Origin of the sequence: Polynucleobacter sp. es-GGE-1 (genome assembly GCF_018882005.1) — a bacterium.
Classification (GTDB): Bacteria; Pseudomonadota; Gammaproteobacteria; order Burkholderiales; family Burkholderiaceae; genus Polynucleobacter.
In genome coordinates, this window is record NZ_JACVPE010000002.1 from 57,672 (window position 1) to 111,881 (window position 54,210).

The following is a 54,210-nucleotide window of genomic DNA, read 5'->3' on the forward strand; positions in this document are numbered from 1 at the left end:
TTTATTTATCTGCGATTTTTTTAAGTAAGTTCAAAACGCTGCTCTGACTCCAAGCATTAAGCTTCTTCCTGGTTGAGGCGCGTAGAGTCTCACGGCCATAGGTGATGTTGCATAGCGAATTTCCTCATTGAGAAGATTCTTTAGTGCCATATATCCAGTCCAATTGATTTTACCAATTCGCTCTGTGTAGGAGAGATTTGCATTTAAGAGCTTATAACTCGGGGTAGGACCAATTTCCCAGCTTGCTAGCCTGTTCTGTTGATAGCTATAAATATAGGTCGCACCGGTAAGCCAACCATCACGTTGATAAGCAAGTTCACTACCAAGTCTGGGTGCTGGCTGTAAAGGTAAATTGCCACCAGCATTGAAGCTTCCTTGCGATACATCACCAAATAGCCGTCCACCAATACCTGTTTGATTCCAGTTATAGGTCAATTCTCCTTCGGCACCACGGATATTGGCATTTGCTTGGGAAGCTTGTACCACTGAGAAGTTGTTATTCGTACTGCTATAAGAGCCTGTATAAAAACCATAGATGTAATTACTAAATTGATTGCGATAGACGCTCACCTTGCTCCGCATGAGCCCTAAAGTTTTCTGAAAACTCAATTCAAGATTATGTGACGTTTCTGTACCTAAATTGGAATTACCGATGTCAAAAGTAGCAGTGGAATCATGCGGACCATAGGAGTAAAGCTCTTGTGGTGTTGGTGCCCTCTGTGAAACGGTATAGGCCAAACCCAAACCATAACCGCGAGCTACATCAAGCATACCACCAGCAGAGTAAGACATCAGATTGAACTGTCGGTTTTGAATGGTTGGTGGACCATAGGTATTTGGAGTAAATCCTTGTGAACTCGTACTCGGAAATTGCGTGGCTGAATTGGGATTTTGGGCAGCATAGTTATAGCGCGCTCCTAGACTGCTCTTCAGGGGTCCGTAACGACCTTCCTCAACCCAAAATAGTGCGGTGGAGTTCGATTTTGTCTGCGGCACGATGGCATAGTTATTGGTATTGAAATCCATCGCATTCAGAGTAGCTCCGATTACTTGTGCGCCAATCACTCCTTTCGACCCTAGCAGTTCTTTGTGGGTAAGCTCTAAACGCGCTTCCGATGCAGTGTTATTCCACTGCGTTGATGCCACACCATTGTTAGTAAATTCAGTATGTTGATAATTGGTGTTAGCTGCACTAATCTTGATCGATGAAAAACCGTCAAAGGGATCGTTGGCTTGATGGGCAAAGTCATAACGATTTTGTGACTGCTGAATAAATCCACCCTCAGCAGTGGGTATGCCGTAGTTATGATTCATACGTTCTAAGGAGACACCGGTATAACCGTCTGATCTTAAATAGGATGCGCCTAATCCCAAACTATTTTGATTGCTAAATGAGAATGGAAGCTTTCCACTATAGGGTACGTTCACGGTTTGCCCAGGATTGATTGACCAATTGGCATTGGGACCCCCTTGTTCAGCAAACCCCGGAATACGGTAATTATTTGAGTTGCTAATTGTCGAATCAAAATGTAATGCTAATGGGCCAGCAGGCGCATCTAATTCAATATTTGCGGTTTTACCTTGGTTGACTGTTTCATAGCTGGTATTCATGGCTCCAGACAGGGCATCTGGCATTGAGGTGACGATGCGATCATTCACCACATTCACTAGACCACCACTAGAACCCGATCCATATAGAAGGGCAGATGCACCCCGCAAGATTTCAATTTGATGCGTGTTTTGCATCGGATTAGCTACTGCGTGATCAGCGGAGATGCTTGATACATCACCAACGGATAAACCATTTTGCAAAATCTGTACTCGAGCACCTTCAAGTCCTCGTATTACCGGTCTAGATGCACCCGAACCATAACCCGTTGCTGAAACACCTAGCTCATTTGCCAGAGTTGCTCCAAGCGTGCCACTCAGTTTGTTTTGTAAATCATCACCTGAAAGCACCTTATTAGGCGATAAAAACCCTTGACCATCATCACGCACGCCGCTGACATTGAGTTGCAATGATGGTTCGGCATTGCCTTGCGGCCATGCCGAAAAGCTAGCAATCGAAGTAGCTAGTAATAATGCATATCGAAATGTGGAGTAATGCCTGTAATTCATATTTCATCCAAGATCACCAAAAAGTGGTGATGATTAAAACGGGAGGTATCCAACCTTATTAGTTGGTACGGGTTTTAAAGGATGTCAGCAGGGGGAGCGCGTGATTGGTAAGCCGATTGGGCAGCTTGCGCAAAGTGAAATTCTAGGGGACTGGCTAGAACGAAGCTAGTAGTTTGAGATAGCAGCACTCCAATGAATGCTTCTGGTATGAAACCAGCTAAAGTTAAGGCATCAAGAAGATGGCAAATATCTGAGCTGTGAACCGATGTGGGAGCAAATTCATCTGCGGATGATGGGCTAATACTTTGTTGCTGAATACTTGCGTGGCTAATACTGTGAGCAAAGCCAATCCAATGGGTTCCCATCATGCAAGCCATAAGCAAAGCCACTGCAATAGCAGCGTGAACTTGCTTAGTTAATTTGCTGTAAAAATAGGCAACCATGCTCCGAATCTTACAGGATTTGCCTGTAATAGCTCTGCCGGTGTAGAATGTTGGTTCCGTCGGAGTGTAGCGCAGCCTGGTAGCGCACCTGCTTTGGGAGCAGGGGGTCCAAGGTTCGAATCCTTGTACTCCGACCACTTTCCTGATTGTTCTAGATACAGACCCAGCATATTCTGCCCATAGCTCAGCTGGATAGAGCAACGCCCTTCTAAGGCGTAGGTCGCACGTTCGAATCGTGCTGGGCAGGCCAAAATTTCATATCGGTTCATATAGAAGTAGGCTGGTAGATCGCGGTCTATTGATCTGATCATGCGTGAGCTTGGTTAGCGTAAGTGTGGCCTTGGTCTAGCGTGGAGAATCCTGGCGGACTATGAGCAACTCAGAGGAAATTTGACCCTGACGATCTAGTGTCGGTTTGACCCGACTCTAGGTTGTCCGGTTACGTGACGGTCAGGTGGTTTTTAAGGTTCGCTCAGGCAGGGCGTAGGTTGATCTTATTTGTTACCAATAAGCAAGTTGAGTGCTCGCACATACTTGGCAGAATCAATTGCTTTTTCATCCATGAATACGCTTTGTACAGTAAAGCCTGGTATGACCAATCCAAATAGGGCTACGGATAACTGCTCAGTATTTTTATCTTTTTTCAACTTGCCTTTTTTCATCAAGAGAATAATTTTTTTCTCTAAGCCGCTACGAATTCTCTCAAAGTAAATCAGCATGGTTTTACGTACTTCAGGCTCAACCATTGACATTGACCATACATGGAACGCAGTTCCTTTGCCGGGACCTTTGGTAATTTCTTCGGCAAAACTGGCTAATTCTTGAATAATCTCTAATAAGCTCAAGTCACGCGCATCAGATTCTTTGAGAATGGTATCGATACGATCACTGAATCGACCTAGGTTCTGCTCAGTAATGATTTGGACTATTTCTTCTTTGGCTTTGAAGTGGTGGTACAAGTTTCCACGTGAACAGTCTGCGGCCAATTGAATATCTTTCATGGATGTGCCAGCAAAGCCTTGTTTGGCAAAACAGGCCCGAGCCGCCATCAAAATCTTTTCCCTACCGCTTAAAAGATCCTCTTCTTTGGCCTTTAAAAGACGCTTTTTAAGCGTGACGCCTTGACCTGTTCTAGCCACAGGAGAATTGGATTTATTCAGGGGTTTGGATACTTTTTGCTTATTTGTCATAGTCACTTTCTCTCAAAACCGACCGCTTGATTCTAATTTAGTAATTGTTCTCAGTATTAGTTTTAGAAGCCTGATTTCACATGGGCTTCATGGCTACATTAGTTTAAAAACCGACCGCTTGATTCAAATTTAGTTTTTTAATTTAATCTTAAACAATATAAATTTATACCGACAAGTTAGTCAGTAGCAAGAGATTTTTTAACAAGCCAAGAACTAATTAAAAACCATATTCAATTAATTTTTTATGTATCAACGCAAATTACTCAATTCCTTTATAGCCACAATTTCTTTAATGTTATTAATCGGACTCACTGAATTCTCAGTAGCCGCTGGCGTTGATTCAACCGTATACGGAACTGGCGCCTCAGTAAATGGTGATCAATCAACTGCAATCGGTAACTCCGCCTCAGCAAATAATGATCAATCAACTGCAATCGGAAAATCCGCACTCAGTTTTATTGGATCAACTGCAACTGGTGCTTATGCAGAAGCAACTGGCGAATATTCAACCGCAACTGGCACTAATTCAGTGGCTAGCAGCCTTCATTCAACTGCAATCGGCAGATCCGCAACAGCTAGTGGTTATCAATCAACTGCAACTGGTGCTTATGCACAAGCCGTATATGATTATTCAACCGCAACTGGCGTAGGATCAGTAGCTATGGGTAGTAGTTCGACAGCAACCGGACATTTTTCAACAGCTAGTGGTGATCAATCAACTGCAACGGGAGACACATCAATCGCCAGCGGTATTCAATCAACTGCAACTGGTCGAGCATCAATAGCCAGTGGTGATTACTCAACAGCAACTGGAATGGGTTCAACGTCATCTGGTCTTTATTCAACTGCAACAGGTCATAATTCAATAGCCATTGGTACCCAAGCAACTGCAACTGGTCAAGGTTCAACAGCTAGTGGTAATTTTTCAACAGCAACCGGACAATCTTCTACTGCCAGTGGTGCCCAAGCAACTGCAACTGGTCAAGGCTCAACAGCTAGTGGCGATCTATCATCGGCAACAGGTATGTCTTCAAGTGCCAGTGGTTTTAAATCAACCGCTTCTGGTTTTTCTTCACAAGCAACAGGCGATAGTTCAACTGCAACTGGTAGCAATTCAATAGCTAGTGGTGATAAATCAACTGCAACAGGTCAAGACTCAGTAGCTAGCGGCCTTCAATCAACAGCAACAGGTCAATCATCAATAGCTAGTGGTAATTCTTCTACTGCAACTGGTATGTTCTCAAAGGCTAGTGGCGATTACTCAACAGCAACTGGAAAGGGTTCAACGTCATCTGGTCTTGCTTCAACCGCAACAGGTCTATCCTCTCAAGCAACGGGCGGTTATTCAACTGCAACTGGTAAAAGTGCAACAGCTAGCGGTCTTAAATCAACCGCTACAGGTCAATCTGCAGTTGCTGTTGGCATTCAATCAACCGCAACTGGTCAAAACTCAAGGGCAGGAGGCTTAGGTTCAACTGCAACAGGAGTGAACTCTGCTGCTCACAGCACCAACTCTATAGCTTTAGGATACGGTGCAGTAGCAGGTTCAGTTTCTGGAGATGGTGTTGGCGCAATTGCAATTGGATCCAATTCAAGTGCGACCGGTGTTAATTCAGTAGCAATTGGAACGGGTGTAATTTCAAGCTCTGATAATACGATTGTTATTGGTGATACAAGCTCAAGTACTACGATTGGTAATACTTTAAATATAACCGGAGTAACGACAGCTAATGGTATTTCTAATACAGGGAATATCGCTACAACTACCCTCAATACGACGGATCAAGCTACTTTAAATAGTGCTGCAATTACAAATAATGCAACTGTTGGTGGAACATTACTTGTAACCGGAGTAACAACAGCCAATGGCATCAACAACACGGGGGTATTAACCAGTACTGGAAATGCCACTATTGGCTCGGGTGCATCCTCTACTGTAACGATTGGTAATCAAAATAGCTCAAATGTAGGTACCTCAACCGTAAGTTTTAATAACAATCGGTTGCAGAATGTTGCAAATGCTACAGCCACTACTGATGCAGTTAACTTAGGACAGGTAAATCAATTAATTGCCAGTTCTAGCGGATCATCACCAGCACTCCAAAGTCAAGTCAACGGAATCCAGACCCAAGTAAATAATCTTCAGACTCAAGTCAATCAGAATAATTTGATTGCTCAGCGTGGTATCGCTGGTGCAAGTGCAATTGCCGGCATACCAGCCATCGAGTCGGGCAAGAATTTTAGTGTAGGAGTTGGCGTTAGAAATTATGTTAGCTCAAGCGCTATTTCAGTTGGGGCGCAAGCACGCTTAACGCAATCAACTGTTGTAAAAATTGCAGCTGGGACGACTACCTATGGAGGAGTTGTTACTACTGCTGGTTTAGGTTTTAGTTTTTGATTATGAAGCCACCTCAATTCCTTGCTATTGTCCTGGCTTGCCTTACTTCTTTAAACGCTATTGCTCAGAATACGCAAACAAAACAAAAGGTTCAAATGCAGTACATAGCGACATTTGAGGCAGGACAACCAGGAGCTGGAATTTATAAGCTTTATGATGCCTCTGACGATGTTGTTTGTTATGTATTAATGCCAGATACCGCATCTCGAAAACAGGTTGATGGTAAGTGGGTTTATGATTCAAATTCACTGGGTTCGTTAAGTTGCCTAAAGGCCAACTCCCCTGTTAAAAAATAATTAATCTTAGTACGTTGTGGCCGTCTGCTTTGGGTCGTTTTGAGACTGCTATCGGTAACTAAGGCAAAGGTCTGCTTTGGTCCGTACCGGACACATGGTTTACATCCGGTACCGACCACATAGTTTACAGTTGCCGTTCACTCTAACTATTTTTTCCCATAAGCGGCATCATGGTTTGGCTCTATCAATAAGACTCGTAAAAAGTGATTTTCCCTAAAGCCAATCCCTCGAATAGATTTGCTTACACGAAAGGAGTAGAGCGCTTCAATATTTTTAGGGGCTGCAATACTGTGAATCTTTTCCCATTTCAAGCCCTTGTCTCGATAGACTTGGTTCCAGGTTAGTTGCGTGAGTTTTTTAAAGGTAGCAAATGCCTTTTCTTGCTCTGCTAGCTCTAAATCACTCCAGGCAGATTGAAAAACAGGACTATTAAGATCAAGCTCGACTAATGGCTCAGGCTTTACGTTTCGTGCCATGCGCTTTAGCCATTTTTAATTTAGAAAGGTCGCTTGCTTTAGCGGGTGCTTTTTGTGCCCAGGCTAAAGCAGCAGTTAAATCCTTTTTAAGGGCTGGCGTATGTATCCACTTTTCATTATCTGGAATGACGGTAGCGGTGCGAATCATCCAAACTCCAGGCTCTGGGCTTTCAACAAGAACCTGACGTCCTGCATATTCTTTTCCAAGCGAGATTTGCCCACTCGATCCAATGGATTTAATAACTTGGTGATCTATAACTGCGCCCATGACATTCTCCTATATTCGTGCTACATTATTGCATGATGGCATGAATTTTGTCAAATAATGCTTATTGAGTGTTGAAAGCTAGATGAGGATTTGTCTTTTAAGCAACACTTATGTATCACACAGTTTATTACACAGCGCCGATTTATGCGTCTAAGTTATTGAAATATATGGATATTCCAGCAGCCACGAATTCTTCTAAGGCGTAGGTCGCACGTTCGAATCGTGCTGGGCAGGCCAAATACCCGACTGGCCGATGAGACTTCAACTAAACACTTTGATTACAAGCTTCAATTGAGTAATCTTGGGTATTCATAGAGCTACGCCTTGTTATATCCTGAACACTATGTAGAATAGTAGCAATATCTCTCTGAGCTGACTTGGCATCTTGCCAAACCTACCGCCCTAGATTTCGAACATAGTTCAATTCTTGGGGTGTCAGTGAATTCCACCATCATTAATGGCATCAAAGCAATTTGTAGCTCAATTTCAATAACAATATTGATTGGGGGTTGCACTACTCCCGTCACTCCAGACTTTACAGAGATGTCGGCACGCTACGCTATCATTTTGGAGCAGTACCAGTTAAATAGCATCCTGATTAATATCATCCGTGCGTCTAATGAGCGTCCATTAAGTTTTCTAGATATTCCCAGTATAAATGGTTCTGGAAATGTAAGTTTTAGTCCAGGATTAAGTCCATCAATGAATGGTTTCATTGGAGGACTTGCGGGCGGCCCTCTTGGCATAAGCTCACTGAGCCCGACTCTTGCACCATCTTTTGGTAATAGTTTTAACTTTTCCCAGTCCTCACTAGATAACTCTACTTTTCTACAAGGATTTTTATCTCAAATCCCCATTGGAACTGCCAAGTTTTTTATTTCCGATAATATCCCGAGAGAGGTAATGTTTAGTCTAGTAGTTGCTTCAATTGAAATTAAGCAAGCTGATGGTAAATCTACTCGGTATATAAACAATCCGCTTTTACCAGAATATCCCGCCTTCCAAGCCGAGCTTTATAAGTTGCTAAGTTACGGCTTGACTGTTGATCAGATCAAAGAGGGGCCAAAGAAAAATAGTTCTCCTGCATTAGGTAGAACAGCAAACTATTCACAACCTAACATGCCATCGCCTTATCAAAGTCTAGGTGGGTATGGCGGGTATGGTGGATCATCCGGTGCTTATGGTGGAATGTACAGCCAAATGCAACTGCAACCTCAATTTAAGATTTGCGTTGATGAGAACAAATTTGCCAACTTTGTTAAAGAAGAATTTAGCTCTGACATTTTTTGCAAAGCAAGTCTAAACGCCCCTAAAAATAAGAGCTCTAAATCTGAACTAATCTTAACCATTCGATCACCCAATACAGTCTTCGAATATCTTGGACAGGTAGTATCCGCCCAGAATCAAGAAAACCCCTTCATTGTTACATTGCCTCCATCAGCAACTACTCAAGCTCGAAAAATTGGCCAAGAAAATCAATATGCCTTATTGATTGTCAGAAAAAATGACTCAAGTAATAGAAATTTTGCAAGAGTAAAAAATATTGATGACGATGTTCATAGTATTCCAGCAAACGATAACGGCTATTCGCCAATGGTCTTGAAGATTATTTCGCAATTACTAAGCCTTAATAAAGTCCCTGGCAGTATCCCAGTATCACCAGGAATTCTCTTGCGTTAATGTCCAGCATGCTTTTTTGTTAGACAGTATGACTTCATTTTGAAGCACAGCCTCCAAAGAGAGGGAGATTAAGTTTTTTATATCAAGCGACATTTAATAATTTAAAGGAGCTACTATGAAATATCTAAAAAGTTTTATTCCTTGTGCCATCATCACTCTTATGACTCCCACATTAGCCTTTGCTCAAGAGGCTGGATATTGGGGCTATGGTTCAATGTGTATGGCAAGAAATTGCGCTCCAGGGAGAGCGCCACCACCCCCAAAACCAATGCCATTTCAATATCGGGGAGGGATGATGATGGGAGTTGCAAGTGCTCAAATGCTCGCAGAAGACTGCACGCAGTATGTAAAAGAATCTTGCGGAGGTGTTGGTTATAGCTCTCCAAATAAGCCTATTCCCATGACGGTTTACTGCACATCACCTGGGAGCAATTGGGCAAACGAATACTGGAATACTACAACTTGTCCACCAGGCCAAACCCCATTAGGACGTCCAGTACCCGAGTGGTAAAGAGGGCAGATTGCAAAATCATTATTCAACCCTATCGTTTTATAGAATTTGAGTCTAGAGGGGGTAATCATTGACTCCCTCATTTAAATAGTTTCCCCGATATTTTTCTACAGGCCAACTTAATATGAAATTTAAAGTGATCGTCACGTCTTTTGTACTCTTGCTAAGTTCAGGATCTGTTTTAGCGCAAATTGCTGAGTGCATTTCTGTTGAAGTAGGTGTGACACCGCCCACATTTACGTTTAGGCCATATGGACCGCCAATCGAAGGTGGGATGCAACCAATCCTTGGCTTTGTGGATGGTATGACATGCTTTTTAGCAGGCGAAGAAGGTACAGTTTTTCATCGAGGCGTTACGGCCTACTGCAAAATAAATCAAAGTTCAAGAGAGGTTCCGTGTGGTAATTAAACATTCTTTTTTCTTGGTAGCCATCACTTTTTCATTACTTTTAAAGGCTGAAACTAATCTGAACGTTAATAAAAGTGAGTCAAGAGCTATTGAAAGAACACGCAGCAATTCTGTTCCGTCAGCCCCTTATGAGGGAATACCCAGTGGGTTACCCGAACTTATTCTTACCGGATATATGACGCGATTGATGCCTCAATATTGCATCTTTTTTGTTCCCGGACAAGGCGGTGTATGTCAAGTATTTTGGGATAGGGCGGTTAACAACATCACCCGTCCTGGCGGTAGCACTCAGTTGGCTTACTGCGAAAATATGGAAACAGAGTTAAATGCTAATCCAGCAGATGGTTGCCAAGAAACACTCCAAGAGTGTATTCAATATGCAAAAGAGATGCGTCCTCAATTGCAATCAAATATTAATAATTACTGCTCTCATTAGGTTCTCTTCGAGTGTCCGCTTTGGATCGATCTCTGCCTGCCATGCTCAATTTAGACTAAGGTCTGCTTCGCGATCAGCAACAGCCCATCGCGGCCCTGATGCCGTGGTGTCGGTTTGACCGACAGTAAATAATTCAGGTCGCCCAAACGTAAATCTGAAATTAAGCTTACTAGTGTCGTGTTTCGAGACACTTGTTATGAATAATTTATCGCTCTTATTTTCTAGCTCAACCACTGAAACTGAGCCTATCAAACTCCTTTATGGAGTTCTGATCCTCTATAAGAGGCCTAATAGCCACCAATGGCAATGCCGTTTCAAGCTGGCTACAGGTGCCTGGCATTCCGCTAGTACGGGCTCAGATCAAGTGGCTGAAGCCACGACCCAAGCTATTACTATCTATGAAACAGTCAAGGTCAAGATAGCCAGTGATCTAGCCATTAAGACCAAGACTTTTCGGCAATTAGCCATGCAAGAGCTGGCTATGTCTGCCCGAGTAGTCCAAGCCAATCCTAATAAACGCACTCATGCGGACTATATTCATATCTATACCAAGTACTTAATCCCGTTCTTTGGCAATTATCAGATTAATGACATAACCCATGAGCTTGTTGATGACTATGCGGCTTGGCGTATATCCAAGATGGGTAAGAGTCCTAAAACATATACCCAAAGGCGTCACGCAGGCTTATATAAGCGGGTAATTGAGCGAGCCAGAGCGCAAGGACTAATTCAACAGCACCGCAATATTCCTTTATTGGAAGTCACTGGTGGTGCTGCACAGGTTAGACCAGCCTTTAGCCACCAAGAGATCGATTACTTATTGGAATATATGCGGGACTGGGAACGTTTTGGCCGTAATCAACGCAGTAATCATATGCGCAGACTTTGCAGGGTCTATGTGGAGTTCTTATTGGGTACTGGAATACGGCAGGGCACAGAGAGTATGCCGATCCGCTGGAAAGTTCTACAGTGGCATTGGATTGGTGAGCAGCGTTACTTAAGAGTCTGGGTATCAGGCAAAACGGGGCCTAGATACCTAATAGCAAGGCATTTTGTGATTGAGGCTTTAGAGCGTTTAATTGCCTGGCAGGCATTGCCATATAAGAATCTAGATGCAGTGATTGAAGCCAAGTTAGATCGCAAGGTCTTTGTATTTCCAGAAGGAGATGCTCCGCATAGTCTAGATGATGTCTTTGAGCGGCTAATGGTTGAATCTAACTTATTAAAGGATGCGACAGGTAAGAATAGAACCTTGTATAGCCTGCGACATACCTACGCTACATTTAGATTGGCAGATGGTATTGATATTCACACATTGGCAAAACAAATGGGTACTAGCGTGGGGATGATTGAACGTCATTATTCAAAATTAACACCAATGATGAGTGCGGAAAAATTGGCAGGGTAGAGATGGGTGAGGGTATGACCATTTAGTGTCGGTTTTACCCGACGCTACAACCTACGCCCTATTTGCTGGCAGGTCTTAATGAAGGGTTAATTTTCTGGAAGCACCCCTTAAAATACCGTAATATAGATAAAACAGCCCTTATGAAAAATAATCAAACTACCTTAAACCGAAAAGACATTGTTGACAATGCCTTGGGTTCTTTGCGGGTAGAGGGTATGAAGCCTAGCAATGAGTTGATGAAAGATTTTGATGCCTTTATTGGTGGATCAAAAACAATCGATCAAATCATTGCAGAGACTAAAGAACGCTATGTCGCGCTACGACGCGGATAGTGTCTATTGCTATCCGGGTTCTCCGGTATTGCAAAACAAATTGGGCTTTAGGGATCAAAATGAGCTTGAGGCGTTTGAGTCTGATATGACTGCTTCGCGTTTAGTGGCTTTAGATTTAGATCCAATTCAAGGTAATTTTGATTTAGCGCATTTGCAAGCAATTCACTATGCTCTTTTTCAAGATGTCTATGATTGGGCTGGAAAGATTCGGACTGTAGATATAAGCCGTGAAAATAGCCGTTTTGCAAATATCCGCATGATTGATTCAGCCGCCAAAACTTTATTCAGTAATTTAGCTAAAGAGCATTTATTCCAAAATCAAGATATCAAGCAAGTTGCACAGAAGTTAGCCCACTATCTTTCTGAGATTAATGTCTTGCATCCATTTCGGGATGGCAATGGACGGGTGCAGCGAGTGTTTATTGCTCAGTTAGCTAGCGAGGCTGGGTTTAGGCTCAATTATTCCGATCTAAACCAGTCCCAAATGTATCAAGCAATGGAGTTAGCCTTTTTTGGTGACGAGAAGGCGCTTGCGCAACTCATTCTAGATAAGCTCAGCAGCCAATAAGCAGTTTCACACCGTTACTTAAAGTAACGCTTGGGCTGAAAAGTGCTTGATTTGTGGTGATTTGACATTACCAGCGTCACTTAAAGAGACACTAGTTTGTCGATTAAACCGACAAACTTAAATGAGCTCTACTGCATTGCGTTTCATATCGTCATTTACGTCAATGTATTTTTGGGTAACGGCAATGGATTTATGGCCTGCCAAACTAGCCAAAACTCTTACTGAAATACCTTTATTGGCTAAATTCGTAATAAAGGTTCTTCTGCCTGAATGGCTCGTTGCCCCAGAAATGCCGGAGTGTTTGTAGTTCCAATAAAACCATACGCATAAGCCGTTTGCAGAAAATCCCAGTCTGTTTGCTGTATGGAAAAAAGGGATCTCTGGCATCTTGGCATGTCTAGTACCAATATAGGCCAATAATTCGTCTTGTAGTTTCTTAGGAAGAAATACGGTTCTCGGTTGACCGCCTTTCGTTTGAGCTGCAGACAAACGGATTTCATTTTTGATACTGCCATCAATATTGAGAACATCGCCCATCTTAAGCGATGCAATTTCTGCGACGCGAAGCCCCGACCAAAAACTGGTGAGAATGATAGCTCTATCACGCTGCGGATATTTCTTAGTGGAAACATAACGCAGTATTTGATCGAGCTCTGCTTGGGTGAGGGTTTTAGCTTGTGCCATTTATGGGTTTTCCTTTGATAAATAAAATTACACATAGAGTGTGTTTTCTTATTTCCAAAAGGACAACCGAGGCTCAAGTTCGGGTTGCAGTCAAAAGATCTTCCAAGAATCAATGACTTAGTAAAACAAAAATAATTCGATTAAGAAAATGTATATTTTCTTAATCGTTTTAATTGACGAATCAATGCTTGTATTTAGTGCGGATCGTGGCGAAAATCCCACGAATTACTGCTAGTAGCTCAAATCAGCCGGTAATCGTCCCCTAGAACCAAAGTAATCAGAAGTAGAATTTTCTCAATTAGAGGAGTTCTACATGAAGCGTTCTAAATTTACTGATACCCAGATCATGGATGCCCTAAAACGGGTCGATGCTGGTTTAGCTGTTCCAGAAGTCTGCCGTGAGCTGGGCATTAGCACTGCTACCTTCTATAAATGGCGTGCCAAATACGGTGGTATGGATACCTCCATGATGGCTCGCATGAAGGAGCTTGAAGCTGAAAATGCCAGACTTAAGAAGATGTACATCGAAGAGAAGCTTAAAGCGGAGATCGTGACTGAGGCCCTCGCAAAAAAGTGGTGAGGCCGTCTCACAGACGTGAGATGGCCCAGCGGGCAGTCAGAGATAAAGCAATCCCCATTCGTTTGGCTTGTGAAGCTTTTAGGGTCAGCGAGTCTTGCTACCGCTACGAAGCGAAGAATAATACCGAAAATGAGCTCATTGCTAACTGGCTCATCCGCTTAACCGATAACAACCGTAGCTGGGGTTTTGGTCTTTGCTATTTGTACCTTCGCAACGTCAAGAACTTCAAATGGAACCATAAGCGTATCTATCGTATTTACAAGGCTTTAGAGCTGAACTTACGTATCAAACCTCGTAAGCGTTTAGTCAGAGATAAACCCGATGCCTTGGTTGTGCCGCTAAGCATTAACCAGGTGTGGTCAATCGACTTTATGCATGACCAGCTAGAGGACGGCAGATCCATCCGACTGTTCAATGTGATTGATGACTTTAATCGTGAGGCCTTAGGGATTGAAGTGGACTTCTCCTTACCATCTGAGCGAGTCGTTCGCAGCTTAGATCAGATCATCACTTGGCGAGGTAAGCCTTGTGTGATTCGAGCGGACAATGGGCCGGAACTGATTAGCGGCAGACTCATGGAATGGGCAGCTAAACATCAAATCCACATACAACATATCCAGCCAGGCAAACCACAACAAAATGCTTATGTGGAACGCTTTAATCGCACCGTCAGATATGAATGGTTATCTCAGCATTATTGGGAAAGCATTAACGAAGTTCAAGAGTTTGCGACACAATGGATGTATAAATACAATCATCAACGTCCAAACATGGCATTGGGCGGCATTACCCCGAAACAGCGACTGGCCATGGTTGCTTAATTAATCCTACTTCTGAGAGCGGTGGTTAATGGGGGGGGGGATTACCAGCCCTATACGCTGTTTTTAGTAATTCCAGCTACTCAGTATTGCGAAGCTGATAGATCTTTGCGTATAGGGCTTTTTTGAGGCGAATTTTGTACAAATTCAAAGCGTCAATTAGTTCAAATCCACATTGGTTGCTATAAACACCGGCTTATTAACGCCAGTACTTTTACAAAGATGTACATCTAGCGTCCAGGAATCCTTAGTGTTGTTTGCTAGATCTTCAATCTCTACATGCAGCTCTTTAGTTTCTGGGGAGTAGATGCTAAATCCATCAACATCTTGTTTTGTCTTAGTGAGTGGATCGTAATGTTGGATCCAAGACATTAAAACTCCAGCTTGACCTGCAATACCAGCCTCGCTGAGTTTTCGAACAGTCGCCATCTGCTGATCTGTTTTGGCAGTATTTTCCCAATTGCTATATTCAAAGTAATCCACTAAGTATTTTTGATTTGGGCTACCTAGCTCTACTGAGCCATTAAACATCGCTCTTCTAAATAAGCCTTTACCAAAGGTGGTATTAAATTTCTCGTTCATAAATCCTCTAACCGCAATTTCTCTCATATCGTTCTCCTTTTTTCAAATTGATTGAGTTCTCGTTGCGAGCTGTTGCTTTCGTGGCTTGGTTGCTAGAGGAGTAGATCCAAAAAGATGTTGCTTTGAGTTCAGTTGCAGATCTCAAAGAGATAGTCACTAAGTCGTGTTGCTAGTCAGAGCTACTCATTTGCCACTCGAGTAACTAGTAACTCACTACCAGTAACTTCTTTATCTATTTGCGACCGCACTTTGAAACACAGCAACTCGCAAAAGTATTTAGCTCTTGTTAAGAAAACCCATTAATTTCTGGCTCAAAATTAGTCAAAATAAAAAAGAGGTTGTCCAATTCATTATTCCGAAAATAAATTGAAATGGCTATTTCATTTATAGGAGGAAATATGAGCGCATTGACCGCATTAAAACTAGTAGCTCTTAAGAAGCCGGTTCATCAACCAGCAATTGTGATTCGAAGGAATAAACTTTCAAGTCGATTATGGGAGCAAATCCAATTGGCCAAAGGGCAGATGTCAGGAACACCTTTTGTGCTAATGAAGTTTCGTAGTATTAAAGATAAAGAAACGGGGATTCGTAAGCATGTAGAGGTGCCAAAGCGCATTAAGCCGTGGTGGTTTCAGACTGAAGAAGGGAAGGTCTGCGTTTCCATTAGATATGGAGCTTGCACAATTGAATTAGCCAAAGGCAAGCCCAGTATTCAAGTCGATAGTGCTGAGGATTTAATTAAGGCGCTAGAAACAGTTAAGGTTGCTGTGGAAGCAGGGGATTTAGATACCCAGATTGAGTTAGCTAGCTCTAGTTTAGGTAGTGGCTTTAAAAAGTAACGTAGAAATGCGAATGGATGTTCCTCTACGCTGAGCAGTCATTCGCCTTAGGAATCAACCATAGACTCAAGTCGATCCAAAGCAGACTTTGGCGGACATAACCTACGCACTTATTGCGTTGAATCTTTTACCAGCCTAAACCCTAAATGAGACATTGGGCTAGATGGATCTGCTCCGCGTCTTGCACTTGGACGATAGGATTGGCAGTAATCTTCGTTGCATAAAAATGATCCGCCACGAATGACTCGCTTTGGAGCATTGGGTGGAACGCCATAATCATCAGGATCATACGAATTACTTGGTCCAAGAGGATTAGTAACAACGCTATTTCCATGCTCCTTGGCTTGCATTGCAAAATAATCAGCGTGATACCAATCGGCAACCCATTGCCAAGCATTGCCAGTCATATCAAACAAGCCATACCCATTTTGAGGATATGTTCCAACGGAACTAGTACCTACTGCGCCGCCAGCTTTGGGGCTTATAACTGGATTAATCACCGGGAATGCCTGTTTCTTTACATCCCAAATATTGGCCGGCAGCTTTCCTTCTTGCTCTAGTTGATCACCCCACACATAGGTTGCTTGGTTTAAACCACCGCGCGCAGCAAACTCCCATTCCGCTTCTGTAGGCAATCGTTTGCCTGCCCACTTAGCATATGCCAAAGCATCCACGTAACTCACTTGGACTACTGGATGATTTCCTTTGCCATCAATATTGCTTTTTGGTCCGCTTGGATGCTGCCAATTAGCGCCAGGCACATAGGCCCACCATTGTGAGTAATCATTAAGATTTACCTTTGCCTTCGTGCCAACAAAAACCATGGCTCCAGGCACAAATACTGAAGCAGACGGCTTAGGTGTTCCTGGTGGAAGTTGTACACGAATAGTTTCCCAATCGGGAACTTGCTCTGCAGTGGTTTTGTAATTGGTTTCTTTTACAAACTGTGTGAATTGATCATTAGTGACATGAGTGGTATCCATCCAAAATCCAGGCACCTTCACTTTATGTGTGGGCCTCTCATTGGCTTGTGCTTTTTTATGATCACTACCCATCAAAAATTCACCGCCAGGAATCCAAGCCATTCCTTTGGGTCCCTTTATGCCGTCACCAAGAAGAATTTGAGGGGCTGCCTGTTGAGGTTTTAAAAAGAAGTTACTCCAGACCAGATATGCGCCGATTCCTAAAACTGCAAGTACTGCACTCAAAACACCTGTGCGACGCATATTCATCGTCTTGCTACTTTCTCAGTGGAATACTGATGGTTGAAATCATTGCATACCCTTCAACCCTGTTCTGCGCCCAGAACTCTTTATAAGCACGTAAATTAATATAGGCTTGCTTTTTACCAATATTAAACAGATAACCAACTTGTGGGCCGACCGCTGCTATGCGAGATTTGAAAGCACCGACCCTATTTCCACTTCCTGAGTCAGCCGTAAGCTGGTAATAACCATAACCAGCAATACCCACTTGCCAGTTTTGCGATACAAATTGCGATACAGACCAGTCTAGATGGGAATCAATGCCGTTCTGGTAATTGGTTTGATGGTTCATCCAGTTATAAGTAGCGCCCAGCACTCCAGAAAACTCTAGTCCTGTAGTGTTATTAAGGTAGGTGTAGCCACCACCAGCATCGATTGCAGCGTGGCCGATACCAATAGCTGCAAGACTCGTTGGGCTATACGTACCCATTGGAATATCACCAGTTACATATGTCTTGAAATTGTTATTTCCCCGGTTCCAGGTCAAGCTAGCCAATGGATAAATATCGGTACTTCCATTGCTAGTGTTAGAGCGATTCAATTGGGTGCTTGGATTAACAACGCTTACTGTAGCGGTAGTAGTGTTAGTGCCTGGACCCCAACCTACACCTAGGTAAGGCTGTCCACCCAGAATCTTTTCTTCCGCTACATATCCCAATTGCATTAAAACTAAAGATTCTCTTGCGCTCAAACCAGCATTAATACTTGTACCATGTTGAAAATTTTTTGATTTATCAGCATTACCGCTATACACATATGGCATTGCTACTAGAGACCATCCAGTTGCCATGGGGACTGCTGCCATGCTGGCATATTGGCCAGACATCCAAAAGGGCACTCCGCCCTCATCCGCCAATACTGATTGTGATGAAAAGAAGCCGATTGAAATCAAAAAAAGTCTAGAAAACATTCCTAGACTCCCTTTGCAAAGCTGGCTATGCACTCAATATTCCTTCTTAACGCTGATTAAAGTTGGTTAAGTTAGCAGGTGGCGGGTTGGGAAACTTCTTAACCGAGGCAAGATATTCTTGAATTGCTTTAAATGCGTTAACTGAAATTGATTCGTAATTTACTAATTGCAAATCTTCGTGCGGATCCATTTCGATGTTGTAAACCTTTGGGTAGTACATTGGAACTGAATTAGCAGCTATCCCGCCAAGCATTTGCTGACCAGTGCCCGTACGATTCATATCTCTAAAATACATTCTCCACTGCTTCCAGCGAACTGCCACTAAATCCGCGCCAATAAATGACATTAAATGCTCGCGATCACCTGTTTTACTCTTACCAGTAAGCACGCCTAATTGATTCACTCCATTAATGGCTCGATCTGTTGGTAGCTTAGCGCCTAAGATAGCGGCAAAGGTTGGCATAAAGTCCATGATCGAAAACATGGCATATGAGGAGGTATTTGGAGCGATATGACCAGGCCAGCGAATAAAGCAAAAAGTTCGGACAGCGCCTTCCGTGGCCTCGCCTAGATCTCCTCGAAATGGACCATTTGATCCCATGTCAGGAGCGCCAAGACCCAATCGATCATAAGTCATCATGTATTGTCCGGTGCTGCCATTATCAGAGGCAAAAACCAAAATAGTATTGTCCTCAATATTCATTTCTTTGAGGGCATCCATTATTTGACCAACGTGGTAATCCCCCTCCATCAATTTGTCACCGTACTGACCAATGCGGGACTTTCCTGCAAATTGTTTTGAGGAAAGATTGGGTGAATGACCCATTGAGAATGGTAAATAAAGAAAGAATGGTTTGCCAGCTGCATTCTCCTGCTTCATGAATGTAATTGATTTTTCAGTCAACTCATTATCAATCTCTGCCCTGACCTCCATCGTAAATGGCTTCACACGCTTAAGCGGTCCATTTCCCTTTTGCTGAGTAATCCAAGGTCCCTTTTCATATAAAACTTTATCGGGAACATTTGGATAGGAATGTGTTTGTATAGCTTGCGCAACGTAGGTGGCAGAATCCCAAGAGACATCAGGCGGTAAACCGTAATACTGATCAAATCCGTGAGCACCAGGCAAACTCTGAGGTGATGCACCTAAATGCCATTTTCCAAAAATTGCGGTTGCATAACCCGCATCTTTAAACAATTTACCCATTGTGTAGGCTTTGCCTGGCAAAGTACTAGGAGTACCGGCCTCTGCAACAAGTGACAAACCATTTCGAATAGAGTATTGCCCGGTCATTAATGCAGCACGAGATGGTGTACATGCTGGCTCTACCAAATACTGGGTGAGCTTCAGCCCACTCTTAGCTAATTCATCAGTGCGTGGTGTAGGAGCACCTCGCAATTCACCGCCACCGTAAGGCCCCATATCACCATAGCCAACGTTATCTGCAAGAATAAAAACAACGTTAGGTTTCTTTTGAGTGGGGGCAGTTTGTGCAAATACTGTTGGTGCAACCACTGAAATAGACAAGAACCCAATCAGTAATCTTTTTAAGAACATTCGAGTCTCCGCTTATTGGCAATTGTTTTAACTAGCCCAGCAGCAAAGGAACCGCTTAGCTCAAGAGGGGGATAATACTTTAAGCAATAACCTTTATTAACAAAATTCCACCGCGCATGATATGTTTGGTAGCAAGTGTGTTGCATAACCACAAACCCTTTTAATGCCTATTGACTCGATGGCGGGTGGCGCGAAAACCGATAAAGGTCTTTTATTGGCCGATCTCCGCCAGCCAAATACCCCTAATTACCCAGTTTTGAGTGTCCGCTATGGGATGGATAGCGGTTATACCTTTTGAACTGGGTAGACCAGACTAGCTAAATACTTGCATGAACAAATATCAAGCCTATGTCAGGATCAAGAGTCAGCTAGTTAATACAGCTGTCTTTGCTGATAGTTCTATCCATGCCCGATTAATCCTTCAATATCAATTTGGGATGAATAGTCTAGCTAGCACCCCATCAATTGTTACCCATGAAAGCAGGGGGTATCAAATGATTGATGAGGTTATCTCTGCTATTAAAGCTAAGCCCCCACAAACACCAGAGCAGGCTAGAGTGGCCAATTTACAAAAACAGAAAGACGCTGCTAGTAAAGCATTAAAGATGGAGCGTAATCGACAAAAGATTAAACGAGCTCAACAGCAGATTTCATTAGCTAACTCAAATATATAGCTGCGCAGTTTTTAACTCCATCCAAGATCTCGACCCCCACCAGTTTTAATCTAACTCCCATGACCATAATGATTGTCATAAATCACGCCAAAATACGGTGGTTTTGACGAATTACTTGCTAATTAAACTTCGATGCTCGTGGGGCCGAGAGGTATAGCAAAAATGGTTTGCCATCTCGTAAAATAAAATCACATCATTTAGTGTCGGTTTAACCGACTCCGCATCTGCGGATGCCACACGCCATATGGTCAGTTCCACCCAACTCCAAGGTTCTCGGTGCGTATGCCACACCTGATCTAGCTAGGCTTAAATCATTGTCTAAGCTATTAATTTATATCATTTTTTAAGCTTCTAAGGCGTAGGTCGCACGTTCGAATCATGCTGGGCAGGCCAAAAACCTCAATTTGTAACCCTGTTTACTGTGTATCTGTTGCTGAGATACGTATTTATTAGCATAATTGCACATTATGAATGCAGCCATGATTGATATAGCCACCCAAAATGCAGCTCACGCATTTATGGAAAAAATTGCTCATCAATACGATGTCAGCAAGGTTTTTTTGTTTGGTAGTCGCGCTCGCAATACACATCAAAGCGAAAGTGATGCTGATATTGCCATTCTATTGCGAGGCAAGGTGGGTCGTTTTATGGCAACCAAGTTTGCGATGGATGATCTGGCCTATGATGTTCTATTGGACTCCGGCATCCGGATTCAACCCCTACCTATCTGGCAGGAGGAGTGGGATCACCCAGAAAATTACTCCAATCCCAGTCTTTTAAGGAATATTCAAAATGAAGGTATTGTTCTTTGAAGGCGAAAGAACTGTTTACTAAAGCTCAAACTGCAGTAACTTCAGCTCGAATTTTGTTAAATACTGGGGATGTTGATGGTGCTTGTAACCGCGCTTATTATGCGATGTTTGATGCTGCTAGGGGAGCCCTTTTTGGCATCTGGTGTCGGCGAGTCAACAGTTAATAGGAAAACCCATAGTGGCCTTATTTCAAAATTTAGTCTTGAGCTTGTTAAATCTGGTCAAGTTTCCGTAGAGCTTGGCAAGTCTCTAAACAAGGTTGAGGATCTTCGATTGATGGCGGACTATAAGGGTGACTCCATTTTAGAAGAAGATGCCACTTGGGCTGTTAATCAGGCCGATATATTTGTTGAAGCCTTGTGCGCCAAATTTAGCTAAGGCGTAGGTCGCATGTTCGAATCGTGCTGGGCAGGCCAAATTCTCCAATACCCTTAGTTTTATCTCTGCTCGCTTCAGAAGGTCACAAAAAGTCTCAAAAGTAGACCTGATTCAGCATAAGTCACTCATAAATTTGCTATAAATACAGTTACAGCTATTTATTGATAAACACTGATCACTAATACAAGTAAAAACTGGAGAAAACGATGAAGAACAAGTCTTTAATTAAAGCAGGCCTGATTGCTGGGCTATTCATGAGCACCATGAGCGTTCATGCTGCAAGTGCGACGATGGACAAAATTAAATCTACAGGTGCTGTCACCATGGGTGTGCGCGAATCCTCTATCCCAATGTCCTACACGACTGGCGACAGCCGCTTTGATGGTTACCATGTGGAAGTGTGCCGCATGATTTTGGGTGATATCAAAGATAAGCTTGGCTTGAGCACTTTGCGTATTAATTATCAGCCAGTGACTTCCCAAAACCGTGTGCCTTTAGTGCAAAACGGCACTGTTGATATTGAGTGTGGCTCAACTACTAATAATTCTAATCGCGCTAAGGATGTGGGTTTTGCGAATACTTTATATATAGAAGAAGTCAGGATTGCTGTTAAAGCAAATTCCGGCATTACTTCTATTTCTCAATTGGCTAACAAGAAAGTAGCTACTACTACCGGTACAACCTCTGTTCAGTTGCTCCGTAAGCATGAAAAAGCCAATGGCGTGAACTTTGATGAGGTATACGGTAAAGACCATGCGGATAGCTTCTTATTGCTTGAGTCTGGCCGCGCTGATGCATTCGTGATGGATGGTTCAATTTTGGCCGGCAACATTGCTAACTCGAAGAATCCTAAAGATTACAAGATCGTTGGCGAAGTATTGAGTACAGAGCCTATCGCCATCATGGTTCGTAAAGATGATCCAGAATTTAAGGCCGCTGTAAACGCAGCAATTGCAAAGATTGTTGCAAACGGCAAAATGCCTGGCTTATGGAACAAGTGGTTCTTGTCGCCAATTCCACCGAAAAATATCGTAGTAGGTCTTGAACTGTCTCCAGCAACCAAGAATGCTTGGGCAAACTTGAACGACAAACCGGCAGAAGATTACAACAAATAATTGAGATCGCAAGTTAATTAATCTGAATGCTTTAATGTTTATGCGATCGGATTTATGGATTTAGGAATCTTTTGTAAAAGTACCTTAGACGGAGAAGTAGTTGATCACTGCTTCTCCGCTTTATTAGGTATCGGTCAAAACGTTGATCCCAGTTATTTAGACTGGCTCATGAAGGCTTGGGGCTGGACACTGGCTGTCGCCGCTCTTAGTCTAACCATCGCTATGTCACTTGGTGCTGTCATGGGCACCTTACGTACCTTACCCACAGAAACGACATTGAACCGTTTCTTGATACGCTTTTCTACCGCATGGGTAGAACTCTTTAGAAACATTCCGATTTTGGTTCAAGTATTTCTTTGGTATCACGTGATACCAGCCTTCTTTCAGCCCTTGAAAGCATTTCCATCTTATCTGTTAGTCAGCATTGCTTTAGGCTTCTTTACTTCTGCACGGATTGCAGAGCAGGTGAGGGCAGGCATTCAGTCACTTCCCTCCGGTCAGAAAGCAGCAGCAACTGCTTTGGGTTTAACTACCTTTCAAAGCTATCGCTACATTATTTTGCCAATGGCGTTGCGCATAGTGATTCCACCTCTTACTTCTGAGAGCATGAATCTCATCAAAAACTCATCAGTAGCGTTTGCGGTTTCGGTACCTGAACTCACACTATTCGCTATGCAGGCTCAAGAAGAAACTTCGCATGGAGTTGAAATCTATTTAGCCGTAACCTTGCTCTATGCTTTATCGGCATTCGCAGTAAATCGTGTGATGACCTATATTGAAAAGCGCTCTCGCATTCCTGGCTTCATTGTTGCTAATACAGAAGTGGCAGCACATTAAATGAATGCTATGAATCATTTCATGGTGGTTTTATGCTCAGCCTAGACCTCAGTTTTTATAACTGGGAACTCTTCACGAATTACATCCTGAAAGGCATGCTGTTTAGTGTGCAACTGACAGTCATTGCGACCGTTGGCGGGATTGTCTTTGGTACCTTCTTAGCTTTGATGCGCTTATCTGGTAGACCTAGCTTAGTCTACCCAGCAACTATTTATGTGAATACCATGCGCTCCATTCCGTTGGTGATGGTGATCTTGTGGTTCTTTTTATTGATACCCATGTTGATTGGCAGGCCCATCGGTGCTGACTTATCCGCCACCATCACTTTTATTGCTTTTGAGGGAGCATTTTTCTCTGAAATTGTGCGCGCTGGTATTCAGTCGGTACCCAAGGGTCAAGGATATGCTGCGGAAGCCTTAGGCATGACCTATGGTCAAAATATGCGTTTTATCGTATTGCCGCAAGCCTTCAGAAACATGATTCCCGTCTTCATGACGCAGACCATCATTCTGTTTCAGGATACTTCCTTGGTTTATGCCATCGGTGCTTATGATTTATTAAAGGGCTTTGAGATTGCCGGCAAGAACTATGGCCGTCCTATGGAGACCTATCTCTTGGCTGCCTTTACCTATTTCATTATTTGTTTCTCGCTATCGAAGATCGTCAGAGCAGTTCACTCCAAAGTAGCGATTATTCGTTAATACATTTGTAATTTATCCCTTATTTATTTAATACTGACTATTCCTAAATCCTCATGATAGAACTGCAAAACGTTTCGAAGTGGTACGGAGACTTTCAAGTCCTGACCGATTGCACTACCAATATTCAAAAAGGGGAAGTAGTTGTGATTTGCGGACCCTCAGGCTCAGGTAAATCGACCTTGATTAAAACCATCAATGCTCTAGAGCCTTTTCAGGCTGGTGAGATTACTGTGGATGGGGTGCGCTTGCATGATCCTAAAACAAATCTACCAAAGTTACGGGCCAGAGTGGGAATGGTGTTTCAGCACTTTGAGCTGTTTCCGCACCTGAGCATTACCGAGAACTTAACGCTTGCGCAAATGAAAGTGCTTGGTCGTTCTGCTGACGAGGCTAATGCGCATGGCTTAAAGTATCTCGAGCGTGTTGGCTTAACTGCTCAGAAAGATAAGTTTCCTGGGCAACTTTCAGGCGGTCAACAACAGCGTGTTGCCATTGCGCGTGCCTTGAGCATGGATCCGATTGTGATGCTTTTTGATGAACCAACCTCGGCCCTAGATCCTGAAATGGTTGGTGAGGTCTTAGATGTTATGGTGAAGCTTGCAAATGAAGGAATGACCATGTGCTGCGTTACCCATGAGATGGGTTTTGCTCGTAAAGTCAGTAATCGCGTGATCTTTATGGATCAAGGGCGTATTCTGGAGGATTGCAGCAAAGATGAATTTTTCGGCAACCCAGATGCGAGATCCCATCGTGCAAAAGACTTCCTCTCAAAAATATTAGATCACTAAAGAAAACACTATTATTAATGAATGATTCATTTACCAAGTTATGCATCGCCACAACGCTTGGTATGTTGATGCTCTCAGCTTGTACTGTAGCCAAATTAGAGTCTAGGCTTGAGGCGAATCCTCAGTGTAAAGATGTCATTAATCCAAAGACTGGTGCTGTCATGCCGTGCCCAGGTACGGATAAATCTTTCTATCGCTCTGTTGGTCTGGAGCCACCTAGAGCCACGACAACTAGTTCAACTACAGCCGTTGCTGCTCCACCAACCATTTCTAATGCTGGTACAGCAGCAATACCAATCGCAACTACCACAACAAAGTCGACCCCTGCAGTTCAGGTAACACCGCAAGTCGATTGCAAACCACAGCTTCATAAAAAAACTGGCGGTATGTTACCGTGTCCATCTCCGGACTAATCTGTATCTAAAAAGAAAGCATCATGCGTAAATTGAATGTCGTTATTGCCTCAGCACTTGTTGCTATTGGCTTGCTTTCCTGTAGCAATACTCCAAAACTGGCTTCTGAACCGATGCCTAGATCAGGTTTTTTACCCAATTACTCCCTGCTCGAGCCAATGGCTACCAGCCAATCGGATACTCGGATTTGGCGATACCGGATTGCAGGCATTAATCCTGCTAGCTATACCGCGGTTATTTTGGATCCCATTTACTTGAATCAAAGCGCTACGAAAGAGGTGAGTGCTGAGGCCATTTCTCAAGCGCAGGTTACTCTGCAAGACTCGATGGTGGCCGCTATTAATTCTCGTGGGAATATTCGCATTGTCACTAGCCCTGGTCCGGGTGTTGCCCGAGTTACCGTTGGTATTACAGGCGCAGAAAATTCAGCTGATAGCCTACAACCTTGGAATTTCACTCCCATTGGTTTGGCGGTGAATGCCGCTGCCTATGCTGGTGGTGTGAATTCCAAAACTCCTGCCTTACTGGTAGAAAGTAAGATAACCGATAGTTTGTCTAAGCAGTTATTAGGCGAAGGCTTGGTTACCATCCAGGGCGAGTCATTTAGAACTGGTTCGGGTTCAGTAGACTCCTTTATTGAGATGGCTAAGAAGGTAGTGCGTGTTGCCATGGAAACCTCTGCCAATCCAACCCCAACTGGGAAGTAAGACTTTTCTATGAAACGTTCTTATGTCTCCATATTTTCTTGTATTGCCGCCTTGGCGGTCATTCCTGCATTGAGTTATGCAGACGATGCATCCCGCAATCAAGAGATTGCGCAGCGGTTTGCTAAGTGTGACATCAATCATGATGGCAAATTGACTCAGGTTGAGGCAAAAAGTTGTATGCCGCGTATCTATGATCACTTTAACTATCTTGATTCTGGCAATAAAGGCTACTTAACTGTTGCTGAGATTCAAGCAGCAGCAGATCGATAAGTATCTACACTATGAGCGTCACATTCCCAGCATTCGACCAAAAGATTATGACTGTTCCATCAGATGATGGTCCGATTGAGATTGCTTACTTAGTTGGTGGCAGTGGTCCGGCGCTATTGTTATTGCATGGCTTTCCACAAACCAAGGCAATTTGGCAGCAAGTTGCTCCTGCACTCGCTAAACATTACACAGTCATTGCCTCAGATTTGCGAGGTTATGGTGGGTCATCTGCACCACACGGCAAGTCAGACCACTCCACATATTCAAAACGCTCCATGGCAGCGGATCAGCATTCCTTGATGAAGGCTTTAGGTCACGAGCAGTTTTATTTGTTGGGGCATGATCGTGGCGGAAGAGTATCGCATCGCATGGCTATGGACTATCCCAGTAGTATTCAGAAGCTAATGGTCTTGGATATTTCCCCAACACTAACCATGTATGAAAACACCACTATGGAATTTGCCAAAGGGTATTGGCATTGGTTCTTCCTCATTCAACCAGAACCCGTGCCAGAAACCATGATTGGCGCAAACCCCGAGTATTGGTTAAAAAATCACATGGGTCGCCATGCAGGTACTGGAATTTTTAGTCCAGACCGTTGGGCGGAATATTTGGCAGGAGCCAGCAACCCCCAAAGTATGCATGCCATGTGTGAAGACTATCGGGCTGCTGCCACTATTGATCTCGTTCATGATCGAGCAGACCGCGAGTCGTGCAAGAAATTACAAATGCCGATCCATGTCTTATGGGGCGAGCATGGTCTCGTAAATAAATGCTTTAAGCCTCTAGAGGATTGGCAAGAGGTCGCTTATGAAGTCTCAGGGAGGGCCTTAACTTCTGGACATTACATCCCAGAAGAATTGCCTGATGAATTAATAGTCGAAGCGAAAAAATTCTTTAAAGAGTAAGGTAACTCTAGCTGTAACTAAGCTTGTAGTTAAATAAGTTACTCAAACGAATTAATAGGCTAATTTTGGTGCCTTAGTACCTAATGGTGGGCAGGGCATCACTATTTCTGGATTCACTGATAATAATTTTGCGTCTTTGCCGTGGTAATGCATTCGAGATAGAAGATCGGCGATCAGATTCAGGTGAGTTTCTTTTTTGCTATTAGCATTCACCACAGTCCAAGGTGCATCTTTCGAGCTGGTTTGCTCTAACATGAGATCTCTGGCAATGCTATAAGCCTCCCATTTCTTTTGAGCTTGCTCATCAATAGGACTGACCTTCCATTGCTTCAGTGGATCAGTCTTACGACTTTCTAAACGATCGGCCTGTTCTTTTTTATCAATATCTAAATAGTACTTCATGATTTGAATGTTAGAGCCCGTCAATAAAGACTCAAAATCATTCACTGAGCCCATAAAGTGTTTGTACTGGGCTTCAGTGCAGAATCCCATGACTTTTTCAACGCCGGCACGGTTGTACCAACTACGATTAAAGATTGCAAATTCACCAGCAGAAGGCAGCTCTGCTACATAACGCTGGAAATACCATTCGCCTTCCTCGCGAGAGGAGGGTTTTCCAAGAGCAACAACGTGGGTTTCGCGAGGACTCAGATTTTCTGTGAGCCGTTTGATCGTGCCATCTTTGCCAGCGGTATCGCGACCTTCAAGAATGACTAAAAGTTTCAAACCACCTGCAATGATCTCTCGCTGAAGTTTGACTAATTCAATCTGTAAAAGTCGATAGTAACCATGATGATCACTATTGTTATCGTCCTTGCTCACCCTTTAAGCTGCAGAACTCGGTGAGGCCGGCGGAGAAGCTGAACTCTTTTTAGCTGGCGCTTTTCGTGCAGTCGTTTTCTTGGCGGCGGCTTTTTTAACGGGCGCTTTCTTGACCGGGGTTTTCTTGACGGCAGTCTTTTTTACAGGGGGTTTTTTGGTGACCTCTTTCTTTTCCAATTTATCGAGTGCTTTAGCCAACTTATCAATCAATTTTTCACGATCAGATTCGAGCTTATCGAGCTTTTTCATCAGCTGTTTTACTAATTTCTTTTGACTCATGATGTTTCCTATTAGGTGTGATTTTCACAAATGCATCACTCATCCTACGTCTTATTAGGCTCAGTTTCAAGCAATTGTGACGCTATTGGAAATAATTTCTAAAGCTATTGAATAGTGCTACATTGGCTAGATATGTTCAAAACCCTGTCTACATTACCCAAGACTGTTTGGTTAATAGGCCTCATTAGTTTTGTGAATGACTCGGCCAGTGAAATGCTCTATCCCTTGATGCCTTTGTATTTAGCTTCCGTTTTAATGGCAGGGCCTAAAGCGATTGGCATTATTGAAGGTATTGCTGAGGCCACTTCAAGCTTATTCAAACTGGTATCTGGAGTCATCGTAGACAGAACCAAGAAAACAAAACCTTGGATTGTGTTTGGCTATCTTCTCGCTGGCATTGGAAGGCCGCTCATTGCTTTTGCTAATTCATGGCTAGTGGTCCTGATGATTCGATTTACTGACCGTCTGGGTAAGGGGCTCAGAAGCTCTCCCCGGGATGCGCTTCTAGCGGAAAGTGTTCCCGCTAATCAGAGAGGCATTACCTTTGGCTTGCATCGATCTATGGATAATGCTGGTGCGGTCGTTGGTCCCATCTTGGCAGCTTTCTTGCTTGCGCAACATGTACCACTGCGTGAGATCTTTTTCTGGGCCATTATTCCCGGGGTTATTACCGTAATGCTTGCGTTGTGCTTAAAAGAGCCGCCGAGGGTTGCTGGCGATGATGCCCCTTTGAAATTTACCTGGTCTATGGCAGGTCTACCCCCTGAATTTAAGCGCTATATATTGGTAGTTGGCCTTTTTGCATTGAGCAATTCTTCAGACATGTTCTTGCTATTAAGGGCTAGAGAGCTTGGAGTGCCTCAAGAACAAATACCCTTGCTCTGGGCGACGATTTCCCTGATAACGACTGTTTTTGGAACTCCGCTTTCTGCGCTATCGGATCGATTTAGCCGTCGATATTTCATAGCCATCGCTTGGGCTGCATATGCCCTGATTTATGCCGGTATGAGCTACTCCAACCTGACAGTTGGCTGGCTTTTTGGTTTATTCGCGCTTTATGGCCTATTTAAGGCGGCAACCGAAGGGGTAGAGAAGGCTCTTGTGGCAGATTTAGCCCCTAGCGGATTAACTGGGACAGCCTTTGGTTGGTTCAATTTGAGTTCTGGAATCATGCTTCTTCCAGCTTCTTTAATCTTTGGTTGGCTTTATGAGTCTAGTAGCCCAACTACCGCATTTCTTTTTTCAGGTGCCTGCTCAGCTTTCGCAGTGCTCCTATTAATCTTCTGGGTATATAGGCCCATAAAAGAAAAAACCTAAATACATCAAGTATTTAGGTTTATTTCTTAAGGTGTTACTTATTCTGGATGGAAGTTATTGCTAGCCATGAAGCTGATAGTGCGTTCAAGGCCAAGAATTCGGATATAACGCCATGCAATATCGCGATATTTGCTGTCTAAGTAACCAATAGCCACTTCAGGCGTTCTTTTGGATACATCATTTTGCTGAATAGCGCGGGCCCAACGTTTGAGTCTTGTTGACATATTTGTCACCTCCATGGCCATACAACGCATCAGAAAGAAGTCTAGATGACAGAAAATACAAAAAATTCCTAAAAAATCAGAAATTTCTTAAATAGACACGACTTTATGTGGATTGAGGATGTTTTGAGGGTCCAGAGCCCGTTTTAAGATCTTCATCAGGTCGTGGGCAACTTCACCCTTATGAGCCCGCAAACCATCTAATTTAAGCTGGCCAACCCCATGTTCAGCAGAAATAGAGCCCTGGCAGCGCTCAACTTGAGCATAGATCAGATCATGAATCGGCTTTTCATTGACCAAATTGAATGCCTTTGGGTCTACTCCTAATGGGGGAGCAATGTTGTAGTGAAGGTTGCCATCGCCTAAGTGGCCAAAATTGATAATTCTGACCCCCGGGTATTTCAAGCGCATCAAAGTATCTGTTTCCTGAATAAAGCTTTCCAAGGCTGAAAGCGGAATGGTGATGTCATGTTTGAGGTTGGCGCCTTCTTGAGCCTGAGCGAGGGTGATGTGCTCTCGCATCTGCCAGAAGGTATTGGCCTGAGCTAGACTATTTGCAATCACGGCATCGGCAATCAATCCTGCCTCAAATGCCTCTTCCAGGATCGTTTCTAGCAGTTGCCTCACATGGGCTTCACTTTCATGATCTGATAATTCAATCAAGACGGTGTAGGGTGGATTTCCCTTTAGGGGATTTGCCATCTGCGGAAAATGCTTTTCGTTGAGGGCCAAGGATTCTTGGGTCATCATCTCAAATCCGGTCAAAAGGGAAGTGGCACGCTTTTGAAATAAATTTAGTAGAGCGATGGTTGAGGCAACGCTATCGGCTGCCACTAAGGTTGTCCATTGAGAGATTGGCAGCGGGTATAACTTCATGACAGCGGCAGTAATAATGCCTAAAGTACCCTCAGAGCCAATAAAGAGGTCTCGTAAATCGTATCCAGTATTGTCTTTGCGTAAACCTTTTAAGCCATTCCAGATTTCACCTTGCGCGGTTACTACCTCGAGACCAAGGCACAGATCGCGGGTATTGCCATAACGCAGCACGTTAGTGCCACCAGCATTGGTAGCTAAATTACCCCCAATCATGCAGCTACCTTCTGCCCCTAAGCTCAAAGGAAATAAGAAGTCTTGCTCGGCAGCTTTTTCCTGAACCGCTTGCAAAATACAACCTGCTTCAAGAGTAATCGTTTGGTTAGCAACATCAATTTCTCGAATGGTATTCATACGCTTTAAGTTGAGCACAATCTGTTTACCAGAGTCATCTGGTGTAGCGCCCCCACAAAATCCAGTATGACCACCTTGGGGAACCACAGCAATTTGGTTGGCTGCACACAGTTGCACAATCTTGGCTACTTCTTGGGCTGTTTTAGGTAAGACCACGGCCAAGGCTTTGCCCGTGTAACGCTTGCGCCAATCAGTGAGATAAGGTGCCTTATCCTGATCTGCGGTCAGAATAAATTTCTGCTCTAGAATTTGATGGAGCTCGCCAAGGATCTGATTCATTTTTGCGCTGCTTGTAACTTTTGTTTAGCTAAGCTCTTCGCTTCTTTTTTAATGGGCTTTAAATACATTAACAAACAAACAAAACCAATCGTTGCTAATACAGTTTCTAAGACAGCCATCCAAAAATTGGCACCAGTTTCTAGGATGCGAACTAAGCCTTCGGTGATGTAGAGCAAGATCAACATGGAAGCCCATTGCATGGTGTAAACCTGACCTTTCCAGAGGCCTGGAATAGCAAATAGCAATGGGATGCCTTTCAGAATCAGCCAAGAGCCACCAGGTCGCAGAGGCGAGATAAACCACTCCCAAGCAACACACAAAATGAACAAATCAATAAATGCAGCGGTAGCAATTAATTGATAGGGATTTTTATCCAGAATTTTCATAGCCATCATGCATTAAGTCTTGATCAGCTTCAGTGCGGTTTGTGCGAGACGTTTACCTTGCGCTTTTGCTAAGCGTTGTTCTTCTGGACTAATCGGAGCATTCCCATCGGCATGGGCAAGATGAGTTACGCCATAGGGGCTTCCACCTGTGGCAGAGGACATTAAATCAGATTCGCTATAAGGTAAACCAAGAATCAGCATGCCGTGATGAAGCAGGGGAATCATCATCGTCAGCAGAGTGCTTTCTTGTCCGCCATGCATGCTGCCGGTGCTGGTAAACACGCAAGCTGGTTTACCGATGAGTGCACCACTTAACCATTGGGAAGAGCTGCCATCCCAAAAGTATTTCATGGGAGCGGCCATATTGCCAAAACGGGTAGGCGAACCGAGTGCCAATCCAATGCATTCTTGTAAATCAGAATACTCAACATAGGGGGCGCCTTCGGTTGGGACCGCAGGTTCGCTAGACTCGCAAACGGTGGAAACCGGAGGAACCGTTCTGAGACGAGCATTGACCCCAGGAACGCTTTCAATACCCTCGGCAATGAGTCGCGCTAAATCTCTGGTTGCCCCATAGCGGGAGTAGTACAAAACTAAAATATCGTGTTGGTTCATATTCTCTTATGATACGGCGATGCGCCTTTTTCGTAACCCCCAATTATGGCTCTCTCTTGCTAAAGAGATCTGGGAGGGTAATCGAGACCAAAAACTGAACCAAATCGCAGCCAGCTTAGCCTACACAACGATTCTCTCCTTGGTTCCTATGGTCACGATTGCAACCATGCTGATTGGCTATTTACCCAAGGTGATTCAGATTAAAAATGCCTTTAAGACTTGGCTATTAGATACTTATATGCCGGGCGGGATTAATCAACAGTTCTTTATTTACTTGGATCAGTTTTCTGCGCAAGCCAGGGGCTTAACTCTTTTGGGTTTAGCTGGCTTATTTATTACTGCCATCATGACTTTGTCAGTCATTGAAGGGGCATTTAATCAAATCTTCAAGGTACAAAGAAATCGCCCGCTTCATAAAAAGATTGTGATTTATGGGGCTGCGACCATTTTGGGACCCATATTATTAGGACTAGGTATCTACTTAAGTGGCGTCTTATTAAGCGCTTCTCAGGGCTGGACGGAGGCAGTCTCCATTGGTTTTCGTCTCATCGCTACAGTGACACCACTATTTTTGGCTGTCTTGGTTTATACGGTTGTTTACAAGATCCTGCCGTATTCTCAAATTTTTTGGAAAGATGCTATCTTTGGTGCTTTCTTTGCCGCCCTCAGCTTTGAAATCATGAAGTTTGGGTTTGCAGTCTTTTTAACCCATACCGCTTTTTATAAAACGGTTTATGGCGCCTTTGCTATCTTTCCGCTAGCCTTGCTTTGGATTTACCTGACTTGGTGGATTACTTTGGCTGGAGCCGTCCTAGTAGCGAATCTACCAAGCATTCGAAGTGGCGTCATTAGGGTTATTCGTTACTAAAACAAACAATAAATCTTGATTCGGTGCTTGCTTGGGTCTATATTGAACTGAGATATTCATTGTTTTGGAGACGACATGAAAGTTCATGACATTCTGCGTGTGAAGGGCAGCACTTTATTTACCGTTGCGCCCGAGACTGCTTTGCAAACGGCAGTGCTGATTATGAGCGAGCATGACATTGGCTCTTTGGTTGTGATGGAGTATGACAAGCTAGTTGGGATCCTCACTTTTCGTGAAGTGATTGCAGCATTAGCAAGCCATCATGGGAAATTAGATGATTTGCAAGTCAATGCAGTGATGAATCAGAAGCCTTTGACCTGCAATATGGAAACTGAAATCGATGAAGTACGTCGCATGATGTTAGTTGATCATGCTCGTTACCTGCCAGTAGTTGATCAAAAGATGTTGATGGGTGTGATCTCTTTTTATGATGTAGCAAAATCTGTTGTAGAAGCTCAAGACTTCGAGAACTCGATGCTCAAGGCCTATATACGCGACTGGCCAGAAGATACTGAAAAGGCCGCTAATTAAGGATTTCTAGTCGAATATTCAGGACAAATGACATAATGTGGGTATGTCAGGAAATACTTTAGGCCTTCTTTTTACTGTTACCACTTTTGGTGAATCACACGGTCCCGCGATCGGGGCTGTGGTTGATGGTTGCCCTCCCGGCATGCTTTTGAGTGAGGCTGATCTACAAACTGACCTAGATCGTCGTAGGCCTGGCACCTCTCGTCACGTCACTCAACGCAAAGAAGAAGATAGGGTTGAGATTTTGTCGGGTGTTTTTGAAGGCAAAACGACCGGTGCGCCCATTGGTCTATTGATACGCAATACCGACCAACGGAGTCAAGACTACGGCGATATATTGCAAACATTCCGACCTGGTCATGCCGACTATGCCTATCACCATAAATATGGACTGCGTGATCCACGGGGCGGCGGCCGTTCTTCAGCTCGCCTCACAGCACCTGTTGTGGCAGCTGCAGCTATTGCAAAAAAATGGCTGCAGCAACAATACGGCACAGAGTTTTACGGCTATATGAGCCAACTCGGCGATATCGAAATTCCGTTCGAGGATGTTGCACAGATTGAACAAAATCCTTTTTTTGCTGCGAATGCCAAGATCATTCCGCAATTAGAGACTTATATGGATGAACTGCGCAAAGCAGGAGATTCTTGTGGGGCTCGAATTGAGGTGCGTGCTCGTAATGTACCTATCGGTCTTGGAGAGCCCTTGTTTGATAAGCTTGATGCAGATATTGCCCATGCCATGATGGGGATCAATGCTGTAAAAGGAGTTGAAATTGGTTCTGGCTTTCAGTCAGTGGCTCAGCGCGGCAGTGAACATGGTGATGAATTATTTCCTGATGGCTTTGCCAGCAATCATGCCGGCGGTACATTGGGTGGCATCAGCACTGGTCAAGACCTGCGAGTATCGATTGCGATCAAACCAACTTCAAGCATCATGAGCCCTAAACAATCCATTGATCTCCATGGTAAGCCCATGACTGTTCAAACTAAGGGACGTCATGATCCTTGTGTTGGTATACGAGCAACCCCAATCGCTGAAGCGATGCTGGCTTTAGTCCTCATGGATCATGCATTGCGTCATCGCGCTCAGTGCGCCGATGTCAAGCTTGAGGTATCGCCTATTCCTGCGGCACGACCTGGCTCCAAAAGCGATTAGTAAATCCCACTAAGATGACGCCTTCGCTTCGCTGGGCCTTCGGGTCCTTTTTCTTTTTATATTTTGCTTATGTTGGCTTGGTTTCACCGTATGCCAGCCTTTTCTTCTTAGATCATGGTTTTAATGTCATCGAGATTGCTGTACTGATGTCGATGCTACAAATTACCCGTATCGTTGGTCCATTTAGTTGGGGTTGGCTTTCAGATTACCTCTCTAATCGCATCGGCATCATTCGTGTTTGTGCTTGTTTAGCCGCCTTAGTCTTCGTATGTATCTTTTTTTTACATAGCTACTTCAGCTTCTTTATTTGGATGTTTGTATTACATACGATCTTGAGTAGTCAAATGCCTTTGGGCGAGACGGCAACTATTCATGCTTTATACAAAGATAATTCGTTTGATCAGCGTTATGGACGCCTGCGCTTATGGGGTTCAATCGGGTTCATCACCATGGTTTTATTTGCAGGTGAATTATTTCAGCGTAAAGGTATTGAGTTATATCCAATAGTTGGCGTCATTGTGTTATTTGCTTTGGCACTCATTACTTTTTTCTTGCACGAGCCCAAGATGGAGCGTCGCAAAATGGTGAAAGGCGAGTTACTCATTGTGCTTTTTAATCCAGACGTAAGGTGGTTTTTGATCTCTGGCTTTTTCATGATCTTCGCCCATGCTGCTTTATACGTTTTCTATTCGCTTTATCTGGCAGACCTTGGTTACGACAAATTTCATATCGGCTTGTTTTGGGCTTTAGGAGTTGCCGCAGAAGTAATCTTCTTTTACTTCCAAAATAAATTGCTGAGCCGTTTGGATGCCGAGGTGATATTGCAAGGGGCATTTGGAATTGGTGTCATCCGCTTCATTCTGACTGCCTTTTTACCAATCACTTCTGTATTGATTGTTGCGCAGTTGATGCACGCTGCTACTTTTGCAGCTCACCACAGTGCTGCCACAAAATTACTGCAGCGCTGGTTTACTGGTCCCTTACAAGCAAGGGGGCAAGCCATTATGGCTACCGTTTCTTACGGTTTAGGCGGCACTATTGGTGGACTATGTGCCGGTTGGATTTGGGATCTTTCTCAACCTCGAGATGTCTTTGTGATGTCCGCTTTTGCTTGTGGAATAGCGGGGATGGCAATTCAGAAAATGAGACCTCATCACCATCCAACTGAAAAGGTTGGTAGTTAAGAAGCCAAGAGCCCTTACTCAGCAATGCTTACTGAACTTTTGCCTTCGCACGAAGTTTTTGCATCATCTCGGTAAATTTAGCTTTCTGCCAATTTTGATCAGAAGCAATCATCTGTTTCAACTCTGCCTTGAGTTCGTCAAAGCTAGGCGCCTTCATATCTCGAGAGTCAACTGTCTTAATGATGTGCCAGCCAAACTGTGATTTCACTGGTTTATCAGTCATTTGACCGTTCTTTAGTTGCACCATTGCCTTAGAGAACTCTGGAACAAGTGCTTTGTCATTTACCCAGCCAAGGTCGCCGCCGTTCGTCGCTGAACCCGGATCCTTTGACTTGGCTTTAGCAATCTCTCCAAAGTTGCCGCCGGCTTTGATTTGAGCAATGATGGCTTTTGCATCAGTCTCTTTCTCAACCAAAATATGCTCGACATGGTATTCCTTGCCGGTATATTGCGTCTTAACCGATTCATAAGCAGCCTTGAGTTCAGCCTCAGTGACACCTTCTTTTTCGATATAGTCTTCAAATACAGCAGCAACTAAGATGCCTACGCGCGATTGCTCTAACTGTTCACGCACAGATTCTTTTTGAATCACACCACGTTTATCAGCCTCTTGCAGAATTAATTCTTTAGTCACCAGCATTTCACGTGCTTGATCGCGTACCTGAGGGTTGTCTCCTTGCCCTGACTTTTGCACCAATTTATCTAGCTGAGCTTTGGGGATGGACTTGCCATTCACGATGGCTGCATTTTGCGCAAAAGCTGGCGCTGAAATCAGGAGTGCGGCTAGGCTAAAAGAGATCAGGTGACGGGTATTTAACATGGTGACTATCAAGTAAAAGTAATGGATTGCAAGAGTGTAAAGCAGGCTAGATGTTGGCTTCCTGTGGAGTCTGGGCAGTAATCGTTAAGGCATGGATTTCGCTAGGAATATGGCGATGCAAAGCGGCGTAAATTGCCCGATGACGGGCGACCAGAGTTAATCCCTGAAATTCTGGGGCAACGATGGTGACCTTAAAGTGTCCACCGCCTGAGGCTGCACCCGCATGCCCCGCATGCAGATGACTCTCGTCTTCGATCTGTAGCCGTTGAATATCAAAAGCCTTATTTAAATCTTCTTCAAATAGGGCAATGCGTTTTTGGTTAAGGGTCATTGTTCTGGATGCTCCATATGGCGTGATAGCCAAACACCTTGGATGATGACAAAGGCTACCAGTAGTCCAGTACTGCCAAAGAGTTTGAAATTGACCCAGGTTTCCTCAGAATATTCAAATGCAATATATAAGTTGAGGGCGCCCATGAAGAAAAAGAAGGCTGACCATGCCAGATTGAGTCGATGCCATACAGAGTGGGAACTCTCAGGTTTGAGGCTTACCTGCTTACCCATTAATACTTCAATCCAATTCTTATTAAAGAACTGTGCACTGATAAGCAAAGCACCTGAAAAGAGCCAATAGAGGGCGGTTGGCTTCAATTGAATAAAGGTCTTATCGTGCAAGAAAATGGTTAGGCTTCCAAAGACAATAATCATCACCAGGCTGACCCATTGCATTGCATCGATTTTGCGATGACGATAATAGACCCAGAGAATCTGTCCGATGGTGGCAACCATGGCTACGATAGTCGCCGTATAGATATCACCAAATTTAAAGGCGATAAAGAACAGAATAATGGGGAAGAGGTCAAATAAAAATTTCATAGGTAGGATTATCCCGCTATTTAGCTCACAAGCCTTTTTAAGGCCTTAGTCTTTTTTACTTGCTTGGGCATTCTCACTGGGATCAAAGCTCAAAGAGGCAGAGTTGATGCAGTAACGTAGACCAGTAGGCATGGGGCCATCATCAAAGACATGCCCTAAATGGGCATCACAGTTGGCACAACGTACTTCAGTACGAATCATGCCGTGAGTCGTGTCACGCACTTCCTTGATAGATGATGTCTCTTGAGGGGCGTTATAGCTTGGCCATCCGCAACCAGCATTAAATTTGGTATCAGACAAGAAGAGGGGGGTGCCACAGCACACACAAGTATATTTGCCTTGAGCCCAATGATCCCAATACTTGCCACTAAAAGGCCTCTCAGTTGCCGCTTCACGAGTAACTCGATACTCAATATCGCTGAGGATTTTTTTATATTCTTGATCTGTTTTTTTCATCTATGCTCCGATAAGTATTATCTATTCCCAACTCTTAAGAAGAGCAACTCACTGCAACTCTTTCTAGATCTGCAGGTGGTGGCGCTGCATACTCTTCATGCTCATGCTGCTCATCATAAGGCTTGCTGAGGATATCCATTAATAGCGTGATTTCTGAAAAGTCATGTTGTTGTGCTTTATCAATAGCCGCTTGTGCTAAATGATTACGCAAAATATATTTAGGATTCACTAAGTTCATCGCCTGCATTCTTGCAGCATCTTGACTAGATTCTGATATGAGGCGCTGAAGATAATCTGTAAACCACTGGTCTATTACCACACGATCGACGAATTGATCTCTTAGCGTGATTTTCTCAATGGCTTGCTCTAATTTAACTTGGCTAAGTTGTCTAAAGAAGCTGGTGAAATCCACGCTTGAATCATGCATTGCCTGCAATAAGCGCTCTATCAGTTGAATGTCGCTATCTTGAGAGGTTTGTAACCCTAATTTTTGTCTGAATATAGATTGCCATGCTTGTGCATAGGCCACAGGAAATTCTTCTAAAGCTTCACGTAATATTGATTGGGCTTGGCTTTCATCATTAGTAAGCTCAAGGAGTGGTAGGAAGGCGCTGGCTAAGCAGGCCATATTCCAATGCATGATTTGAGGTTGGCGATGGTATGCGTACCTACCTCCGTGATCACTATGGTTGCAAATATGATCTATTTCAAAATGATCTAAGAACCCAAATGGTCCGTAGTCCATCGTCAGGCCAAGTGCGCTGATATTGTCACTATTTAAGACTCCATGGCAGAAACCAACAGACTGCCATTGCGCCACTAACTTGGCATTACGCACGCTGATGTGTTTGAATAGCTCGAGATAAGGTTCAACATTGTTTTTGCATTCAGGGTAATGATCCTGAATTAATAAATCGGCTAGCTCTTTGAGCCGCACGATGCTTTGTGTAGAAGCGAAGTGCTCAAAATGACCGACTCGAATAAAGCTAGGCGATAAGCGCGCACAAACAGCAGCAGTCTCCATCGTTTCGCGGACAACTGGCAATGCTGAACCAACAACTGAAAGCGCTCTAGTTGTTGGGATGCCGAGTGCATTCATGGCCTCGCTACATAAAAATTCTCGAATAGAAGATCTGAGGACGGCTCGTCCATCACCCATACGGGAATACAGAGTTTTGCCAGCACCTTTGAGTTGAATTTCTTGGTCATTAGTCTCGCCGAGCAAAATCGCTCTGCCATCACCCAATTGACCAGCCCAGACCCCAAACTGATGACCGCTATAGACTGTTGCAATTGGCTTAGCAAAATCATGCTTGCCGGTACTTAAGGAGTTTCCCGCTAGAAGCTCTAGCCATGTGGGATCAGAAGGCAAGCCATCCTGAGAAACCGCCAGCTGAATAAGATTGGCTGCAGAAGGTGAAAATGCTACCCAATAAGGATCTGGAATTGGGCTCGGAAAGGTGATCTGGCAGACGTCATCGCCACTTAAAGTAAAGGCCATCAAGCTATTCTAGGTGTATTCCCAAAATGGTGCTCAAGCCTCTAAAATTAGCAGTATGACTAAACAAGTACAAATTAATCCCCAAACTCAACTCGCCAATTTGGGTGAGGAGTTAAATGTTCCTTTTTTAAAACTATTGGGCGTTCGCTTTCTCAGTGCTGAGATGGGAAAGGGAGAAATCCTTTTGGCCCTAAAGCCAGAGCATACCAATACCTGGGCAGTGGCTCATGGCGGTGTGTTATTAACCTTGATGGATGTCGCGATGGCTGTTGCTGCTAGATCTGGCGATCCGAGTGATCGTAGTGTAGTCACCATTGAGCTCAAGAATAATTTTATGCAAGCTGCTAATGGAGTCTTGCGAGTGAAAGCAGATACAGTTCGTAGAACAGCAACTATGGCATTTTGTGAAGCAAAGCTCTACAACGATCAAGGGGAAGTCTGTTGCATGGCAACGGGAACATTCCAATACATTAAGCGTCTGCCAACACGCGATAGCAGCGGTGAGCGGGTAGTGAACGAAGACCTTCGTTCAAAATAAAATGAACGCGTTTTTAAACTGATAGATTTGAGCCAGGCGCGGTACTTAATGCGCCGGTGACGACATCATGGCCAACAGTACCGCTAGCATCAAAGCGACGTTCCACCATCTCAAATTGCCCATCTTTACGGACTCTTAAAACAGTGCTGGAACGTGTTCCATACGAGGGTGTTTTGATGAACGCAGGGGATAGCGCTTTTTCCCACTCTCTGCTAACACCGGTGCTGGGTAATTCATGATCGCTAGCATGGTGGGTATCGGCTAATAGCTTAAGATATTGATCGGCACTTTTGAGCTGACCATGATCCATTGCCAATACTTGGGCAAAAGCTGCTACCCGATGATTGACTTTAGGCCAAGGAGTATCCAGCATCGCATTAGATAAACCATACACGCCAGGGTTAAGCGGTTGATGCGGAAAGACTTTACGAGGGCGAATATTTTGACCTACTAACATGCGATTACTGACCCAATGCATTTCTGCATTTTGTGGATCGCTTAAATCTGCCATCAATAAATTAAAGCCGTTGTATTGATTAAAGCGTTTCGAGTTTTCTCCCATGAACTCGGCCGGCTTATCTTTACTGGTGAGATACATCAAGGAAAGCTCACCACGTGTTCTAGCATCAGGATTCTTTTCGCTAGGCGCGCGCACATTCGTTAAGGCGGCAAACTTTCCCGTTTTCGTAAAGCCCAGCCAAGTACCAGGACTACCCAAGACATCGGCACGATCTCTGCCCGCTAAAACATGGGGGTGTTCTTGCCAATAGGCGATGCCTTCAGTGTCGCGCTCATAAAACTCATCACGATTCGCCGCAACTACTAAAGAGTAGTCAGGATGTGAATTCCAGGCAAAAAGAATCAGGCACATGAAATGGCTTAGGAAGAATTAGATTTCGATTAAGGGATAAGGTAATGAGCCTACTTTTAACACAGGTCCCTGGGGGCTTCCTAGATGAATTTCCCCATGTTCGAGCGCTTCTAATTTGCACTCCACCTGAAGATCGGTTCTGCCAGGGTCTAAGGGGCTAGGGGCTGATAGAACAACCATCCCCGCTGGCTGACTAGGGTCCTGACTATGAAATAACTCAGTACCAGGCTGAGTTGAGTCTATTGGTAGGTCTTTTTCTGAAATATGTGCCAAAAATAGACGTCTTTTGATGGCGCCACGATATTGGCTACGGGCCACGATTTCTTGTCCTGGATAGCAACCTTTTTTGAAGTCCACCCCAGCAACCGATTCAAAATTAATCATTTGCGGGACAAACTGTTCTTGCGTCGCCAATACGATACGGGGAATAGCACTTAAAACTTCTAAATCATTCCATACATCAAGTGCAGCCTGATCGCATGATTCATTGACCTTCTCTTGAGCAATCAATACACGACCATAGGATTGATTGCTAGCGAGCACATCAGGCAAGCGCAATCCAATTTGAAAGTCATTAATTGCGAAAGATGAGATCGCATCACTCAAGTCAAAGTATCCAGAAATATTCCAGAGCGCCGAAACATCAGTTACCTTGACCTTAGAGCGCAATACAAACATTGCCAACCTTTTGGCAGTACTGGCAGCGATATCCTTAGAAATAAATAGCGCGAATCGGTCATCAGTGCTTGCATCTCTGGGCATTAACGCGCCCCATGCGCTGGCAAGTAATCTGCCTTTAGGGCTGCAGTATCCCAACAGTCTTGCTGATGGATAGGAATAAGCAATTTGAGGCGATATAGTGCGGTTTAGACCTAAAACAGAATTCGTGAGCTGATTTTGCAGAAAACTGGCAGCATCTGGACCCTCAACAAAGATGAGGCCCCATTTCGAGAGCGGAGTGAGCCCGGAGGAGGGGACTTGTGCTTGAATTTGCGTGTTTTGATTAGTTTGTGTCATCTCCTTTTATCATAGCCTGATGCGCAGAAAAATTCAGGGAAGATCCTTTTTTAGCCAGAAAAAGACTTGGGGTCGTCGCTTACGATCCTACCTGCTGGTATTGATAGGTGCTCTGGTATTTATTTATGGTGGGATTTTTTTATGGCCTGTTGTGCCAAGCCAGACCAATACTCAAGAGGCATTGCTTTATAAAGTCAAAATTTCTCCGCAATCTAGCTTGGGCAGTATTGCTCAACAATTGCAAGAGCAGGGTCTATCAACCCCCGTGCTGCCGTTTCAAGTCAGTGCCCGCGCATTATTTGTTGGTTCAAAATTAAAGCCAGGAACTTATCTATTGCCGACAGGCGCGAGCCTCGGAAAAATATTGTTACAGATTGCGCGCGGTGATCGAGTGCGGGAAAGTATCGCCATTATTCCTGGCATGACTATATGGCAACTTCGTGCTCTAGTTGATTCCCACCCAGCATTGATACATCAAGCCAAAGGCATTAGCTCAAAAGCTTTATTGCAAAGCCTGAATCTAACTTATCCTGGCGATGAGGGCATCTTCTTTCCAGATACGTATGTATTTGATCCCGATGAACCCGATATCAATATCTACCGGCGCGCCTCTGTGGCAATGCAAAAACAACTTTTACAAGCTTGGGATCAAAAAGATCCCGGCTCCCCTCTCAAAACGCCTTATGAACTCTTGATTTTGTCCTCGATTATTGAGAAAGAAACAGGCCGATCTAGCGACCGAGGCTTAGTAGCAGCAGTGTTTCTGAATCGACTCAATCAAGGCATGAAGCTGCAGACTGACCCTACAGTGATTTATGGCATTGGCAAAGGTTTCGATGGCAACTTGCGTAAGGCAGACCTGCGCAAAGATAGTCCATACAATACCTATATGAACAAAGGATTGCCACCTACGCCTATCGCTATGCCTAGTAAAGAATCGTTGATGGCAGCTGTTCGACCTGCTCAAAGCAAGGCCCTGTATTTTGTGGCCAAGGGGGATGGAACGAGTCATTTTTCACAAACCTTAGGCGAACATGAATCTGCCGTTGATCGCTATCAGCGCAAACTCGCCCCCAAATCGAAATAATATGACTGCAAATTTTCCTGGATATTTCATTAGCTTTGAAGGTATTGATGGTGCTGGTAAGAGTACGCATATCGATGCATTCTGCAAGCTGAAGCAAGAGTGCTACCCAAATCATGAAGTGGTGGTGACTCGTGAGCCAGGTGGAACCCCCTTAGGCGAGCAATTGCGTGGACTCCTATTGGATGCACCGATGAATCTAGAAACTGAGGCATTGTTAATGTTTGCAGCCCGCCGCGAGCATTTAGCGCAAGTGATTGAGCCTGCACTAGCGGCCGGAAAGATTGTGATTTCAGATCGCTTCACCGATGCAAGCTTTGCTTATCAAGGCGGCGGCCGAGGTCTTAGTATTGCGAAATTAAATGATCTGGAACGATGGGTACAAGGTCGTGAGAACGGCACATTACTTCAACCCAATTTAACCATCTTGTTTGATTTACCTGGCGAAGTGGCAGAGGCGCGTCGCTCTAAAGTAAGGGCGCCGGATAAGTTTGAAAAAATGGATCTGAATTTCTTTGAAAAAGTACGCCAAGAATATCTGCGACGGGCTAAAGAAGATCCTCAGCGCTTTCACTTAGTTGATGCGACCCAAACGCCAGAGGCTATTTGGAATGGCTTACAAGCTCTCAAGATTAACTTCTAAATGAATGACTTGATGTTTCCGGCGAAGCAACATAGTAAGGTTGCACCATGGCTGCAACCCTTATGGGAAGGATTAGACTTTCAGCAGTTTCCTAATGCGATTTTGTTACATGGTCAATCAGGTATTGGTAAATTTGCTTTTGCAGTTGAATTAGCAAAAGCTTTGCTGTGCGAATCCAGTCCAGGATCGAGCAAGCCCTGTAATCAATGTGAAGCATGTCATTGGTTTAATACTGGCAACCACCCTGACTTTATTGCTTTGGTACCGGAAACCCACCGCAAACTTTTGCCGCAAGCTGATTATGAGGCAGATGAAGTAACAAAAAAAGGCAAAGTTGCTCGCGATGATTCTGATAGTGAGCCAGCCGAGAAAAAAGAAAAGAAAAATATCTCGATTGAAGAAACCCGCAGTGCGATCGAAAGTCTTTCAATAGGTTCGCATCGGGGTGGTAATCGCATCATCTTAATTTACCCACTTGAAATGCTGCGCTCTGATTCAGCTAACACTCTATTGAAATCACTAGAAGAGCCTCCGGCTAATACTATTTTTATCTTATTGGCGGATCGTGTTGATCGAGTCTTACCAACCATACGATCACGCTGTCGATTGTTGACAGCACCTCGCCCAAATCGCAGCGAGGGCTTGGCATGGCTAAAAGATCAGCTACCTCAGATCGCAGGGTTTAAAGTCATTGATGGGGATATCGAAACGATCTATGACGAGCAGGGCGGGGCACCCTATTCTGTGTTGGATTCCTTAATCGCTCGTCATCATCAAGATGATAAAGATGAGCTAACTATCGCTATTTCCGCCTCTCGTCTTTTATTGCAATCGATGACACAGGGCGGTCGGATTGCCTGGCTAGAAACGGCTGAAAAGATTCATAAAGCGCAATATTCATTTTTACTAGCTACTATGCAACGTTGGGTTTCAGATCTCCAGTTGGTTTCACAGGGTGGAAGTCCTCGTTATTACCCTAAACATCTTCCAACTTTGAAAGGCCTGGCGCAAAACGCCAGAAGCCTCAAACTCCATCAGTTTTGGAAATCGCTAGTGCAAGCTCGTCGTTCAGAAAATCATCCTCTTGCCAGCCGCATTCAACTAGAAGCATTACTTTCTCAATATCAGCAAGTCTTTGAAGGCTAGGGCGCTCAGGCAGACTAAAATGTAGGTATGTTTATCGACTCACACTGCCATCTGGATTTTCCGGAGTTTCAAGCCCGCTTGCCGGAAGTCTTAGCAAATATGAAGGCAGCTAAAGTCAGTCATGCGCTCTGTGTTTCAGTTGATTTGCCAGATTTTCCGAATGTTTTGAAGCTTGCTCAGGATCACCCGCATTTATATGCTTCCGTCGGTGTTCATCCCGACTATGAGGATACCCCCGAGCCAAGCGTCGAATTTTTGGTTGAAACAGCTAAACAACAAGCCAAAATAATTGCCATTGGTGAAACTGGCTTGGATTACTACCGCATGGGCGAGCGTAGCTATGAATCGATGGAGTGGCAAAGAGAGCGCTTTAGAACCCACATTAGGGCCGCACTTTCAGCCAAGAAACCGCTAATTATTCATACACGTTCGGCCTCCGAAGACACCATCAATATTCTGAAGGAAGAGGGTGCTGATGGGATTGGCGGGGTGATGCATTGTTTTACCGAAAGCTTAGAGGTGGCCCGTAAAGCGATGGATATGGGCTTTTATATCTCCTTCTCGGGTATTGTCACCTTTAAGAGTTCTAAAGACCTGCAGGAGACTTGTAAACAGGTTCCTTTAGAGCGCATGCTCATAGAAACAGACTCGCCTTATTTAGCTCCAATTCCTTATCGTGGCAAGACTAATGAACCTGCTTGGGTATCTAAAGTTGGTGAATTTATTGCCAACCTCAAGGGTGTCCCCGTAGAGAAGCTTGCTAGTAGTACAAGTGATAATTTTTACCAATGTTTTCAGATAGATAGAGTGGCTAATTAATGTCGAAGTTTACTTTTAAATCATTAGCTTTATTAGCTATTTTGAGTGCATCAATCAACTCTTATGGGCAAAGTGAAGCGCAAATTGCCAATTTCACTAAAGCAGCCAAGTTTGATGACATCTCAGAGGTGAAAGCACTCATTGCGGCTGGTGTGAGTCCAAATGCAGTGGATTCTAAAGGCGATCCGATGCTCGTCATCGCCATTCGAGATAAATCGGCAAAAGTGATTGATTTTTTACTCAAAGATAAGAATACGGATGTAGATCTATCCAATTCCTTTGGTGAAACGCCCCTAATGATGGCTTCTATAGAGGGTGATTTACCAGTGGTTAAGACTTTGATATTGCAAAATAAGGCCAAAATTGATCATATTGGCTGGACACCGTTGCACTATGCTTGTGCAAAGGGTCAATTGAATGTGGCTCAATTTTTAATCGCCAACGGAGCGATGATCGATTCTAGAGCTCCGAATGGCACCACACCATTGATGATGTCCACTCAAGCAGGCAATGAGGAACTAATAAGATTGCTGCTTGATAAAGGCGCTGACTTACGCATGCGTAATTTGAATGGTTTTTCAGCCATAGATATTGCTGAGATATACCAGAAGCCTTGGATAGCAGATGGGCTCAAATCACGCTGGCAGCGCCTCTATAAGGAGCCATATCCAGGACCCGCTAAAGTCCGGTCAGCCGCTTCTTGATATATCATTTTTGCGTATAATCATTATTATGTCAAATAAGATATTTCTGTAGGAAATTCAAACTAAACCAACATGATCAATCTATTTAACAATACCGACCTACCCAGCTTTACAACTCTTTTTGGCGAGATCAATGCTGATATGGGCAATGGTCAAATCTGGATTATGGTGGTGTCTGCCTGTTTGATGCTGGCTGTTCATGCAGTAGCTGTTCTCGGCATTGCTGGAGCTTTTCACTGGATTGATGATGTCATGACAAAACGCAGAATCTTTGGCGCCAGCTTTTTGTCTTACTTCATAGCCATATTATTGGTCATTGCCATTCATCTGAGCGAAATCGTAGTTTGGGCTTATATCTGTGTAGCCTTAAAGGTATTCCCGACCAATCCCCAGACCTTTTACTTTGCAGGTGAAATGTATACAACCGTAGGTTATGGAGATTACAAATTATCCGAGCAATGGCGCATATTGCCTATCATCATCTCTTTCTCAGGGATCTTTGCCGTATCCATGTCAGGGGCAGCTTTGTACACAATGATGGGCGCCTTATTGGGACACAACGGCCAAAATCAGAGTGCAAAGCCAGGATCTAGCGATTAGAGTGTTTTACCTTCTGAAATCGGGTTCTTTTGCTTAAATACCAGCTCTAATACTCGGCCATTGGCTTCCAGTGAACGAATTCTGCCGGGGAGCCACTCCAAGTCCTTTGCCAGCCATATATCTACCTGACGCTTGTAAGGGTCTTTTTCTCGTTGCATCAAGCCGTAACGCCGATTGACTGTATTTCCAAGGCTAGGGATATCAGTATTGAGAGCCTCTCCATAACTCTTAAACTGCCAATTCTCTAGGGTGTTGTAATCAATCACAGGTATGGAGCGAATGCTACCAGCTTCATCTATTTTGCTATCGCCATTTAAAAGTGAAGCCAATTGAAACATCAGGCTAAAACGATCTTGGGTGCCAGGAACAATAGTAGGGGTAAATTCAGGCTTTTCTGAGAAGTACATTTGCCCCCCTCCCTTTTCATCACGATCAAAGCGTGAATAACGCGGTGCCTTGCTTCCCCGCTGCGTCCAATAAATCGCGGGCGCAATCCCATACGCATCGACCGAACCTCTAGATTCAAAAACAAAGGGGCCAACAAAGGCATAAGGAATATTGATATAGAGTCGATAGGAGTTACCTTCCACAATCCAATCAATTTCTGCTGTTTGATATTGCTGACCATCCACATAAGCGTCGTAGTAGAGAATGCCTGATCCTGGCAATTTGAAAGCAACGCCCTGTTGGTTAGAGCCTCCACCCTGCTCTCCTGCATCTGCACTGTTGCTATCGAGCGGGCTCATTGAAGAGTTATCTTTAGCAACCTTCTTCTTCGGCGCCTTAACCATTTGAATTTTTTTGGGAGGCTCAAGCTTAAGCTCGGTATTAATGATCAGATCTTCAGCAATCTCTGGGGGGCTTCCGAATGAAATAAACGGCATACCGAAAAAAAGCAGTAGATGCCCTAATAAGGAAAGCAGAATCGCAAAGAAAATAATCCGCAACGAGTGTGTGCGGATTTTTGGGCTAAAACTTTGTGGCACTAAACCATGTCTCAGGAGAAGCCCTCAAGCAAGCGGCTATTTTTAGGGAGATTGGCTGCCAGAAAGTCCATTTGATCAGCCAAAATATTACGGCCTTTAAGGATCATGTCCTCATAGAGGCTAGGCATATAGGGGGTATAAAGCAGACCCATGCCCGCTTGTTCTGGCGTGCGGTTACCTTTGCGTTGGTTACAAGGGCGACAGGATATGACTAAATTCATCCAAGAATATTTACCACCCCGACTATTGGGAATGATGTGCTCTGCCTCAGCGTGATTCTCATGAATTGCATCACCACAATAGGCGCATAAGCCTCGATCACGCTTGAATAATTTGTGCTTAGTAATCACTGGAACAACATCAAATAAATTAATCTTTGATGTTCCTTTGATGGCGATGATGGAGTGAAGTTCTATCACTGACTGCAAGCCGCTTACGCGAGAAATGCCACCGCGCATTCTCATAATGGGATCACCGAGGGTCCATAAGACACTACTGTCGGCGTAATGCTTCGTTGCCTCCTCAGCGTTAACCCAACCCTGGGGAATTCCACCTGCGTCCAATTTCAAGATGCTCAGCACAAACTCTCCTTTCTAGGTCGCAGCAAGTAGCTACGATCGTTTAGATCATCTTACAGAAGAAGCTGCAAGCAATCAATAAAAGGGCTTATTTGGTGGAAATGAACTGAAGAACTTTGGGCAGGTGATCGGCATAGTCTGCAATGCCATGATCGCTACCCTCCAAAACAAGTTGCTGGGCACCTGGATAGAAGTCGACCATTTCATGCCAGTCTAAAAGCTCGTCGCCCTTAGCCGCTATTAAAAAATAACGGGATGGATCAGAAATTTTCTCAACCTGTAGCGCCTTGAGTTCATCGATATATTCTGGACGAAAATCAAAAGGTTCATCGCTATCATATGCAGTCATCATCCCTACATGTGGTGCAAGCTCACGTGCTGCATGTACCGCAGGATTCAAGGCGATCGTTTTGCAGCCATACTTCTCTGCAAGATAGTTGGCGTAAAAACCGCCCAGAGATGAACCAATCACAACAACACGATCAGCCATAGATTGATCAATGTGGGAAAGCACCATCTCCATGCTTTCCTTCGGAGAGGCCAGCAACTGAGGGCAATACCATTCATATGGATTTGCTTTAGTGGCTAGAGCCCTCACAGCTTCGCCCGTCATCACCGCCTTACTAGATCGAGGAGAAGAGCGAAATCCGTGAAGGTAAACCAGCAGGGTTGAAGACATGCAAATTAAGACTTTTGCCCTACTTCAAAGTTTGCTAATTTCTCTAAGGCTTTGACCATCGCTGAGTGATCCCAGGCTTTGCCACCATGAGCTGCACAAGCATTGAATAATTCTTGCGCAGTCGCGGTATTAGGTAAAGAAACTCCAAGGGCGCGAGCACTATTGAGCGCTAGGTTTAAATCTTTTTGATGTAACTCGATTCTGAATCCAGGGTCAAAAGTACGCTTGACCATGCGTTCGCCGTGCACTTCAAGAATCTTTGAACTCGCAAAGCCGCCCATCAATGCTTGGCGAACTTTAGCGGGATCAGCACCTGCTTTAGATGCAAACAATAGTGCCTCAGCAACAGCTTCAATATTGAGGGCAACAATGATTTGATTAGCCACCTTAGCAGTTTGACCGTCACCATTAGTGCCAACTAAGTTAATGTTCTTGCCCATTAAATCCATAATCGGCTTTACCTTGTTAAATACAGACTCATCACCACCAACCATGATGGATAAAGTGGCATTCTTAGCGCCAACCTCGCCACCAGATACCGGGGCATCCAGGTAGTCACAACCCAAGGCATTAATCTTTTTAGCAAACTCTTTCGTTGCGATTGGCGAAATAGAGCTCATATCGACAACAACTTTTCCTTTGGATAATCCAGAGGCGATTCCGTTCTCACCAAATAAGACTTTCTCAACATCTGGAGTGTCGGGAACCATCGTAAAGATGATGTCTGCACTCTCAGCAACCTCTTTAGGGCTTTTGCACTGAATGGCTTTAGAGCTAGCAAGATCGGCAGGTACCTTGGTGCGAGTATTAATAAATACCTGATGTCCTGCATTCACAAGATGCCCAGCCATAGGGGCGCCCATAATACCTAAACCAACAAATCCTAATTTCAATTGATTGCTCATAGAGTCTCCGTTATAAATCGTTTTTTATGAATTGAGATGTTTCATCCAGCCAAGGCCCGCTTCAGTATTGGTGGCAGGTTTATATTCACAACCTATCCAACCATGATAGCCAATTCGGTCAAGGAACTTGAACAAGTATGGGTAGTTGATTTCTCCAGTGCCAGGCTCATTGCGGCCAGGATTGTCAGCTAGTTGAATATGGCCAATTTTGGAAAGGTTCTTTTCAATGGTATTTGCTAGCTCACCTTCCATGCGCTGTGCATGATAGATATCGTATTGAATGAAGAGATTATCGGCAGCAACTTCAGCCAAAATATCTGCAGCCTGTTTGGTAGTATTTAAAAAGAATCCAGGAATATCAAAAGTATTAATTGGTTCAATCAATAAACGAAGATTTGCTTTTTTGAGCTCCGCTGCAGCATAGCGAAGATTTTCTACTAAGGTTGTCTGCAGAAGTTTTGGATCGACTCCCACAGGGGTCTTCCCAGCTAAACAATTCAGTTGTTGAACTCCTAATACTTTGGCGTATTCAATGGCTCTAGCAACACCCTGGCGGAATTCTTCTACGCGATCAGCATGACATGCAATGCCTCGCTCTCCTGCATCCCAATCTCCAGCTGGCAGGTTATGCAGCACTAATGTCAGTTGGTGTTGATCTAGTTGTTGTTTGATCTCTACAGCAGAATAGGCGTAAGGAAAAAGGAACTCCACCGCATTAAATCCGGCTTTACTGGCTCTTTCGAAGCGCTCTAAAAATGGTGCCTCATTAAATAGCATAGTTAAGTTAGCAGCAAATTGTGACATCGCGAACCTTTATAAGAATGAAGAACTGATAACGAATCTTAACAAAGAAGCCAATTTTCTTCCCGAAATGCAATAGGGCTCGATTAGTGCTTAATAGGCAATGAAAGTAGGCTAATATTGAAAAAACGCTTTTATCCCATAAGGAAAACAATGAATACTCAATTTATCCAAATCTCCCTGGCATCTGCAGCTGCCCTACTCTGCTCATCTGCCGCGATTGCACAATCTGTTGCAGCTGAGAATAAGCCCATGGTGATCGATGCTGCTGCTGTTGATAATAGCTACCTCCTTTATGAGGGCAGCGTTATCAAAACCGATAAAAAAACGCGAACTATTACATTCAAAAATAATGAAGGTGAATCTAAGTTCCTAGCTGGGCCAGAAATCAAAAATTTTGATCTAATAAAGAAAGGTGATCGCCTGAGTGTTACCTATCAATTGGCTGTAGCAATCGAATTAATTAAAACCAAAAGTGATGGTGTACGTAGCAAGGTGGAAACCAATACCGTTACTACGTCTAAGGCAAATGAAAAGCCAGCAGAGACCATTGCAAACAAGACCACCATCATTGCGGATATTGTTGAAGTGAACCGTGAGAAAAAATTAGTGTCCGTTAAAGGGCCAAGTGGCAAAGTTACTACCGTGGTTGTAAAGAATCCTGCGCTATTGGCTGACGTTAATGTAGGCGAACAGGTCAAGGTGATTTACTACGATGCAATGGCAGCTTCAATTACCTCTCCGAAAAAATAATCTCATTCGATGCTGCTCAAAGTAATTTGCTGTAAGTTATTTGTCTGTATTACTCTTACCACCCTCCTCTCGGCCTGTGCTAATACCACTCGGTCGGGGGCTGTTGGTATTAATCGCTCCCAGTTCTTACTCGTATCTGCCACCGAAGTAGATCGTTTATCCGCCATTAGCTATAACGAACAAAATCAAAAAGCTAAAGAAAAAAACGTTTTGGTGACCTCCGGTCCCGAATACGACAGGTTGAAGACCATATCAAACCGCCTTATTGCGCAAACCGGAGTATTTCGTGATGACACAAGGCAATGGAATTGGGAATTGGTATTAATCAATGCCCCAATTTTAAATGCAACTTGTGCGCCTGGTGGAAAGATAACCTTTTATACAGGGTTGATAGAGCAACTCAATCTAAACGATGATGAAATCGCTGCCATTATGGGTCATGAGATTGCCCATGCGCTTCGTGAGCATGGTCGGGAACGCTTATCTCAGGCTATGGCACAAAGCGCCGTTGTCAACATAGCGATGGCTGCGGCTGGTAGTTACGGATCAGCTATAAGCGCCGCCAACCAAGCATCACAGTACATCTTAGTGCTGCCAAACTCGCGGCAAAATGAAAGTGAAGCCGATGCAATTGGTCTAGAGCTTGCTGCTAGGGCTGGTTACAACCCTCATGCGGCAATTAGTGTGTGGCAAAAAATGAATAAGGCCACTCAAGGAAAAGGTAGCTTGGAGTTTTTATCAACCCACCCTTCTGGAGAAACTCGGATTGAGCAACTTACCGAACTCATGCCCGCTGTTGAGCCGCTATATCAAGCTAGCATTAAGAAACAAAGCAGGCATTTGCCCTAGAAAAATTCTGGGACTTAGCTGGTTGCTTACTTTTTTGTTTGTTGTGGAGCGTTTTTGTTGGCTGGAGGTGCTTCTTGCTTTGGTACTGCCAAAGGTAGACCGGCTGGTTTTGAGGGGGCAGCTGGGGTAATTTGACCTGACGGACTGGGCTTAGTGGGGGAAGATGGAGAAGTTGGCGAAGGTTTTTTTTCAAATGGATTAAAACCCAGGCCTGCAGCTGTTGCAGTTAGGGAAATCAAAGATAAGAAAATTGCCAAAAATTTGTGCATTGCATAATTTTTGCATACTTTGGGCAAAAAAGCATTAAATGTACCCAAAACCATGAAAAACCCCACGTCCAAGCAATTTAGTGGTCCTTTTACAACCTATGGTTTAACCGTTTTTGCTCTTTTCAGAGAACTACTCGCCTCACTCAAAAGCTGGAAATTGCTGGCACTCACTCTACTGAGCAGTATCGCCTTGTAGCGCTCTCTTTGGAGCCACTCCACGATTCCAACGGCTATAAAAGCTATCAAAATGTATGACAGAAAGACAAAGGAATCTTGTGGTGTCGGCATATCAAAGGAATCAAAGGGCGGCACAAAGAAAAAGAAGGCTAGAGGCACTGATAGGACAATCGTAAGAATGCTGGGAAGATAGCCGTAGAAAAGAGCAATCAAAATAGTATTGAGGATGAAGAACGTCATAGGAATGTTCCCCTGCAAGAAACCATGCAGACTAGAGCGTATTGAAAAGGCAACAAATACGCCAAAAATTGCAAAGAAAAAGGCTTCTGGTCCACTTCTAGCCCAACGTTTCGAATTTTGTATTTTCATGAGTAATAATGACAGAATATAAAAAATAGAGACAAAAACACCCAATGAGCGCATTAATAGATCAATCTGATCGATTTGAAACATTCTATCAAGGTAATTCAGGGCATGTAGCGATTCTGTTGCCTGGACTTTGTGGGTCTGAGCTGGAAATGGGCGCAATACCTAGATTGTTGAAGCAATCAAATCACTCTTATGTCATACCACGTATTCCAGGATACTCCGCACACACGGGAATCAGCGATTACCCAGAGTGGATTGAGACTGTTGATCAGTTAATAACGGATTTACAGTTAACCCATCAATCTGTATCTATTGTTGGACTCAGCATGGGGGCAACACTAGGCATTTCAGTAGCCAGCCGAAACAACAGCATACGTAGCTTATGTCTACTGTCACCAGTGTTGCTATTCGATGGATGGTCAGTGCCTTGGTACTACCCTTTGCTGTCGCTCATCTACCGTCTTGGTATTCGCAATTGGCATTACAAAGAATCTGAGCCCTACGGAGTA

General features: G+C 44.0%; 68 protein-coding genes and 2 tRNA genes (2 of these 70 running past the window's edge). 40 read left to right on the top strand and 30 right to left on the bottom strand.

Translation table 11 applies throughout. The annotated features are described in order from the left end of the window. Window positions 1-24, top strand: the final stretch of a protein-coding gene (locus ICN35_RS01250) for a chromate transporter (RefSeq protein ID WP_216123616.1). 501 nt of this gene lie to the left of the window's left edge; the window shows 24 of its 525 coding nt (coding positions 502-525); its start codon lies off the left edge, out of view; it ends in the stop codon at window positions 22-24. A gap of 6 nt (window positions 25-30) precedes the next feature. Here ICN35_RS01250 and ICN35_RS01255 read toward each other — a convergent pair whose 3' ends face one another. Further along, window positions 31-2,118, bottom strand: a complete 2,088-nt coding sequence (locus tag ICN35_RS01255) for a TonB-dependent receptor (RefSeq protein ID WP_216123618.1) — start codon at window positions 2,116-2,118, stop codon at window positions 31-33. A 74-nt stretch (window positions 2,119-2,192) separates the two neighbouring features. Beyond that, window positions 2,193-2,561, bottom strand: coding sequence for a hypothetical protein (locus ICN35_RS01260; protein WP_216123620.1), 369 nt, complete (start codon window positions 2,559-2,561; stop codon window positions 2,193-2,195). Window positions 2,562-2,621: 60 nt separating this feature from the next. On the opposite strand from ICN35_RS01260, the gene ICN35_RS01265 reads away from it, so the two are divergent. Together ICN35_RS01265 and ICN35_RS01270 are read left to right on the top strand one after the other, a co-directional pair. After that, window positions 2,622-2,698, top strand: a tRNA-Pro gene (locus ICN35_RS01265). A 36-nt stretch (window positions 2,699-2,734) separates the two neighbouring features. Beyond that, a tRNA-Arg gene (locus ICN35_RS01270) sits at window positions 2,735-2,811 on the top strand. Between the two features lie 244 nt (window positions 2,812-3,055). Here ICN35_RS01270 and ICN35_RS01275 read toward each other — a convergent pair. Then, window positions 3,056-3,751, bottom strand: a complete 696-nt coding sequence (locus tag ICN35_RS01275) for a TetR/AcrR family transcriptional regulator (RefSeq protein ID WP_216123622.1) — start codon at window positions 3,749-3,751, stop codon at window positions 3,056-3,058. A gap of 244 nt (window positions 3,752-3,995) precedes the next feature. On the opposite strand from ICN35_RS01275, the gene ICN35_RS01280 reads away from it, so the two are divergent. Both ICN35_RS01280 and ICN35_RS01285 read left to right on the top strand, forming a co-directional pair. Beyond that, on the top strand, window positions 3,996-6,149 hold the full coding sequence (locus ICN35_RS01280) for a YadA-like family protein (protein ID WP_216123624.1): 2,154 nt from the start codon (window positions 3,996-3,998) through the stop codon (window positions 6,147-6,149). 2 nt (window positions 6,150-6,151) lie between these two features. Further along, entirely contained in the window at window positions 6,152-6,445 is a 294-nt protein-coding gene (locus ICN35_RS01285) for a hypothetical protein (RefSeq protein WP_216123626.1), read from the top strand. 146 nt (window positions 6,446-6,591) lie between these two features. Here ICN35_RS01285 and ICN35_RS01290 read toward each other — a convergent pair whose 3' ends face one another. Then, window positions 6,592-6,921, bottom strand: coding sequence for a hypothetical protein (locus ICN35_RS01290; protein ID WP_088525049.1), 330 nt, complete (start codon window positions 6,919-6,921; stop codon window positions 6,592-6,594). Then, the gene (locus ICN35_RS01295) at window positions 6,899-7,189 is read right to left on the bottom strand and encodes a hypothetical protein (RefSeq protein ID WP_088525048.1); all 291 of its coding nucleotides are present in this window, start codon (window positions 7,187-7,189) and stop codon (window positions 6,899-6,901) included. Before ICN35_RS01295 ends, ICN35_RS01290 begins: the two co-directional genes overlap by 23 nt. A 438-nt stretch (window positions 7,190-7,627) precedes the next feature. On the opposite strand from ICN35_RS01295, the gene ICN35_RS01300 reads away from it, so the two are divergent. From ICN35_RS01300 to ICN35_RS01330, 7 genes are all read left to right on the top strand, one after another. Next, window positions 7,628-8,869 (top strand): hypothetical protein, encoded by a 1,242-nt coding sequence (locus ICN35_RS01300; protein ID WP_216123630.1) that lies wholly within the window; start codon window positions 7,628-7,630, stop codon window positions 8,867-8,869. A gap of 115 nt (window positions 8,870-8,984) precedes the next feature. Further along, window positions 8,985-9,380, top strand: coding sequence for a hypothetical protein (locus ICN35_RS01305; protein ID WP_216123632.1), 396 nt, complete (start codon window positions 8,985-8,987; stop codon window positions 9,378-9,380). Between the two features lie 124 nt (window positions 9,381-9,504). Beyond that, a complete protein-coding gene (locus tag ICN35_RS01310; protein WP_216123634.1) occupies window positions 9,505-9,789 on the top strand; it encodes a hypothetical protein in 285 nt (94 codons plus the stop codon). A 175-nt stretch (window positions 9,790-9,964) separates the two neighbouring features. Continuing rightward, complete coding sequence (locus ICN35_RS01315; RefSeq protein WP_216123636.1) at window positions 9,965-10,225, top strand: hypothetical protein; 261 nt, start codon at window positions 9,965-9,967, stop codon at window positions 10,223-10,225. A 196-nt stretch (window positions 10,226-10,421) separates the two neighbouring features. Continuing rightward, window positions 10,422-11,633 carry an integrase gene (locus tag ICN35_RS01320; RefSeq protein ID WP_216123638.1) on the top strand — a complete coding sequence of 404 codons (1,212 nt, stop codon included), beginning with the start codon at window positions 10,422-10,424 and terminating at the stop codon, window positions 11,631-11,633. Window positions 11,634-11,773: 140 nt separating this feature from the next. Continuing rightward, window positions 11,774-11,965, top strand: a complete 192-nt coding sequence (locus ICN35_RS01325; RefSeq protein WP_215301999.1) for an antitoxin VbhA family protein — start codon at window positions 11,774-11,776, stop codon at window positions 11,963-11,965. Further along, window positions 11,943-12,533, top strand: a complete 591-nt coding sequence (locus tag ICN35_RS01330) for a Fic family protein (protein WP_216123640.1) — start codon at window positions 11,943-11,945, stop codon at window positions 12,531-12,533. The genes ICN35_RS01325 and ICN35_RS01330 overlap by 23 nt, the downstream gene beginning before the upstream one ends. 117 nt (window positions 12,534-12,650) lie before the next feature. Here the strand turns inward: ICN35_RS01330 and ICN35_RS01335 are convergent, their stop codons facing one another. Beyond that, window positions 12,651-13,217, bottom strand: coding sequence for a site-specific integrase (locus ICN35_RS01335; protein ID WP_216123642.1), 567 nt, complete (start codon window positions 13,215-13,217; stop codon window positions 12,651-12,653). 313 nt (window positions 13,218-13,530) lie between these two features. Between ICN35_RS01335 and ICN35_RS01340 the strand changes: the two genes are divergently transcribed. Then, window positions 13,531-14,618 (top strand): IS3 family transposase gene (locus ICN35_RS01340; protein WP_216123649.1). Its coding sequence is split into 2 segments (ribosomal slippage): window positions 13,531-13,783 and window positions 13,783-14,618, totalling 1,089 coding nucleotides; the frame shifts between segments, so codons are not numbered across the junction. A gap of 156 nt (window positions 14,619-14,774) precedes the next feature. Here the strand turns inward: ICN35_RS01340 and ICN35_RS11355 are convergent. Beyond that, window positions 14,775-15,224, bottom strand: a complete 450-nt coding sequence (locus ICN35_RS11355) for a hypothetical protein (RefSeq protein WP_255535667.1) — start codon at window positions 15,222-15,224, stop codon at window positions 14,775-14,777. A 371-nt stretch (window positions 15,225-15,595) separates the two neighbouring features. On the opposite strand from ICN35_RS11355, the gene ICN35_RS01350 reads away from it, so the two are divergent. Then, complete coding sequence (locus ICN35_RS01350) at window positions 15,596-16,036, top strand: DUF6641 family protein (protein ID WP_216123655.1); 441 nt, start codon at window positions 15,596-15,598, stop codon at window positions 16,034-16,036. Window positions 16,037-16,146: 110 nt separating this feature from the next. Here ICN35_RS01350 and ICN35_RS01355 read toward each other — a convergent pair whose 3' ends face one another. The 3 genes from ICN35_RS01355 to ICN35_RS01365 are packed head-to-tail and all read right to left on the bottom strand — an operon-like array spanning window position 16,147 to window position 19,769. Further along, window positions 16,147-17,262: a formylglycine-generating enzyme family protein gene (locus tag ICN35_RS01355; protein WP_216123859.1), complete on the bottom strand. Its 1,116-nt coding sequence runs from the start codon at window positions 17,260-17,262 to the stop codon at window positions 16,147-16,149. Window positions 17,263-17,275: 13 nt separating this feature from the next. Then, the gene (locus ICN35_RS01360; protein ID WP_216123656.1) at window positions 17,276-18,211 is read right to left on the bottom strand and encodes a transporter; all 936 of its coding nucleotides are present in this window, start codon (window positions 18,209-18,211) and stop codon (window positions 17,276-17,278) included. Window positions 18,212-18,257: 46 nt separating this feature from the next. Next, window positions 18,258-19,769 carry an arylsulfatase gene (locus ICN35_RS01365; RefSeq protein WP_216123657.1) on the bottom strand — a complete coding sequence of 504 codons (1,512 nt, stop codon included), beginning with the start codon at window positions 19,767-19,769 and terminating at the stop codon, window positions 18,258-18,260. Between the two features lie 329 nt (window positions 19,770-20,098). Between ICN35_RS01365 and ICN35_RS11360 the strand changes: the two genes are divergently transcribed. The 11 genes from ICN35_RS11360 to ICN35_RS01420 all read left to right on the top strand — a co-directional run bounded on the left by ICN35_RS11360 (window position 20,099) and on the right by ICN35_RS01420 (window position 27,372). After that, complete coding sequence (locus tag ICN35_RS11360; protein WP_255535668.1) at window positions 20,099-20,443, top strand: hypothetical protein; 345 nt, start codon at window positions 20,099-20,101, stop codon at window positions 20,441-20,443. A 479-nt stretch (window positions 20,444-20,922) separates the two neighbouring features. Continuing rightward, the gene (locus tag ICN35_RS01375) at window positions 20,923-21,255 is read left to right on the top strand and encodes a nucleotidyltransferase family protein (protein WP_251374825.1); all 333 of its coding nucleotides are present in this window, start codon (window positions 20,923-20,925) and stop codon (window positions 21,253-21,255) included. A 69-nt stretch (window positions 21,256-21,324) separates the two neighbouring features. After that, a complete protein-coding gene (locus ICN35_RS01380) occupies window positions 21,325-21,633 on the top strand; it encodes a hypothetical protein (RefSeq protein ID WP_370625649.1) in 309 nt (102 codons plus the stop codon). Between the two features lie 206 nt (window positions 21,634-21,839). Continuing rightward, window positions 21,840-22,748 carry an amino acid ABC transporter substrate-binding protein gene (locus ICN35_RS01385; RefSeq protein WP_216123658.1) on the top strand — a complete coding sequence of 303 codons (909 nt, stop codon included), beginning with the start codon at window positions 21,840-21,842 and terminating at the stop codon, window positions 22,746-22,748. Between the two features lie 54 nt (window positions 22,749-22,802). Next, window positions 22,803-23,585: an amino acid ABC transporter permease gene (locus ICN35_RS01390; protein ID WP_216123659.1), complete on the top strand. Its 783-nt coding sequence runs from the start codon at window positions 22,803-22,805 to the stop codon at window positions 23,583-23,585. A 32-nt stretch (window positions 23,586-23,617) separates the two neighbouring features. Further along, a complete protein-coding gene (locus ICN35_RS01395; protein WP_215297089.1) occupies window positions 23,618-24,286 on the top strand; it encodes an amino acid ABC transporter permease in 669 nt (222 codons plus the stop codon). 53 nt (window positions 24,287-24,339) lie between these two features. Continuing rightward, a complete protein-coding gene (locus ICN35_RS01400) occupies window positions 24,340-25,074 on the top strand; it encodes an amino acid ABC transporter ATP-binding protein (protein WP_215297091.1) in 735 nt (244 codons plus the stop codon). A 17-nt stretch (window positions 25,075-25,091) separates the two neighbouring features. Further along, the gene (locus ICN35_RS01405; RefSeq protein ID WP_255535669.1) at window positions 25,092-25,487 is read left to right on the top strand and encodes a hypothetical protein; all 396 of its coding nucleotides are present in this window, start codon (window positions 25,092-25,094) and stop codon (window positions 25,485-25,487) included. Window positions 25,488-25,510: 23 nt separating this feature from the next. Continuing rightward, complete coding sequence (locus tag ICN35_RS01410; RefSeq protein ID WP_216123661.1) at window positions 25,511-26,194, top strand: DUF3313 domain-containing protein; 684 nt, start codon at window positions 25,511-25,513, stop codon at window positions 26,192-26,194. Window positions 26,195-26,203: 9 nt separating this feature from the next. Then, window positions 26,204-26,464 (top strand): hypothetical protein, encoded by a 261-nt coding sequence (locus ICN35_RS01415; protein ID WP_216123663.1) that lies wholly within the window; start codon window positions 26,204-26,206, stop codon window positions 26,462-26,464. Between the two features lie 11 nt (window positions 26,465-26,475). Further along, a complete protein-coding gene (locus ICN35_RS01420; protein WP_216123672.1) occupies window positions 26,476-27,372 on the top strand; it encodes an alpha/beta fold hydrolase in 897 nt (298 codons plus the stop codon). Between the two features lie 51 nt (window positions 27,373-27,423). On the opposite strand, the gene ppk2 is transcribed toward ICN35_RS01420, so the two are convergent. Further along, window positions 27,424-28,194: a polyphosphate kinase 2 gene (ppk2, locus tag ICN35_RS01425; protein ID WP_215297098.1), complete on the bottom strand. Its 771-nt coding sequence runs from the start codon at window positions 28,192-28,194 to the stop codon at window positions 27,424-27,426. Window positions 28,195-28,197: 3 nt separating this feature from the next. Then, entirely contained in the window at window positions 28,198-28,473 is a 276-nt protein-coding gene (locus ICN35_RS01430) for a serine/threonine protein kinase (protein WP_216123674.1), read from the bottom strand. 132 nt (window positions 28,474-28,605) lie between these two features. Here ICN35_RS01430 and ICN35_RS01435 point away from each other — a divergent pair, with 132 nt between their 5' ends. Beyond that, entirely contained in the window at window positions 28,606-29,790 is a 1,185-nt protein-coding gene (locus tag ICN35_RS01435; RefSeq protein ID WP_216123675.1) for an MFS transporter, read from the top strand. Between the two features lie 38 nt (window positions 29,791-29,828). Here the strand turns inward: ICN35_RS01435 and ICN35_RS01440 are convergent, their stop codons facing one another. The 4 genes from ICN35_RS01440 to wrbA all read right to left on the bottom strand — a co-directional run bounded on the left by ICN35_RS01440 (window position 29,829) and on the right by wrbA (window position 32,518). Next, window positions 29,829-30,014 carry a hypothetical protein gene (locus ICN35_RS01440; RefSeq protein ID WP_216123678.1) on the bottom strand — a complete coding sequence of 62 codons (186 nt, stop codon included), beginning with the start codon at window positions 30,012-30,014 and terminating at the stop codon, window positions 29,829-29,831. A gap of 87 nt (window positions 30,015-30,101) precedes the next feature. Next, window positions 30,102-31,517, bottom strand: coding sequence for an FAD-binding oxidoreductase (locus tag ICN35_RS01445; RefSeq protein WP_216123679.1), 1,416 nt, complete (start codon window positions 31,515-31,517; stop codon window positions 30,102-30,104). Next, a complete protein-coding gene (locus ICN35_RS01450) occupies window positions 31,514-31,912 on the bottom strand; it encodes a DUF2069 domain-containing protein (protein WP_370625641.1) in 399 nt (132 codons plus the stop codon). The genes ICN35_RS01445 and ICN35_RS01450 overlap by 4 nt, the downstream gene beginning before the upstream one ends. A gap of 3 nt (window positions 31,913-31,915) precedes the next feature. After that, window positions 31,916-32,518: an NAD(P)H:quinone oxidoreductase gene (wrbA, locus tag ICN35_RS01455; protein WP_216123682.1), complete on the bottom strand. Its 603-nt coding sequence runs from the start codon at window positions 32,516-32,518 to the stop codon at window positions 31,916-31,918. A 19-nt stretch (window positions 32,519-32,537) separates the two neighbouring features. Here wrbA and ICN35_RS01460 point away from each other — a divergent pair, with 19 nt between their 5' ends. From ICN35_RS01460 to ICN35_RS01475, 4 genes are all read left to right on the top strand, one after another. Then, on the top strand, window positions 32,538-33,386 hold the full coding sequence (locus tag ICN35_RS01460; protein WP_216123685.1) for a YhjD/YihY/BrkB family envelope integrity protein: 849 nt from the start codon (window positions 32,538-32,540) through the stop codon (window positions 33,384-33,386). A gap of 75 nt (window positions 33,387-33,461) precedes the next feature. Continuing rightward, window positions 33,462-33,917, top strand: coding sequence for a CBS domain-containing protein (locus ICN35_RS01465; RefSeq protein WP_216123686.1), 456 nt, complete (start codon window positions 33,462-33,464; stop codon window positions 33,915-33,917). A gap of 43 nt (window positions 33,918-33,960) precedes the next feature. Next, the gene (gene aroC, locus ICN35_RS01470) at window positions 33,961-35,076 is read left to right on the top strand and encodes a chorismate synthase (protein WP_216123688.1); all 1,116 of its coding nucleotides are present in this window, start codon (window positions 33,961-33,963) and stop codon (window positions 35,074-35,076) included. 14 nt (window positions 35,077-35,090) lie between these two features. Then, entirely contained in the window at window positions 35,091-36,260 is a 1,170-nt protein-coding gene (locus ICN35_RS01475; RefSeq protein WP_216123690.1) for an MFS transporter, read from the top strand. A 28-nt stretch (window positions 36,261-36,288) separates the two neighbouring features. Here the strand turns inward: ICN35_RS01475 and ICN35_RS01480 are convergent, their stop codons facing one another. The 5 genes from ICN35_RS01480 to ICN35_RS01500 are packed head-to-tail and all read right to left on the bottom strand — an operon-like array spanning window position 36,289 to window position 39,913. Continuing rightward, the gene (locus ICN35_RS01480) at window positions 36,289-37,080 is read right to left on the bottom strand and encodes a peptidylprolyl isomerase (protein ID WP_216123692.1); all 792 of its coding nucleotides are present in this window, start codon (window positions 37,078-37,080) and stop codon (window positions 36,289-36,291) included. A gap of 46 nt (window positions 37,081-37,126) precedes the next feature. Next, window positions 37,127-37,411 (bottom strand): BolA family transcriptional regulator, encoded by a 285-nt coding sequence (locus tag ICN35_RS01485; protein ID WP_215320620.1) that lies wholly within the window; start codon window positions 37,409-37,411, stop codon window positions 37,127-37,129. Next, a complete protein-coding gene (locus tag ICN35_RS01490) occupies window positions 37,408-37,956 on the bottom strand; it encodes a septation protein A (protein WP_215320622.1) in 549 nt (182 codons plus the stop codon). The genes ICN35_RS01485 and ICN35_RS01490 overlap by 4 nt, the downstream gene beginning before the upstream one ends. Window positions 37,957-38,001: 45 nt before the next feature. After that, a complete protein-coding gene (gene msrB / locus ICN35_RS01495) occupies window positions 38,002-38,412 on the bottom strand; it encodes a peptide-methionine (R)-S-oxide reductase MsrB (RefSeq protein ID WP_216123694.1) in 411 nt (136 codons plus the stop codon). 34 nt (window positions 38,413-38,446) lie between these two features. Next, the gene (locus ICN35_RS01500; RefSeq protein ID WP_216123695.1) at window positions 38,447-39,913 is read right to left on the bottom strand and encodes a YdiU family protein; all 1,467 of its coding nucleotides are present in this window, start codon (window positions 39,911-39,913) and stop codon (window positions 38,447-38,449) included. Between the two features lie 55 nt (window positions 39,914-39,968). Between ICN35_RS01500 and ICN35_RS01505 the strand changes: the two genes are divergently transcribed. Beyond that, window positions 39,969-40,451 carry a PaaI family thioesterase gene (locus ICN35_RS01505; protein WP_215320628.1) on the top strand — a complete coding sequence of 161 codons (483 nt, stop codon included), beginning with the start codon at window positions 39,969-39,971 and terminating at the stop codon, window positions 40,449-40,451. A 13-nt stretch (window positions 40,452-40,464) separates the two neighbouring features. Here ICN35_RS01505 and ICN35_RS01510 read toward each other — a convergent pair whose 3' ends face one another. Further along, window positions 40,465-41,322, bottom strand: coding sequence for an NRDE family protein (locus ICN35_RS01510; protein ID WP_216123697.1), 858 nt, complete (start codon window positions 41,320-41,322; stop codon window positions 40,465-40,467). A gap of 18 nt (window positions 41,323-41,340) precedes the next feature. Beyond that, window positions 41,341-42,339, bottom strand: a complete 999-nt coding sequence (locus tag ICN35_RS01515) for a folate-binding protein YgfZ (protein ID WP_216123699.1) — start codon at window positions 42,337-42,339, stop codon at window positions 41,341-41,343. A 19-nt stretch (window positions 42,340-42,358) separates the two neighbouring features. On the opposite strand from ICN35_RS01515, the gene mltG reads away from it, so the two are divergent. The 6 genes from mltG to ICN35_RS01545 all read left to right on the top strand — a co-directional run bounded on the left by mltG (window position 42,359) and on the right by ICN35_RS01545 (window position 47,335). Beyond that, the gene (mltG, locus tag ICN35_RS01520) at window positions 42,359-43,426 is read left to right on the top strand and encodes an endolytic transglycosylase MltG (protein ID WP_216123700.1); all 1,068 of its coding nucleotides are present in this window, start codon (window positions 42,359-42,361) and stop codon (window positions 43,424-43,426) included. 1 nt (window position 43,427) lies between these two features. After that, a complete protein-coding gene (gene tmk / locus ICN35_RS01525; RefSeq protein WP_216123702.1) occupies window positions 43,428-44,066 on the top strand; it encodes a dTMP kinase in 639 nt (212 codons plus the stop codon). Then, window positions 44,067-45,212, top strand: a complete 1,146-nt coding sequence (locus ICN35_RS01530) for a DNA polymerase III subunit delta' (protein ID WP_255535670.1) — start codon at window positions 44,067-44,069, stop codon at window positions 45,210-45,212. It abuts the gene before it with no gap. 27 nt (window positions 45,213-45,239) lie between these two features. Beyond that, complete coding sequence (locus ICN35_RS01535; protein WP_216123704.1) at window positions 45,240-46,031, top strand: TatD family hydrolase; 792 nt, start codon at window positions 45,240-45,242, stop codon at window positions 46,029-46,031. Continuing rightward, the gene (locus ICN35_RS01540) at window positions 46,031-46,735 is read left to right on the top strand and encodes an ankyrin repeat domain-containing protein (RefSeq protein WP_216123706.1); all 705 of its coding nucleotides are present in this window, start codon (window positions 46,031-46,033) and stop codon (window positions 46,733-46,735) included. Before ICN35_RS01535 ends, ICN35_RS01540 begins: the two co-directional genes overlap by 1 nt. A 72-nt stretch (window positions 46,736-46,807) precedes the next feature. Continuing rightward, on the top strand, window positions 46,808-47,335 hold the full coding sequence (locus tag ICN35_RS01545) for an ion channel (RefSeq protein ID WP_215320642.1): 528 nt from the start codon (window positions 46,808-46,810) through the stop codon (window positions 47,333-47,335). On the opposite strand, the gene ICN35_RS01550 is transcribed toward ICN35_RS01545, so the two are convergent. The 5 genes from ICN35_RS01550 to hyi all read right to left on the bottom strand — a co-directional run bounded on the left by ICN35_RS01550 (window position 47,332) and on the right by hyi (window position 51,287). Beyond that, window positions 47,332-48,321: a DUF3108 domain-containing protein gene (locus tag ICN35_RS01550; protein WP_370625642.1), complete on the bottom strand. Its 990-nt coding sequence runs from the start codon at window positions 48,319-48,321 to the stop codon at window positions 47,332-47,334. The genes ICN35_RS01545 and ICN35_RS01550 overlap by 4 nt on opposite strands. Window positions 48,322-48,332: 11 nt before the next feature. Further along, window positions 48,333-48,902, bottom strand: a complete 570-nt coding sequence (locus ICN35_RS01555) for an HNH endonuclease (protein ID WP_370625643.1) — start codon at window positions 48,900-48,902, stop codon at window positions 48,333-48,335. Window positions 48,903-48,987: 85 nt separating this feature from the next. Next, window positions 48,988-49,578 carry a YqiA/YcfP family alpha/beta fold hydrolase gene (locus ICN35_RS01560; protein ID WP_216123709.1) on the bottom strand — a complete coding sequence of 197 codons (591 nt, stop codon included), beginning with the start codon at window positions 49,576-49,578 and terminating at the stop codon, window positions 48,988-48,990. Window positions 49,579-49,583: 5 nt separating this feature from the next. Continuing rightward, window positions 49,584-50,483, bottom strand: a complete 900-nt coding sequence (gene glxR / locus ICN35_RS01565; RefSeq protein WP_216123711.1) for a 2-hydroxy-3-oxopropionate reductase — start codon at window positions 50,481-50,483, stop codon at window positions 49,584-49,586. 24 nt (window positions 50,484-50,507) lie between these two features. Then, complete coding sequence (gene hyi / locus ICN35_RS01570) at window positions 50,508-51,287, bottom strand: hydroxypyruvate isomerase (protein ID WP_216123713.1); 780 nt, start codon at window positions 51,285-51,287, stop codon at window positions 50,508-50,510. Between the two features lie 150 nt (window positions 51,288-51,437). Between hyi and ICN35_RS01575 the strand changes: the two genes are divergently transcribed. Together ICN35_RS01575 and ICN35_RS01580 are read left to right on the top strand one after the other, a co-directional pair. Next, window positions 51,438-52,037, top strand: a complete 600-nt coding sequence (locus ICN35_RS01575) for a hypothetical protein (RefSeq protein ID WP_216123715.1) — start codon at window positions 51,438-51,440, stop codon at window positions 52,035-52,037. A gap of 9 nt (window positions 52,038-52,046) precedes the next feature. Then, on the top strand, window positions 52,047-52,886 hold the full coding sequence (locus ICN35_RS01580; RefSeq protein WP_216123717.1) for a M48 family metallopeptidase: 840 nt from the start codon (window positions 52,047-52,049) through the stop codon (window positions 52,884-52,886). Between the two features lie 26 nt (window positions 52,887-52,912). Here the strand turns inward: ICN35_RS01580 and ICN35_RS01585 are convergent, their stop codons facing one another. Beyond that, window positions 52,913-53,155 (bottom strand): hypothetical protein, encoded by a 243-nt coding sequence (locus tag ICN35_RS01585; protein ID WP_216123719.1) that lies wholly within the window; start codon window positions 53,153-53,155, stop codon window positions 52,913-52,915. A gap of 96 nt (window positions 53,156-53,251) precedes the next feature. Next, window positions 53,252-53,701: a DUF4118 domain-containing protein gene (locus ICN35_RS01590; RefSeq protein ID WP_216123723.1), complete on the bottom strand. Its 450-nt coding sequence runs from the start codon at window positions 53,699-53,701 to the stop codon at window positions 53,252-53,254. 44 nt (window positions 53,702-53,745) lie between these two features. Between ICN35_RS01590 and ICN35_RS01595 the strand changes: the two genes are divergently transcribed. Next, window positions 53,746-54,210, top strand: the 5' portion of a protein-coding gene (locus ICN35_RS01595) for a carboxylesterase (RefSeq protein WP_216123724.1). It continues 420 nt past the right edge of the window; the window shows 465 of its 885 coding nt (coding positions 1-465); the start codon lies at window positions 53,746-53,748; its stop codon lies beyond the right edge, outside the window.

Bases quoted from the DNA above. Each gene is read 5' to 3' on its own strand.
- mltG (WP_216123700.1), top strand. From the start codon at position 42,359: ATGCGCAGAAAAATTCAGGGAAGATCCTTTTTTAGCCAGAAAAAGACT.
- ICN35_RS01545 (WP_215320642.1), top strand. From the start codon at position 46,808: ATGATCAATCTATTTAACAATACCGACCTACCCAGCTTTACAACTCTT.
- ICN35_RS01390 (WP_216123659.1), top strand. From the start codon at position 22,803: ATGGATTTAGGAATCTTTTGTAAAAGTACCTTAGACGGAGAAGTAGTT.
- ICN35_RS01510 (WP_216123697.1), bottom strand. From the start codon at position 41,322: ATGTGCCTGATTCTTTTTGCCTGGAATTCACATCCTGACTACTCTTTA.
- ICN35_RS11355 (WP_255535667.1), bottom strand. From the start codon at position 15,224: ATGAGAGAAATTGCGGTTAGAGGATTTATGAACGAGAAATTTAATACC.
- ICN35_RS01315 (WP_216123636.1), top strand. From the start codon at position 9,965: ATGACGCGATTGATGCCTCAATATTGCATCTTTTTTGTTCCCGGACAA.
- ICN35_RS01445 (WP_216123679.1), bottom strand. From the start codon at position 31,517: ATGAATCAGATCCTTGGCGAGCTCCATCAAATTCTAGAGCAGAAATTT.
- ICN35_RS01380 (WP_370625649.1), top strand. From the start codon at position 21,325: ATGTTGATGGTGCTTGTAACCGCGCTTATTATGCGATGTTTGATGCTG.
- ICN35_RS01395 (WP_215297089.1), top strand. From the start codon at position 23,618: ATGCTCAGCCTAGACCTCAGTTTTTATAACTGGGAACTCTTCACGAAT.
- ICN35_RS01440 (WP_216123678.1), bottom strand. From the start codon at position 30,014: ATGTCAACAAGACTCAAACGTTGGGCCCGCGCTATTCAGCAAAATGAT.
- ICN35_RS01260 (WP_216123620.1), bottom strand. From the start codon at position 2,561: ATGGTTGCCTATTTTTACAGCAAATTAACTAAGCAAGTTCACGCTGCT.
- ICN35_RS01275 (WP_216123622.1), bottom strand. From the start codon at position 3,751: ATGACAAATAAGCAAAAAGTATCCAAACCCCTGAATAAATCCAATTCT.
- ICN35_RS01415 (WP_216123663.1), top strand. From the start codon at position 26,204: ATGAAACGTTCTTATGTCTCCATATTTTCTTGTATTGCCGCCTTGGCG.
- ICN35_RS01420 (WP_216123672.1), top strand. From the start codon at position 26,476: ATGAGCGTCACATTCCCAGCATTCGACCAAAAGATTATGACTGTTCCA.
- ICN35_RS01320 (WP_216123638.1), top strand. From the start codon at position 10,422: ATGAATAATTTATCGCTCTTATTTTCTAGCTCAACCACTGAAACTGAG.
- ICN35_RS01465 (WP_216123686.1), top strand. From the start codon at position 33,462: ATGAAAGTTCATGACATTCTGCGTGTGAAGGGCAGCACTTTATTTACC.
- ICN35_RS01585 (WP_216123719.1), bottom strand. From the start codon at position 53,155: ATGCACAAATTTTTGGCAATTTTCTTATCTTTGATTTCCCTAACTGCA.
- ICN35_RS01575 (WP_216123715.1), top strand. From the start codon at position 51,438: ATGAATACTCAATTTATCCAAATCTCCCTGGCATCTGCAGCTGCCCTA.
- wrbA (WP_216123682.1), bottom strand. From the start codon at position 32,518: ATGAACCAACACGATATTTTAGTTTTGTACTACTCCCGCTATGGGGCA.
- ICN35_RS01350 (WP_216123655.1), top strand. From the start codon at position 15,596: ATGAGCGCATTGACCGCATTAAAACTAGTAGCTCTTAAGAAGCCGGTT.
- ICN35_RS01500 (WP_216123695.1), bottom strand. From the start codon at position 39,913: ATGGCCTTTACTTTAAGTGGCGATGACGTCTGCCAGATCACCTTTCCG.
- ICN35_RS01310 (WP_216123634.1), top strand. From the start codon at position 9,505: ATGAAATTTAAAGTGATCGTCACGTCTTTTGTACTCTTGCTAAGTTCA.
- ICN35_RS11360 (WP_255535668.1), top strand. From the start codon at position 20,099: ATGAACAAATATCAAGCCTATGTCAGGATCAAGAGTCAGCTAGTTAAT.
- ICN35_RS01355 (WP_216123859.1), bottom strand. From the start codon at position 17,262: ATGCGTCGCACAGGTGTTTTGAGTGCAGTACTTGCAGTTTTAGGAATC.
- ICN35_RS01505 (WP_215320628.1), top strand. From the start codon at position 39,969: ATGACTAAACAAGTACAAATTAATCCCCAAACTCAACTCGCCAATTTG.
- ICN35_RS01360 (WP_216123656.1), bottom strand. From the start codon at position 18,211: ATGTTTTCTAGACTTTTTTTGATTTCAATCGGCTTCTTTTCATCACAA.
- ICN35_RS01535 (WP_216123704.1), top strand. From the start codon at position 45,240: ATGTTTATCGACTCACACTGCCATCTGGATTTTCCGGAGTTTCAAGCC.
- ICN35_RS01365 (WP_216123657.1), bottom strand. From the start codon at position 19,769: ATGTTCTTAAAAAGATTACTGATTGGGTTCTTGTCTATTTCAGTGGTT.
- ICN35_RS01460 (WP_216123685.1), top strand. From the start codon at position 32,538: ATGCGCCTTTTTCGTAACCCCCAATTATGGCTCTCTCTTGCTAAAGAG.
- ICN35_RS01530 (WP_255535670.1), top strand. From the start codon at position 44,067: ATGAATGACTTGATGTTTCCGGCGAAGCAACATAGTAAGGTTGCACCA.
- ICN35_RS01375 (WP_251374825.1), top strand. From the start codon at position 20,923: ATGATTGATATAGCCACCCAAAATGCAGCTCACGCATTTATGGAAAAA.
- ICN35_RS01480 (WP_216123692.1), bottom strand. From the start codon at position 37,080: ATGTTAAATACCCGTCACCTGATCTCTTTTAGCCTAGCCGCACTCCTG.
- ICN35_RS01485 (WP_215320620.1), bottom strand. From the start codon at position 37,411: ATGACCCTTAACCAAAAACGCATTGCCCTATTTGAAGAAGATTTAAAT.
- ICN35_RS01335 (WP_216123642.1), bottom strand. From the start codon at position 13,217: ATGGCACAAGCTAAAACCCTCACCCAAGCAGAGCTCGATCAAATACTG.
- ICN35_RS01400 (WP_215297091.1), top strand. From the start codon at position 24,340: ATGATAGAACTGCAAAACGTTTCGAAGTGGTACGGAGACTTTCAAGTC.
- ICN35_RS01580 (WP_216123717.1), top strand. From the start codon at position 52,047: ATGCTGCTCAAAGTAATTTGCTGTAAGTTATTTGTCTGTATTACTCTT.
- hyi (WP_216123713.1), bottom strand. From the start codon at position 51,287: ATGTCACAATTTGCTGCTAACTTAACTATGCTATTTAATGAGGCACCA.
- ICN35_RS01325 (WP_215301999.1), top strand. From the start codon at position 11,774: ATGAAAAATAATCAAACTACCTTAAACCGAAAAGACATTGTTGACAAT.
- ICN35_RS01330 (WP_216123640.1), top strand. From the start codon at position 11,943: ATGTCGCGCTACGACGCGGATAGTGTCTATTGCTATCCGGGTTCTCCG.
- ICN35_RS01490 (WP_215320622.1), bottom strand. From the start codon at position 37,956: ATGAAATTTTTATTTGACCTCTTCCCCATTATTCTGTTCTTTATCGCC.
- ICN35_RS01290 (WP_088525049.1), bottom strand. From the start codon at position 6,921: ATGGCACGAAACGTAAAGCCTGAGCCATTAGTCGAGCTTGATCTTAAT.
- ICN35_RS01435 (WP_216123675.1), top strand. From the start codon at position 28,606: ATGTTCAAAACCCTGTCTACATTACCCAAGACTGTTTGGTTAATAGGC.
- tmk (WP_216123702.1), top strand. From the start codon at position 43,428: ATGACTGCAAATTTTCCTGGATATTTCATTAGCTTTGAAGGTATTGAT.
- ICN35_RS01280 (WP_216123624.1), top strand. From the start codon at position 3,996: ATGTATCAACGCAAATTACTCAATTCCTTTATAGCCACAATTTCTTTA.
- ICN35_RS01295 (WP_088525048.1), bottom strand. From the start codon at position 7,189: ATGGGCGCAGTTATAGATCACCAAGTTATTAAATCCATTGGATCGAGT.
- ICN35_RS01515 (WP_216123699.1), bottom strand. From the start codon at position 42,339: ATGACACAAACTAATCAAAACACGCAAATTCAAGCACAAGTCCCCTCC.
- ICN35_RS01305 (WP_216123632.1), top strand. From the start codon at position 8,985: ATGAAATATCTAAAAAGTTTTATTCCTTGTGCCATCATCACTCTTATG.
- ICN35_RS01405 (WP_255535669.1), top strand. From the start codon at position 25,092: ATGAATGATTCATTTACCAAGTTATGCATCGCCACAACGCTTGGTATG.
- ICN35_RS01475 (WP_216123690.1), top strand. From the start codon at position 35,091: ATGACGCCTTCGCTTCGCTGGGCCTTCGGGTCCTTTTTCTTTTTATAT.
- aroC (WP_216123688.1), top strand. From the start codon at position 33,961: ATGTCAGGAAATACTTTAGGCCTTCTTTTTACTGTTACCACTTTTGGT.
- ICN35_RS01255 (WP_216123618.1), bottom strand. From the start codon at position 2,118: ATGAATTACAGGCATTACTCCACATTTCGATATGCATTATTACTAGCT.
- ICN35_RS01540 (WP_216123706.1), top strand. From the start codon at position 46,031: ATGTCGAAGTTTACTTTTAAATCATTAGCTTTATTAGCTATTTTGAGT.
- ICN35_RS01590 (WP_216123723.1), bottom strand. From the start codon at position 53,701: ATGAAAATACAAAATTCGAAACGTTGGGCTAGAAGTGGACCAGAAGCC.
- ICN35_RS01410 (WP_216123661.1), top strand. From the start codon at position 25,511: ATGCGTAAATTGAATGTCGTTATTGCCTCAGCACTTGTTGCTATTGGC.
- ICN35_RS01560 (WP_216123709.1), bottom strand. From the start codon at position 49,578: ATGTCTTCAACCCTGCTGGTTTACCTTCACGGATTTCGCTCTTCTCCT.
- msrB (WP_216123694.1), bottom strand. From the start codon at position 38,412: ATGAAAAAAACAGATCAAGAATATAAAAAAATCCTCAGCGATATTGAG.
- ICN35_RS01430 (WP_216123674.1), bottom strand. From the start codon at position 28,473: ATGAGTCAAAAGAAATTAGTAAAACAGCTGATGAAAAAGCTCGATAAG.
- ICN35_RS01285 (WP_216123626.1), top strand. From the start codon at position 6,152: ATGAAGCCACCTCAATTCCTTGCTATTGTCCTGGCTTGCCTTACTTCT.
- ICN35_RS01385 (WP_216123658.1), top strand. From the start codon at position 21,840: ATGAAGAACAAGTCTTTAATTAAAGCAGGCCTGATTGCTGGGCTATTC.
- glxR (WP_216123711.1), bottom strand. From the start codon at position 50,483: ATGAGCAATCAATTGAAATTAGGATTTGTTGGTTTAGGTATTATGGGC.
- ICN35_RS01450 (WP_370625641.1), bottom strand. From the start codon at position 31,912: ATGATGGCTATGAAAATTCTGGATAAAAATCCCTATCAATTAATTGCT.